Source organism: Plantactinospora sp. CA-290183, from assembly GCF_050936375.1.
Lineage (GTDB): Bacteria > Actinomycetota > Actinomycetes > Mycobacteriales > Micromonosporaceae > Plantactinospora.
In genome coordinates, this window is record NZ_JBNJMX010000006.1 from 1 (window position 1) to 55,627 (window position 55,627).

The 55,627-nt window shown below is 72.6% G+C and carries 52 protein-coding genes, 3 pseudogenes and 1 riboswitch (1 of these 56 cut by a window edge); of the genes and pseudogenes, 23 read left to right on the forward strand and 32 right to left on the reverse strand.

Annotated elements, in window-relative coordinates:
* Positions 1-30: 30 nt before the first annotated feature.
* Positions 31-779, reverse strand: a pseudogene (locus ACQEUR_RS13445) (response regulator transcription factor).
* 394 nt (positions 780-1,173) lie between these two features.
* Positions 1,174-1,887: pseudogene (locus ACQEUR_RS13450) on the reverse strand (histidine kinase); the annotation flags it as partial.
* 156 nt (positions 1,888-2,043) lie between these two features.
* Between ACQEUR_RS13450 and ACQEUR_RS13455 the strand changes: the two are divergent.
* Positions 2,044-2,283 (forward strand): hypothetical protein, encoded by a 240-nt coding sequence (locus ACQEUR_RS13455; RefSeq protein WP_433030042.1) that lies wholly within the window; start codon positions 2,044-2,046, stop codon positions 2,281-2,283.
* On the opposite strand, the gene ACQEUR_RS13460 is transcribed toward ACQEUR_RS13455, so the two are convergent.
* The 3 genes from ACQEUR_RS13460 to ACQEUR_RS13470 all read right to left on the reverse strand — a co-directional run bounded on the left by ACQEUR_RS13460 (position 2,261) and on the right by ACQEUR_RS13470 (position 5,151).
* Positions 2,261-3,286 carry a recombinase family protein gene (locus ACQEUR_RS13460; protein WP_433030044.1) on the reverse strand — a complete coding sequence of 342 codons (1,026 nt, stop codon included), beginning with the start codon at positions 3,284-3,286 and terminating at the stop codon, positions 2,261-2,263. The genes ACQEUR_RS13455 and ACQEUR_RS13460 overlap by 23 nt on opposite strands.
* Entirely contained in the window at positions 3,217-3,486 is a 270-nt protein-coding gene (locus ACQEUR_RS13465; protein ID WP_433030046.1) for a zinc finger domain-containing protein, read from the reverse strand. Before ACQEUR_RS13465 ends, ACQEUR_RS13460 begins: the two co-directional genes overlap by 70 nt.
* A 531-nt stretch (positions 3,487-4,017) precedes the next feature.
* Positions 4,018-5,151 (reverse strand): winged helix DNA-binding domain-containing protein, encoded by a 1,134-nt coding sequence (locus tag ACQEUR_RS13470; protein WP_433030048.1) that lies wholly within the window; start codon positions 5,149-5,151, stop codon positions 4,018-4,020.
* Between the two features lie 506 nt (positions 5,152-5,657).
* Between ACQEUR_RS13470 and ACQEUR_RS13475 the strand changes: the two genes are divergently transcribed.
* Positions 5,658-6,896 (forward strand): right-handed parallel beta-helix repeat-containing protein, encoded by a 1,239-nt coding sequence (locus ACQEUR_RS13475; protein WP_433030050.1) that lies wholly within the window; start codon positions 5,658-5,660, stop codon positions 6,894-6,896.
* A gap of 70 nt (positions 6,897-6,966) precedes the next feature.
* Here the strand turns inward: ACQEUR_RS13475 and ACQEUR_RS13480 are convergent, their stop codons facing one another.
* A complete protein-coding gene (locus ACQEUR_RS13480) occupies positions 6,967-8,181 on the reverse strand; it encodes a cytochrome P450 family protein (RefSeq protein ID WP_433030052.1) in 1,215 nt (404 codons plus the stop codon).
* Between the two features lie 102 nt (positions 8,182-8,283).
* Between ACQEUR_RS13480 and ACQEUR_RS13485 the strand changes: the two genes are divergently transcribed.
* Together ACQEUR_RS13485 and ACQEUR_RS13490 are read left to right on the forward strand one after the other, a co-directional pair.
* The gene (locus ACQEUR_RS13485) at positions 8,284-9,366 is read left to right on the forward strand and encodes a TetR/AcrR family transcriptional regulator (protein WP_433030054.1); all 1,083 of its coding nucleotides are present in this window, start codon (positions 8,284-8,286) and stop codon (positions 9,364-9,366) included.
* Positions 9,367-9,427: 61 nt separating this feature from the next.
* Positions 9,428-9,952: a GNAT family N-acetyltransferase gene (locus ACQEUR_RS13490; RefSeq protein WP_433030055.1), complete on the forward strand. Its 525-nt coding sequence runs from the start codon at positions 9,428-9,430 to the stop codon at positions 9,950-9,952.
* A gap of 81 nt (positions 9,953-10,033) precedes the next feature.
* Here the strand turns inward: ACQEUR_RS13490 and ACQEUR_RS13495 are convergent, their stop codons facing one another.
* On the reverse strand, positions 10,034-10,576 hold the full coding sequence (locus ACQEUR_RS13495; RefSeq protein WP_433030057.1) for a GNAT family N-acetyltransferase: 543 nt from the start codon (positions 10,574-10,576) through the stop codon (positions 10,034-10,036).
* A 97-nt stretch (positions 10,577-10,673) separates the two neighbouring features.
* Positions 10,674-10,872: riboswitch (cobalamin riboswitch) on the forward strand.
* 35 nt (positions 10,873-10,907) lie between these two features.
* Here ACQEUR_RS13495 and bluB point away from each other — a divergent pair.
* The 5 genes and pseudogenes from bluB to ACQEUR_RS13520 form a co-directional block, all read left to right on the forward strand.
* Positions 10,908-11,528: pseudogene (gene bluB / locus ACQEUR_RS13500) on the forward strand (5,6-dimethylbenzimidazole synthase); the annotation flags it as partial.
* A 593-nt stretch (positions 11,529-12,121) separates the two neighbouring features.
* Entirely contained in the window at positions 12,122-12,427 is a 306-nt protein-coding gene (locus ACQEUR_RS13505; protein ID WP_433030059.1) for a helix-turn-helix domain-containing protein, read from the forward strand.
* A gap of 71 nt (positions 12,428-12,498) precedes the next feature.
* A complete protein-coding gene (locus ACQEUR_RS13510) occupies positions 12,499-13,140 on the forward strand; it encodes a PaaI family thioesterase (protein WP_433030061.1) in 642 nt (213 codons plus the stop codon).
* A gap of 121 nt (positions 13,141-13,261) precedes the next feature.
* Complete coding sequence (locus tag ACQEUR_RS13515) at positions 13,262-13,519, forward strand: zinc-ribbon domain-containing protein (RefSeq protein WP_433030063.1); 258 nt, start codon at positions 13,262-13,264, stop codon at positions 13,517-13,519.
* A gap of 125 nt (positions 13,520-13,644) precedes the next feature.
* Positions 13,645-14,097, forward strand: coding sequence for a hypothetical protein (locus ACQEUR_RS13520; protein ID WP_433030065.1), 453 nt, complete (start codon positions 13,645-13,647; stop codon positions 14,095-14,097).
* A 115-nt stretch (positions 14,098-14,212) separates the two neighbouring features.
* Here ACQEUR_RS13520 and ACQEUR_RS13525 read toward each other — a convergent pair whose 3' ends face one another.
* Positions 14,213-15,823, reverse strand: a complete 1,611-nt coding sequence (locus ACQEUR_RS13525) for a glycosyl hydrolase family 18 protein (protein WP_433030067.1) — start codon at positions 15,821-15,823, stop codon at positions 14,213-14,215.
* 103 nt (positions 15,824-15,926) lie between these two features.
* A complete protein-coding gene (locus ACQEUR_RS13530; protein WP_433030069.1) occupies positions 15,927-16,628 on the reverse strand; it encodes a hypothetical protein in 702 nt (233 codons plus the stop codon).
* Positions 16,629-16,835: 207 nt separating this feature from the next.
* Here ACQEUR_RS13530 and ACQEUR_RS13535 point away from each other — a divergent pair, with 207 nt between their 5' ends.
* Together ACQEUR_RS13535 and ACQEUR_RS13540 are read left to right on the forward strand one after the other, a co-directional pair.
* The gene (locus ACQEUR_RS13535; RefSeq protein WP_433030071.1) at positions 16,836-17,726 is read left to right on the forward strand and encodes a DUF4397 domain-containing protein; all 891 of its coding nucleotides are present in this window, start codon (positions 16,836-16,838) and stop codon (positions 17,724-17,726) included.
* Entirely contained in the window at positions 17,720-18,433 is a 714-nt protein-coding gene (locus ACQEUR_RS13540; RefSeq protein ID WP_433030073.1) for a class F sortase, read from the forward strand. The genes ACQEUR_RS13535 and ACQEUR_RS13540 overlap by 7 nt, the downstream gene beginning before the upstream one ends.
* A gap of 29 nt (positions 18,434-18,462) precedes the next feature.
* Here the strand turns inward: ACQEUR_RS13540 and ACQEUR_RS13545 are convergent, their stop codons facing one another.
* From ACQEUR_RS13545 to ACQEUR_RS13560, 4 genes are all read right to left on the reverse strand, one after another.
* Positions 18,463-18,816: a DUF2203 domain-containing protein gene (locus ACQEUR_RS13545; RefSeq protein WP_433030075.1), complete on the reverse strand. Its 354-nt coding sequence runs from the start codon at positions 18,814-18,816 to the stop codon at positions 18,463-18,465.
* 57 nt (positions 18,817-18,873) lie between these two features.
* Positions 18,874-19,692, reverse strand: coding sequence for a pyrroline-5-carboxylate reductase (proC, locus tag ACQEUR_RS13550; RefSeq protein WP_433030076.1), 819 nt, complete (start codon positions 19,690-19,692; stop codon positions 18,874-18,876).
* 162 nt (positions 19,693-19,854) lie between these two features.
* Entirely contained in the window at positions 19,855-20,883 is a 1,029-nt protein-coding gene (locus ACQEUR_RS13555; protein WP_433030078.1) for a 6-phosphofructokinase, read from the reverse strand.
* A gap of 328 nt (positions 20,884-21,211) precedes the next feature.
* Positions 21,212-21,721: a polyadenylate-specific 3'-exoribonuclease AS gene (locus tag ACQEUR_RS13560; protein ID WP_433030080.1), complete on the reverse strand. Its 510-nt coding sequence runs from the start codon at positions 21,719-21,721 to the stop codon at positions 21,212-21,214.
* A gap of 465 nt (positions 21,722-22,186) precedes the next feature.
* On the opposite strand from ACQEUR_RS13560, the gene ACQEUR_RS13565 reads away from it, so the two are divergent.
* Positions 22,187-22,879: a Crp/Fnr family transcriptional regulator gene (locus tag ACQEUR_RS13565; RefSeq protein WP_192771356.1), complete on the forward strand. Its 693-nt coding sequence runs from the start codon at positions 22,187-22,189 to the stop codon at positions 22,877-22,879.
* A 117-nt stretch (positions 22,880-22,996) separates the two neighbouring features.
* Here ACQEUR_RS13565 and ACQEUR_RS13570 read toward each other — a convergent pair whose 3' ends face one another.
* The gene (locus tag ACQEUR_RS13570; RefSeq protein ID WP_433030082.1) at positions 22,997-23,203 is read right to left on the reverse strand and encodes a hypothetical protein; all 207 of its coding nucleotides are present in this window, start codon (positions 23,201-23,203) and stop codon (positions 22,997-22,999) included.
* 224 nt (positions 23,204-23,427) lie between these two features.
* On the opposite strand from ACQEUR_RS13570, the gene ACQEUR_RS13575 reads away from it, so the two are divergent.
* A complete protein-coding gene (locus ACQEUR_RS13575) occupies positions 23,428-26,991 on the forward strand; it encodes an adenylate/guanylate cyclase domain-containing protein (protein WP_433030084.1) in 3,564 nt (1,187 codons plus the stop codon).
* Between the two features lie 34 nt (positions 26,992-27,025).
* On the opposite strand, the gene ACQEUR_RS13580 is transcribed toward ACQEUR_RS13575, so the two are convergent.
* Positions 27,026-27,772 (reverse strand): lysophospholipid acyltransferase family protein, encoded by a 747-nt coding sequence (locus ACQEUR_RS13580; protein ID WP_433030086.1) that lies wholly within the window; start codon positions 27,770-27,772, stop codon positions 27,026-27,028.
* A gap of 259 nt (positions 27,773-28,031) precedes the next feature.
* On the opposite strand from ACQEUR_RS13580, the gene ACQEUR_RS13585 reads away from it, so the two are divergent.
* Positions 28,032-28,865, forward strand: a complete 834-nt coding sequence (locus ACQEUR_RS13585) for a DUF308 domain-containing protein (protein ID WP_433030088.1) — start codon at positions 28,032-28,034, stop codon at positions 28,863-28,865.
* A gap of 164 nt (positions 28,866-29,029) precedes the next feature.
* The gene (locus ACQEUR_RS13590) at positions 29,030-30,445 is read left to right on the forward strand and encodes an alpha,alpha-trehalose-phosphate synthase (UDP-forming) (RefSeq protein WP_433030090.1); all 1,416 of its coding nucleotides are present in this window, start codon (positions 29,030-29,032) and stop codon (positions 30,443-30,445) included.
* A 67-nt stretch (positions 30,446-30,512) separates the two neighbouring features.
* Here ACQEUR_RS13590 and ACQEUR_RS13595 read toward each other — a convergent pair whose 3' ends face one another.
* From ACQEUR_RS13595 to ACQEUR_RS13610, 4 genes are all read right to left on the reverse strand, one after another.
* Positions 30,513-31,340, reverse strand: a complete 828-nt coding sequence (locus ACQEUR_RS13595) for an alpha/beta hydrolase (protein WP_433030092.1) — start codon at positions 31,338-31,340, stop codon at positions 30,513-30,515.
* 52 nt (positions 31,341-31,392) lie between these two features.
* Positions 31,393-32,793, reverse strand: a complete 1,401-nt coding sequence (locus ACQEUR_RS13600; protein ID WP_433030094.1) for a flavin-containing monooxygenase — start codon at positions 32,791-32,793, stop codon at positions 31,393-31,395.
* Between the two features lie 61 nt (positions 32,794-32,854).
* Positions 32,855-33,289 carry a hypothetical protein gene (locus ACQEUR_RS13605; RefSeq protein ID WP_433030096.1) on the reverse strand — a complete coding sequence of 145 codons (435 nt, stop codon included), beginning with the start codon at positions 33,287-33,289 and terminating at the stop codon, positions 32,855-32,857.
* Positions 33,286-33,675, reverse strand: a complete 390-nt coding sequence (locus ACQEUR_RS13610) for a hypothetical protein (RefSeq protein ID WP_433030098.1) — start codon at positions 33,673-33,675, stop codon at positions 33,286-33,288. The genes ACQEUR_RS13605 and ACQEUR_RS13610 overlap by 4 nt, the downstream gene beginning before the upstream one ends.
* 276 nt (positions 33,676-33,951) lie before the next feature.
* Between ACQEUR_RS13610 and ACQEUR_RS13615 the strand changes: the two genes are divergently transcribed.
* A complete protein-coding gene (locus ACQEUR_RS13615; protein ID WP_433030099.1) occupies positions 33,952-34,743 on the forward strand; it encodes a helix-turn-helix domain-containing protein in 792 nt (263 codons plus the stop codon).
* Positions 34,734-34,925: a DUF397 domain-containing protein gene (locus ACQEUR_RS13620; RefSeq protein ID WP_433030100.1), complete on the forward strand. Its 192-nt coding sequence runs from the start codon at positions 34,734-34,736 to the stop codon at positions 34,923-34,925. Before ACQEUR_RS13615 ends, ACQEUR_RS13620 begins: the two co-directional genes overlap by 10 nt.
* Positions 34,926-35,122: 197 nt before the next feature.
* On the opposite strand, the gene ACQEUR_RS13625 is transcribed toward ACQEUR_RS13620, so the two are convergent.
* The 4 genes from ACQEUR_RS13625 to ACQEUR_RS13640 form a co-directional block, all read right to left on the reverse strand.
* Positions 35,123-35,836, reverse strand: coding sequence for an endonuclease/exonuclease/phosphatase family protein (locus tag ACQEUR_RS13625; RefSeq protein WP_433030101.1), 714 nt, complete (start codon positions 35,834-35,836; stop codon positions 35,123-35,125).
* A 28-nt stretch (positions 35,837-35,864) separates the two neighbouring features.
* Positions 35,865-36,812: an ROK family glucokinase gene (locus ACQEUR_RS13630; protein WP_433030103.1), complete on the reverse strand. Its 948-nt coding sequence runs from the start codon at positions 36,810-36,812 to the stop codon at positions 35,865-35,867.
* Between the two features lie 106 nt (positions 36,813-36,918).
* Positions 36,919-37,716, reverse strand: a complete 798-nt coding sequence (locus ACQEUR_RS13635) for a hypothetical protein (protein WP_433030105.1) — start codon at positions 37,714-37,716, stop codon at positions 36,919-36,921.
* Positions 37,717-37,756: 40 nt separating this feature from the next.
* Positions 37,757-38,212 carry an SRPBCC family protein gene (locus ACQEUR_RS13640; RefSeq protein ID WP_433030107.1) on the reverse strand — a complete coding sequence of 152 codons (456 nt, stop codon included), beginning with the start codon at positions 38,210-38,212 and terminating at the stop codon, positions 37,757-37,759.
* 169 nt (positions 38,213-38,381) lie between these two features.
* Between ACQEUR_RS13640 and ACQEUR_RS13645 the strand changes: the two genes are divergently transcribed.
* Genes ACQEUR_RS13645 through ACQEUR_RS13655 form a run of 3 tightly spaced genes read left to right on the forward strand, consistent with a single transcriptional unit; the run spans position 38,382 to position 42,566 of the window.
* Positions 38,382-40,181: an AMP-dependent synthetase/ligase gene (locus ACQEUR_RS13645; RefSeq protein ID WP_433030109.1), complete on the forward strand. Its 1,800-nt coding sequence runs from the start codon at positions 38,382-38,384 to the stop codon at positions 40,179-40,181.
* A gap of 14 nt (positions 40,182-40,195) precedes the next feature.
* The gene (locus ACQEUR_RS13650; RefSeq protein WP_433030110.1) at positions 40,196-41,890 is read left to right on the forward strand and encodes a sensor histidine kinase; all 1,695 of its coding nucleotides are present in this window, start codon (positions 40,196-40,198) and stop codon (positions 41,888-41,890) included.
* 7 nt (positions 41,891-41,897) lie between these two features.
* Positions 41,898-42,566, forward strand: a complete 669-nt coding sequence (locus ACQEUR_RS13655; protein WP_433030112.1) for a response regulator — start codon at positions 41,898-41,900, stop codon at positions 42,564-42,566.
* A gap of 91 nt (positions 42,567-42,657) precedes the next feature.
* On the opposite strand, the gene ACQEUR_RS13660 is transcribed toward ACQEUR_RS13655, so the two are convergent.
* The 9 genes from ACQEUR_RS13660 to ACQEUR_RS13700 form a co-directional block, all read right to left on the reverse strand.
* Positions 42,658-43,098: a DUF4395 domain-containing protein gene (locus tag ACQEUR_RS13660; protein WP_433030113.1), complete on the reverse strand. Its 441-nt coding sequence runs from the start codon at positions 43,096-43,098 to the stop codon at positions 42,658-42,660.
* Positions 43,099-43,195: 97 nt separating this feature from the next.
* Positions 43,196-43,708, reverse strand: a complete 513-nt coding sequence (locus ACQEUR_RS13665) for a TlpA family protein disulfide reductase (protein WP_433030115.1) — start codon at positions 43,706-43,708, stop codon at positions 43,196-43,198.
* Positions 43,709-43,808: 100 nt separating this feature from the next.
* Complete coding sequence (locus ACQEUR_RS13670) at positions 43,809-45,140, reverse strand: immunoglobulin-like domain-containing protein (protein WP_433030116.1); 1,332 nt, start codon at positions 45,138-45,140, stop codon at positions 43,809-43,811.
* A gap of 155 nt (positions 45,141-45,295) precedes the next feature.
* A complete protein-coding gene (locus ACQEUR_RS13675) occupies positions 45,296-46,420 on the reverse strand; it encodes a glycosyltransferase family 4 protein (protein ID WP_433030117.1) in 1,125 nt (374 codons plus the stop codon).
* Positions 46,417-47,676 carry a M48 family metallopeptidase gene (locus ACQEUR_RS13680; RefSeq protein ID WP_433030119.1) on the reverse strand — a complete coding sequence of 420 codons (1,260 nt, stop codon included), beginning with the start codon at positions 47,674-47,676 and terminating at the stop codon, positions 46,417-46,419. The genes ACQEUR_RS13675 and ACQEUR_RS13680 overlap by 4 nt, the downstream gene beginning before the upstream one ends.
* A gap of 216 nt (positions 47,677-47,892) precedes the next feature.
* Positions 47,893-48,939, reverse strand: a complete 1,047-nt coding sequence (locus ACQEUR_RS13685; RefSeq protein ID WP_433030120.1) for an SDR family oxidoreductase — start codon at positions 48,937-48,939, stop codon at positions 47,893-47,895.
* 8 nt (positions 48,940-48,947) lie between these two features.
* Entirely contained in the window at positions 48,948-49,547 is a 600-nt protein-coding gene (locus ACQEUR_RS13690) for a TetR/AcrR family transcriptional regulator (RefSeq protein WP_433030122.1), read from the reverse strand.
* Positions 49,548-49,640: 93 nt separating this feature from the next.
* Positions 49,641-49,862: a hypothetical protein gene (locus tag ACQEUR_RS13695; RefSeq protein WP_433030123.1), complete on the reverse strand. Its 222-nt coding sequence runs from the start codon at positions 49,860-49,862 to the stop codon at positions 49,641-49,643.
* 197 nt (positions 49,863-50,059) lie between these two features.
* The gene (locus tag ACQEUR_RS13700; RefSeq protein ID WP_433030125.1) at positions 50,060-51,613 is read right to left on the reverse strand and encodes an NYN domain-containing protein; all 1,554 of its coding nucleotides are present in this window, start codon (positions 51,611-51,613) and stop codon (positions 50,060-50,062) included.
* Positions 51,614-51,740: 127 nt separating this feature from the next.
* On the opposite strand from ACQEUR_RS13700, the gene ACQEUR_RS13705 reads away from it, so the two are divergent.
* The 3 genes from ACQEUR_RS13705 to ACQEUR_RS13715 form a co-directional block, all read left to right on the forward strand.
* Positions 51,741-53,507, forward strand: coding sequence for a DEDD exonuclease domain-containing protein (locus ACQEUR_RS13705; protein ID WP_433030126.1), 1,767 nt, complete (start codon positions 51,741-51,743; stop codon positions 53,505-53,507).
* 152 nt (positions 53,508-53,659) lie between these two features.
* Positions 53,660-55,441: a RelA/SpoT family protein gene (locus ACQEUR_RS13710; RefSeq protein ID WP_433030127.1), complete on the forward strand. Its 1,782-nt coding sequence runs from the start codon at positions 53,660-53,662 to the stop codon at positions 55,439-55,441.
* A gap of 56 nt (positions 55,442-55,497) precedes the next feature.
* Positions 55,498-55,627: the start of an NUDIX hydrolase gene (locus ACQEUR_RS13715; protein ID WP_433030442.1), read on the forward strand. Its footprint extends 395 nt past the window's final position; the window shows 130 of its 525 coding nt (coding positions 1-130); the start codon lies at positions 55,498-55,500; its stop codon lies off the right edge, out of view.

Sequence of the window (55,627 nt, forward strand, 5' to 3'; positions counted from 1 at the left end):
GCACTGCGGACGAGCCCGTCACTATTGCGGTCATGCGTTTTCTGCCGTGTTCGTGTCGTGGACCAGCAGGGCGATCTGGACCCGGTTGTTGAGATCCAGCCTGGTGAGGATCCGTGACACGTGCGTCTTCACCGTCGGTAGGGCCAGATGCAGTTCGCGGGCGATCTCAGCGTTCGAGCGGCCACGCCCGACCGCCAGGGCCACCTCCCGCTCCCGTTCGCCCAGTAACGCTAGGCGTGCGCGGGCGGCGGATGCCTGGGCGTCCCGACCCGCGCCGCCCGTTACCTGCTCGATGAGCCGGCGGGCGACGGCGGGCGAGAGCACCGGGTCCCCGGCGGCGGCCGTCCGGATGGCCGCGACAATGTCCTGTGGCGAGGTGTTCTTGAGGAGGAACCCGGCAGCACCGGCGCGCAGCGCGCCGAGTACATACGCGTCGGTGTGGAAGGTGGTCATCACCAGTACTTCCGGCGCGCCGGGCTGGGATCGGAGCGTTGCGGTGGCGGCCAGCCCGTCAATGTCGGGCATCCGGATGTCCATCAGCACCAGATCTGGTCGGTGCGCGGCGACCAGCGCGGGCACCTGCGCCCCATCAGCGGCCTCCGCGACGATCTGGATGTCCGGGGCACCGCCGAGCATCAGGCGCAGCCCAGCCCGCACGATCCCGTCGTCGTCAACAAGTAGGACCCGGATCACTCGCGCTACTCCTCCTGCCAGGCGGCCTGCCGGTGGCCGCGGCTGTTCGTCAGGCCAGGGTAGCCAGGCGGAGACCTGGAACCCACCGCCGGTCGGACCGGCCGTCAGGTCGCCGCCGACCAGTCGAGCCCGTTCAGCCAACCCGATCAGTCCCTGCCCCCCTCCCTTGCTTGGATGCGCAGCCAAGGCTGCTCCGGGCGGCAACGGATTGTGGACCTCGACTGTCAGCCTGTGCGCCGGGCTGCCTGTCACCCGTACCGCGACCGCCGCTCCGGGTGCATGCTTGCGGGCGTTCGTCAGCGCTTCCTGCACGATTCGGTATGCCGTGCGGCCCACCACTGGCGGCGGGGGCGGCCCGTCCGGCGGCCCGGTCAGCTCTAACCGGCCGCCCGTCGCTCGCACCTCTGTCACCAGCCGGGCCAGGTCCGCCAAATCCGGTTGAGGACGTTCGCCCTCCGCGGACGCCACGCGTAACACCCCGATCACGTCGGCCAGGTCCCGCTGTGCCAGGTGGGCGCTTTCCCGGATCACCCCGGCGGCTCGCGCGATCTCGGTCCGGGGCGCGTGCAAATTGAACTCCAGCGCCCCGGCGTGCACGCTCAGCAGCGACAGTCGGTGCCCGAGCACGTCGTGCATCTCGCGGGCGATCTCCTCCCGGGCCTCCCGCCGCGCTCGCTCGGCCCGCAACTCGGCGTCGGCCTCGGCCAGTTCCGCGCGCTCCCGCAGCGACGCGATCAACTGCTGCCTCGAGCGCCGAAACAACCCCCACCCGATGGCCCCGGCGAGCAGCGCGAAGTAGGTCAACGCCGAGTCGGCCCGATCTGCGGGCAGCTCCGCCACCCGCCAAAGAAGGACAGGCAGCGGCGCGAAGGCCAGCGCCGCCACCCACGCTGTGCTCCGCCACGGCCGGGTCGCGGCCACCGTGAACACCGCCACCAGCGCCGGACCGGTCAGGTAGTGCGTCCGGGCGCCGGCCAACAGCAGCACCACCGCCAGCGGTACCGGCCAGCGCCGCCGCAGCAGCACCGCCGCGCACCCCAACCCGCCGACCGCCTGATCGACGGCCCGCCACACCGGACCGACGTCCTGCGTGACCGGCACGGACTGCGAACTCACGGCGGCGAAGCCGGCGGCGAACAGCACCAAGCCAAGATCAGCCGCCCACTCCCGGTGAGTGCGGTGCATCGGGCGCATGCTGGCAATCTACGAGAACCCCGTTCGCGGCCGGATATCCAGGCCGCAACGAGATACCTAAGTACGAGCCCTCGGCCGCCAATGGACAACTTCCGTCACTGTGTGTCAGTCCCAAGCTCGATCCGCCGTCCGGCACCGTCGGATTACCGTCGCACCATGGCCAGCAACTCTTCGAAATCTCCCCTGGCGGCCCTGTCGGGCCTGCTCTGCTTCGTCTTGGTCGTCGGCGGCGTTAGTGGCCTCCTGCACGAATGGCTCGGCTGGATCCGCTTCATGGGTTTCGTTCGGTTCCTCATACCTAACGGTTATGAAATCTATGGTTACGTCGTCATGATCGCCCTCGGCGTTGCAGTGGGCGTGGCCGGCGACGCGCTCACCCGGCGAGCCGGACGATGAGCCAGTTAGGGCTGGTGCTACGGGTGCAGCCAAGGTACGGCCCAAAGGGGCAGTAGCGTGATCTTGAAAGGGGTACGGCCAAGGTAAGGGCAACACCCGCCATGAGTTGGTCATGCGAAGTTGAGGCACTCCGCGCCGCCGAGGAACGGTGAGCTATCAGTCGCCTGGCCCGGGCGCTGTGACTGACCTTGTCGGCTTGCTCGCCCTTGGAACGCTGGAAAACCTGGCCCTGGAGGCGTTCACGGAGGGCGACTTCCCCGGGCGTCTCCGGGTCGTCAGGGTGCCGGATCCGGGCGGGCGTGGGCCGGAGCGGCGAGCCGTCGTCCGCGGCGGCCTGCTCGGCTTCGGCGAACGCCCGGTAGAGGGAGGCCACCGACGGAGGACTGCCCGCGTTCTTGCCGGTCTTGATGGTGAGCTTCTTCGCGATGTTCGGGACGGGTACGCCCTTGTCCTTGAGCGCGAGGGCGAAGATGAGCGAGTCGTCGTCGATGACTTTCGGCCGGCCGCCGTGGTTGCCCTTGGCGGCGGCGAGGACCTGGCCTTCGAGGGTCTTCTCCCGGATGTAGTTGCGTTCGATCTGCCCGGCGACGGCGAGCACGGCGAAGAACATGGCGCCCATGCCGTTGGGGTCGTAGATGCCGGTGAGCGGGCCGGTGAGCAGTTCGAGCTGAATGCCGCCGGCCTGCAGGTCGGCGGAGAGCGTCATCAGCTCGGCGGCGTTGCGGGCGAGGCGCTTGAGCTCGTGGACGGTGACGATCACGGGTGTCTCGGGCGCGGCCTCCTTGAACTGGTGGGCCAACGCGAGCGCCTTCTCCAGCTCGGGCCGAACCTTGACCCGGGTGCTGATCTGCTCCTGGAAGATCTTGTGGCACTCGGCCCGGCGCAGCGCGTCGAGCTGGCTCGCCAGCTCCTGGCGGGCGGTCGACGTGCGTGCTACCCGATCCGGATCGCCCGCTCGGTCCGCGGCGCCGGGACCACCACGAGGGCCCGACCCTGCTTCCACACCCGGCAAGGCCCGCGGTCGGCGGGCACCGGCACGTCGAGTTCCTCGCGCAGCGCGGGCACCAGACCGAAGCGCGCGGTGTGGTACTTCGCTGTGGTCTTTGCGCCCCGGGTGCGGCAGGCGTTGCCCGCGGGTGCACCGCAGTTCGGGCAGTCGTGACGTTCGACCGCCGTCGCGGCCCGATCGGGCGTCAAGTTCATGCCCACAGTCTCGCAGAACCGTCTCACACAAGAATTAAGTTCTGAGAGGACTTTTGCGAGTGGCGACCTGCGTAAACACGATCGCCTGCTGGCCTCTCGCAGAACTCGCGCAACTGACCGTTTCTGCGAGAGGCCGCACGGGGTCCACCAACGCAAGATCACCCTTAGTGTGACTTTCCCGAACGTTAGTCCTCAAGCGCCGGTTCCCGGCGGGCAACGTCACCGAGAACCTTCACCGCCACCGGCTGGACTCCCCGGTGGCACCAAGACGAAACAGATCTCCTGCTGGAGTGTTAGTGGGCCAGTTCCGTCGAACTGAGCGGTGAGACGGCCGGCGAGTTGTTGCAGGCGCGTTTGCGTTCGTCGTAGTGCCGGCCGGGCTGGTTGGCTCTCCACCAGGCGCGGTCGATGGATAGTCCTCGGTCTTGGACGCTGCCGGGTCGTGCTCCGGGTGAGTGGCGGTGGGGTCCCCCGACAGGCGGGTGGCCATGCGACTGGCCGAATGGTTGGCCGCCGACAGCGCGGTCGCTTTCATCCCGTGAGTATGCGGACGTCTGCGGTCGGCAGGTCCTTGGACCACCAGTGCTCGTACCGGCGGTAGACTGCGGAATCGCGGTCCAACAGGAACGCCTGCAATGCGGCGGCTTCCGCAGCAAGCCCGTACCATTCGTCGCTGGTCAGCCGATGGAAGGCCGTTGCTTCAATGCCTCCCTCGACTGGCCGCCACACCCCAGCCGCAAAACCGTCGATGAGCAGGGTCGGCAGGACGTCGCCGTTGCGCCGCAGAATTAACGAGCGATACTCCGGAGGGATAACGCGACTTCGATCGGCGTACGCGAGCAGGATGCTGTCCCACATCGGCAGCAGGCGGGGCGGGGCCACCGTGTCCTCGGCGGGATACCGCCCCCCAGGCACATCGAACAACATTTCGCCACTCGGGCCGGTCAACGTCTCGATGCCCCCGCCCAGCTCTTTCAGCGCGTTCTGCACCACCGACCGCTTGAGGATGGTGAACTGCGCGATGTCGAGCATCGAGGCGGGGCCGAATGCCGCCAGGTAACGCAGGATCAAGAATTGTACGGACTCGCTCCAGTTCTCCGCCGCCACGGTGGCTGGGGCGGCGCGGTACGACGAGGGCGCCTTGAACGACCATGGCCCGCCGGTCGGCACCTGGTGCAGAGGCGCGTACGTTCGTAGCGCCCACCACACTCCCTGCCTGGGCTCCCCGAGCCGGGCGGCGAGCATCTCCTCGACCTCCGCGCCGGTGCGCGGCTGACTGGTGAAGAGCGCCAGGTAAGGAAGCAGGGCGTCGGCTTCGGCGATAGACAGCCCACTTATCGTGAAGCGGCGGTCGCCCAGCCGCGGGCCGCGCAGGTTGGGCAGCATCGCCGCGTGAAAGTACGGGTAGTCGCTGGCGTGCACCACATGCAGCGTCAGGCGCATCAGCGTCGCCTTGACCAGGTTGCCCTCCTCGAAGGCGGACGCGAGGGCCGCCGGGTCAAAATCGGCGAGCCGATTCCACAGGGCGAGGTACGGCGACGCCGGCTCCTGCGCCTGTAGCGCGACGAGGCGTCGTACGGCGTCGACGACGTTCACCGACTCCCGGCGCAGAAGCATCTGCCGGTCGAGTGTCGCCCGGTTGAGCTGCCGTGAGTTAAGGCTCACGCGACCCTTACCTGCTGCTGTGGCCATACGTACCAATCCGATGAAACGTATTCTTGATCGCTCTCGCGAGCATAGCGGGGCTCTGGCTACCAGGTCCTATCCTGACGCTTTTCGAGCTATGGGCGAGCTAACCAGAGATGAGGCAGCGGACGAAACCATGTGGCCAACCAACCCTCGCAGTTCTGGCCAGCTATGCCTCGCAGATCGCGGAAGCAACCGAGGTCACGGCCGCCCTACTGGCCAACTAACGGTCGAAGTCACCCGGAACCTCCACGGTTCGCATCCCCGCCAGCGGCAGGCCTCGGCGCCAATCCCGGGTGCGACGCGGTTCGGTCCACGGCCGGCGTCTCCGGCCCCGCGCCCGCGCAGCCACTCCATCGATCTTCATCAGTTGACTTGCCGGACTCGAAGTCGTAGCTTGCGAGGAGAAAGCGCTTTCCTAGGGGCCCGGCGCTAGATCCGGGCGCCGGGTCCGTTCGCCCCCCCGAGCCGAGAGGTACCAGACGATGCTCGATCCGCACGCCGCCCACCGACCGGTCCCGGTTGCCGTCCTCCGGATCCTGGTTGTCCTGACCACCGTCGCGGCGGCGCTCGGCGGGACGGCCACCGACGGTTCGGCGGCGCCGTTCCCGGGCGCCCTCACGGCCGGCCCCGAGCTGTTCGTCGCGCCGACCGGCGACGACGCCAACCCCGGCAGCATCGATCAGCCGCTGTCGAGCCTGCACCGGGCCGTCGAACTGGCCACCCCCGGCACCACCATCCAGCTCCGCGCCGGTACGTACGCGCCGGGCACGAACATCCGGATCATGAAGGACGGCACGGCGGCACAGCCGTACACGATCACCGCCTACCGGGGCGAGCAGGTGCTCCTGGACGGGGAGAACCTGCCGCACACCCCGGCCCCGGTGGACGGGAGCATCCCCAACCTGGAACGCGGGGTGCTGCACATCGAGGCCGACTTCTGGCGCATCGTCGACATCGAGATCGCGAACGGGCCGTACGCGATCTTCTGCCGGGACTGCAACAACAACCTCTTCGACCGGCTGGTGACCCGGGACAACTACGAGTCGGGGCTCCAGATCCAGGGCGCCGCCAGCAACAACCAGGTGATCAACCTGGACAGCTACGGCAACCGGGACCCGCGCAAGAACGGCGAGAGCGCCGACGGGCTGGCCATCAAGGAGGGCTCGGGCGCCGGCAACCTGGTACGCGGCGTGCGGCTGTGGAACAACTCCGATGACGGCTTCGACGCCTGGGAGTTCCTCTCCCCGATCACGATCGAGGACTCGGTCGCCTGGGGCAACGGCTTCAACCGCTGGAACCTGCCGGACTACACCGGCGACGGCAACGGCTGGAAGCTCGGCGGCGGCGACGAGGACCTGCCGGCCGGCCACGTCGTCCGCAACTCGATCGCGTTCGACAACGCGGTCGGCGGCTTCATCGACAACGCCAATCCGGGCCGGCTCGTACTCGACCGCAACACCGCCTGGCGCAACGGCCGGGTCGGATTCGACCTGGCCGACGCCGACGCCGAACTGACCCGGAACCTGGCCGTGCAGAACCCGACGCCGGCCCTCACCGGCACGTCGACCAGCACCGGCAACTCCTGGGACCTCGGCGGCGACTGGCCGCTGGCGAGCACCGACCCGTCCCGGATCACCGGCCCCCGTACGGCCGACGGCGAGATCCCGTCCTCGGACTTCCTCCGCCCCGCCAACGGCGCCGACATCGGCGCCCGGCTGTAAGGAAGGGCCCCTTCCTATCGCTTTTTGTATAGGAAGGGCCCCCTCCTAACCGCCCTCCTAACCGCGCAGCTCACAGGGTGACCGGCAGTGCGGCCAGCCGCCAGGTGCCCGGGTCCGGGATCCGGTGCGGCTCGTCCGGCGGGCCGGCGGGGGCGAGGGCGGGAAAGCGGTCCAGCAGCGCGCCGAGCGCGACCTCGACCTGCACCCGCGCCAGCGGGGCGCCGAGGCAGAAGTGCGGGCCGTGGCCGTACTCCAGGTGTCCGGGCGGCCCGGCGGGGCGGCGCAGGTCGAGCCGTTCGGGGTCGGCGAAAACCCGGGGGTCGCGGTTGACCGCACCGAGCGCGGCGGTGACCGGCTCGCCCTTGCCGATCGGTACGCCGGCGATCTCCACGTCCTGGCGGGTGTAGCGGGGGACGGTCAGCAGTTGCGGGCCGCACCACCGGGTCAGCTCCTCGACGGCACCGGGCATGAGGGCGGGTTCGGCGCGGAGCGCGGCGAGCTGGTCGGGATGGCGGAACAGGGCCTCCAGCGCGTTCGTGATCAGGTTGGTCGGGGTCTGCCCGGCGAGGACGAGATGCCAGACGAAGGTGATCAGCTCGTCCTCGCTGAGCCGGTCGCCGTCCTCGGCCCGGACCCGGATCAGGTTCGAGACCAGGTCGTCGGCGGGTTCGGCGGTACGCCGCGCGACGGCCGCCCGGGCGCCGTCCATGATGCCGGGAATCGCCTCGGCGAAGCGCTGACCGTGCCCGGCCGCGACGGCGGCGCCCCACTCCTGCCAGCGGGGGCGGTCGGACTCGGGGATGCCGACCAGTTCGCAGATCACCTCCATCGGCAGCGGCTGGGCGAGGTGCCGCAGCAGGTCCACCGCGCCGTTCTCGACGTGCTCGGGCAGGTCGTCGAGGAGCCGCGCCACGATCGGCTCGATCCGGGGGCGGAACTCGGCGGCCCGGCGGGCGGTGAAGGCCGGTGACACCAGCCGGCGCAACCGGCTGTGCTCCGCCCCCTCCATCTCCCCCATCGTCCGCATGTACGGCAGGCAGTGCTCCGGCACGTCCGGGCGCAGGTAGCTGCTGGGATTCAGCTCGAACCGGGGGTCGGCCAGCATCGCCTTTGCGTCGTCGTACCTGGTCAGGGCCCACATGCCGCCGAAGCCGGGTGCCACCAGCCGGGCCACCGGGGCGAGTTCCCGCACCCGTCCGTACGCGCCGAACGGGTCGTGCAGCACCTCGGGATCGGCGAGGTGGACCTCGGGTACGGCGGCGGGGTTCGTGGTGGCCTCGGTCATGGCGCCCTCGTCTCAGATGGTGTCCTCAGATGTTCTCATCATCTGAATGGTGACGGTATCTTGGAGTCCGACCCAGGGCAAGGGCGGAACCCGAGGAGGACGATGGCGCGGCTCAGCAGGGCGGAGGCCCAACGGCGCAACCGGGCCAGGGTGCTGGCCGCCGCGCGGGACGAGTTCACCGAGCGCGGCTTCCGGGACGCGAAGATCGACAACATCGCCGAGCGCGCGGAACTGACCCGGGGCGCGGTCTACTCCAACTTCCCCGGCAAGCGCGCGCTCTACTTCGCCGTCCTGGCCGAGGAGGTCGAGATGACACCGGTCGAATCGCACGCCCAGCCCGGCGGCACGCCCGCCGAGGCACTCGGGGCGTTCGCCCGGGCCTGGGTCGCCCGCCTCCCGCTCGCCACCGAGGACGAGCGGAGTGCGGCCCGGCTCGGTCGGGACCTCGTACCCGAGATCAGTGCCGACGAGCGGACCCGGCTCCCGTTCGCGCAGCTCCTGCGGCTCAACGCGATCCTGCTCGGGCTCGCCCTGGAGCGGCTGCCCGCCCGCCGCCGCGCCGCCGACCGCCGCCGGGTCCGCGTCGCCGAGACCGTTCTCAGCACGCTGTACGGCGCCAGCCAGCTCGCCGACGCCGCGCCCGGCTTCGTCGAACCGTTCACCGTGGTACGCGCCTGCGAACAGCTCGCCGACCTCGACCTCGACGACGAGTGGGCGCCCGCGCACCTGCCGTACGTCCCACCGGCCCGCCCCACCGACGAGCGCTGGGCTCCCCCGCCGGTGACCGACGCGGTGCGGGGCGAGTCCGTGCCGCTCGACGGGGACGCCGTGGTCGCCGTCCTCGGGCTGCACCGGCTCGCCGCCGTCGAGGAGGCGGTACGCGCCGCCCCCGCCGGAGCCGAGGTGACCGCCGTGCTCGTCACCGGAGCCCCCGACGAGTTGGCCCCGCTGGCCCGGTTGGTCGTCGCCGAGTTCCGCGCCTGTCTGCGACCGGCGTTCCCGCCCTCGGCGTGGCCACGGCTGCGGGTCGTACACGACGAGTCCGGCGCGGTCGCCGCCTCGGCCGGCGTACCCGTGGTGAGTGACGCCACCGAGACCGCGATCCGGGTCCGGGCCGGCCGGATCGTCGCCCGCGCCGACGGGTACGGTGCCTGCCACGCCGCCGCGACCGCCGCCGGCCGCTGAGGTCACGCCCGGCCGCGAGGTGCGGTCGCCTGACCGCGTGGACACCTGCGATCATTCGCGGGTGGGTACCACGATCCGACTCGTCCGGCTCGACGACGTGCCGGCGCTGACCGAGCTGCTCCGGGCCAACCGGGAGTTCCTCGCCCCCTGGGAGCCCCTGCGCGGCGACGACTACTTCACCGTCGAGGGGCAGGAGGCCGTGATCCGGACCGTGCTGTCTCAACACGAACAGGGCTTCACCCTGCCGTACGTCATCCTCGACTCCGGCCGGCTGGTCGGCCGCATCACGCTCAACGAGATCGTGCGCGGCCCGTTCCAGTCGTGCCGGCTCGGCTACCTGGTGGGCTCCGCCGACAACGGCCGGGGTGTCGCCACCGCCGCCGTCCGCGCCATGGCCGGGGTGGCCTTCGCGGAGTTGGGGCTGCACCGGATCGAGGCGGGCACCCTCCGGCACAACCTGGCGTCGCAGCGGGTGCTGGAACGCAACGGCTTCACCCGGTTCGGTGTGGCCCCGAAATATCTCAAGATCGCCGGCGAGTGGCAGGACCACGTGCTGCACCAGTTACTGACGCCCGTGCCCGACTGACCCGGTCGGTGAACCGCCGGCCGGATCCTCGACGTGCCGCACCGGCACGAACCCGGCCGGCCCGCACCGCCGCCGGCCGGTTCAGAAGGATGTCCCGGACATCGACCTGCGCATCCGGATCAGCCGCACCGGGGTACCGCCGGCCGGATCCTCGACGTGCTCCACCGGCACGAACCCGGCCGCCTCGTACAGCGGCCGGCCGGCGAGCGTGGACATCAGCTCAAGCGTGGTGAACCCCTCGGCGGCGGCGGCCTCCGCACACCGGGACAGGATCAACCGGCCCACCCCCCCTCGGGCGAACGCCGGGTGGGTGTACATCGCCCGGACCTTGGCCGGGTCCCGGGCGGGATCCAGCAGCGCCGGGTCCCGGCCGGCGGAGTGGTCGCCGCCGTAGAGGGTCGCCCGGCGGCTCCAACCGCCGCAACCGGCCACCCGACCGTCCAGTTCGGCCACGAAGTAGGTGCCGTCGTCGATGAGCTGGGTGTCGATCCCCATGATCGATCGGCTGGACCTGATCTGCGCGTCGTCGAGAAAGCCCTGCTGCAACTCTGCTATCGCGGCCTCGACCAGGGGCAGCAGCGTGGGTACGTCCTCGCGCCGGGCGAGCCGACTCGTCAGCGGCATGGCTCCTCCACTCAGGCGGGAGCGACCGGCGTGGCCGGTCGCTCGTGATCATCGCACCCTAGTCAGGGCGGCGTGGGCGACCGGCTAGCGTGCCGGGTGGCACGAACTGTTGCGAGGTGCCTCGCTCCGGCGAGGAGAATCGGGAAGCCGGTGTGAATCCGGCACGGGCCCGCCGCGGTGACCAGGGAGCCACCGTCCACGCGCGTCACGCGCAGCCACTGGCCTTGCGGCTGGGAAGGCGGACGGCGCGGCGTCGAGCTGGGAGTCCGAAGACCGGCCTCGCGTCCGCAGCCCCGGGGTGCCGGGGCGTGACCGCAGCGGGAGCCTGCCCATGAACACCGAGTTCTACGACGTCATCCACCGCCGCCGCGACGTACGCGGCCAGTTCACCGGCGCGCCGATCCCGGCCGGGGTGCTGGACCGGGTACTCGGCGCGGCCCACGCGGCGCCCAGCGTCGGACTGTCCCAGCCCTGGGACTTCGTCGTCGTGCGCGACCGGACGATCAGGGAGGCGTTCCACCGGCACGTCGGTCGGGAGCGGGACGTCTTCGCCGCCACCCTGGACGGCGAGGCCGCCGAACGGTTCGGGCGCATCAAGATCGACGGAGTGCGCGAATCGACGCTGTCGATCGTGGTGACCTACGACCCCGCCCGGGGCGGCCCGGCGGTGCTGGGGCGGCACGCCATCGCCGACGCCGGCCTCTACTCGGTCTGCCTGGCCGTCCAGAACCTGTGGTTGGCGGCCACCGCCGAACAGCTCGGGGTGGGCTGGGTGTCGTTCTACCGGGAGGAGTTCCTCGCAGACCTGCTCGGCATCCCGGCCGGGATCCGCCCCGTGGCATGGCTCTGCCTGGGACCGGTCACCCGGCTGGAAGCCGTACCCGATCTGGAACGGCACGGTTGGCGTCGGCGCCGCCCCCTGGCGGCCGCGCTGCACGAGGATCGCTGGGGAGGCGGGCGACCGGCGGGGGACGCCGCCGACGGTCCCGGGGTTGGGAGCCGGCAGCCAGAAAATCTCGGTGGTTCGGACTAGACATCCTCCCGGGCTCTGCTACAGTTTCTCGGGTCGAGAGATAAAGAAAGACGCGGACGAAGAGTGTCCGGCCGTGAGGTCACGACGGGCACAGCGGTAGTAGGACAGTGGTGGTAAAGGTGTTACCCGGCGTGCCATACGCCGGGCGTCGCAGGTGGGGCCGAGGCACGTTCAGGGCTCCAGCTGAAGATTGCGCGACAGGTGCCCAGACCCGAGAAGTTGCGTGGGGTTCCGGCATCGGCGAAGTACGGAAGTAAGAGTTGGAAGCAGAGGAAAGGGAGGGCCGTACACCATTGGATCGCCCGCCTAGCGGCCGGCAATCAGGCCAGGCGGACACCGTTGGTCCCATCGAACGAGAGGTGGTATCCGGTCACGCTTATGCGATCCTCACACCCGATGCCGCACAGGTACCCGGTGTGATGTGAACCGACTTCTTGTCGGCAGATGGTGCTTCTGAACCCTGACCCTGGGCCCCGGCGCGAAAGCGCCGGGGCCCTCGACATGGAGGTGGAATGACCCAAAGCCCCGATGACATGTTCGGCGACGAGGACTACCCCGCCTACACGATGGGCCGTGCCGCGGAAATTCTCGGCACGTCACAGGATTTTCTCCGCAGGTTGGACGAGGCGAAGCTCATCGACCCGCACCGTTCGACCGGTGGACACCGCCGCTACTCCCGGTACCAACTACGCCTGGCCGCCCGGGCCCGCGAACTGGTCGACCAGGGCACCGCCCTGGAGGCCGCCTGCCGGATCATCATCCTCGAGGACCAGCTACAGGAAGCACTGGAGCAGAACCGGAAACTCCAGGGCGGCTGATCCGGCGACCCAGGCCACGCCATGCCCGCCGGTGCGGCGGGCATGAGCACCTGATTCCGAGAGGCGGACCGGTGATCGTTCCCGCGCGCTTCAACGGTCCGCCAAGCTCGGGCAACGGTGGCTACTCCGCTGGCCTCTTCGCCGGCCACGCCGACCGAGAGGTGACGCTGCGCCGGCCGCCGCCGCTGGACACGCCCCTGTCGATGATCGACGGGCAGGTCCGCACGGCCGACGGTGCCGTCGTGGCCGAGGTCCGACCGCCCGGCGAGGTCGACACCCCGGTCCCACCGATTCCGTACGCCGACGCGCTGCGCGCCGCCACCACGTACGCCGGTTTCGCCGACCACCCCTTCCCGACCTGCTACGTCTGCGGGCCCGATCGACCGGACGGCCTACGGATCTTCCCCGGGCGGCTGCCGGACGACTCGACGGCCGCACCCTGGACGGTGCCGGACGACGTGTCGGCCCCGACGGTCTGGGCCGCCCTGGACTGCCCCGGCGGCTGGGCCGTCATCGCCGCCGGCCGCCCGTACGTGCTGGGACGGATCACCGTACGGCTGGGCCGGCTACCCACGCCGGGAGATCGGTGCGTGCTGCGCGGCGCCCTGGTGGCGGCCGAGGGACGCAAGGCTCTCGTGCACACCACCCTGTACGGCCCGGACGGCGCGGAACTCGCCCGCGCCCGCGCCACCTGGATCGGGATCGCCGGCTGAGGGCCCCGGAGGTGGGGAAACCTGGTGTCCTCGTTCCGTTGTGCCTGCCCCACACAGTGGGTACCAGGGCGGGGACGGCCGGGACCGTCGCCCGCGACGACCTAGACGGACAGGGGTACCCATGTTTCTGATCTTCGGCCTGCGCACCAAGGCCCACCGGCTCGGTCTGGTACCGATGGCCTGCCGGGTGTGCGGGCAGTCCGGGAGCATGCTGCTGGTGCGCGAGGTGACCAAGTTCAGCCTGTTCTTCGTCCCGCTGATCCCGGTCCGGACGAAGCACGTGCTCTACTGCACCAACCCGCTCTGCGGCGCCCACTCGACCATCAGCGCCGGCGAGGCCCGGCAACTGCTCGCCGCCGGCACCGGCTCGCCGCGCTGACCGGGCGCAGCACGACCGTGGCGAGCGCGTCGATGAGTGGCGCCCTTCCCCGTGGCGCCCCCGCCGAGCAGGACCGGTCGACCGCTCATCGGGCCGTGCTTGCGCACCCGGGTTAGCGTGACCGGATGTTGGTGGCCCGGAAGACGAGCTTCTGGCGGAGTCGTTACGAGATCAGTGTCGACGGCCGTACGGTCGCCACCTGGGACAGCAGCGTCTGGAAGAGCGGCGGCAGCTTCGCGCTGGACGGTGGCCACTACCGGGTGCGCGGCAACGCCTGGGGCAACCGGTTCGGCATGGTCGACGCGGACGGCGTGACCGTCGCCTCGGCCGACCGGGTCGGCCGGAAACGGTGGACGGTCGAGGCCGGCGGGCGGACGTACGACTTCCAGCGCGCGTCGCTGTGGAGCGACGAGCAGGAGCTGCACACCGGAGGCCGTCGGGTCGGATCGGTGCGGCGGACCAGCGTCTGGCGTGGTGACATCGCCGCCGAGCTGCCCGGCCTGCCGCTGCCGGTGCAGATCTTCGTGCTCGGCGTCGTCATCACGATGTGGAACCAGCAGGCCGCCGCCGGAAGCTGAGCCGGCCGCCCGAGTCAGCGGCCGGCGGTGGTTAGGCGGGGGCCCTTCCTCTACAGAAAGCGATAAGCGGGGGCCCTTCCTTACACCAAGGGCCCCCGCTGTGCGACCGTGCCGGTTACCGCAGGCCGTTGGCCACGGCGGTGATCAGCTCGCCGTTGGTGGTGTCACCGGAGAGCTCCCAGAAGAACGAGCCGCCCAGTCCCTGGCTCTTGGCGTACGACATCTTGCCGCCGATGGTGGCGGGGGTGTCGTAGCTCCACCAGTTGCTGCCGCACTTGGCGTACGCCGTGCCGGCGATGGTGCCGGTGCTCGGGCAGGTGTTCTTGAGGACCTTGTAGTCCTCGATGCCCGCCTCGTAGCTGCCCGGCGCCGCGCCGGTGGCCGTACCGCCCGGGGTGGCCTGGGTGACGCCGGTCCAGCCCCGACCGTAGAAGCCGATGCCGAGCAGCAGCTTGCTGGCCGGGATGCCCTTGGTCTTGAGCTTCTGGATCGCCGCGTCGGACCAGAAGCCCTGCTGGGGGATTCCCGGGTACGAGGTCAGCGGCGAGTGTGGCGCCGTCGGCCCCTGCGCGGCGAACGCGCCGAAGTAGTCGTACGTCATCGGCATCAGCCAGTCGAGGTTGTTGATCGCCCCGGCGTAGTCGGTGGCGTCGATCTTGCCGCCGTCGCTGCCGTCCGCGGTGATCGCCGCGGTGACCAGGGCCGAGGAGCCGAACCGGGTGCGCAGCGCCGAGACGACGCTCTTGAACGCGTTCGGGCCGCTGGTGTCACAGGTCAGCCCGCAGGCGTTCGGGTACTCCCAGTCGATGTCGATGCCGTCGAAGACGTCCGCCCAGCGCGGGTCCTCGACCAGGGCGTGGCAGGACTCGGCGAACGCGGCCGGGTTCTGCGCGGCCTGGGTGAAGCCGCCGGACCAGGTCCAGCCGCCGAAGGACCAGATCACCTTGATGTGCGGGTACATCTGCTTGAGCTTGCGGAGCTGGTTGAAGGTGCCCCGCAGCGGCTGGTCCCAGGTGTCGGCGACGCCGTCGACGCTCTCCGCGGCGGTGTACGCCTTCTCGTAGTCGGCGAAGCTGTCGCCGATGGTGCACCGGCCACCGGTGGTGTTGCCGAAGGCGTACATGATGTGGGTCAGCTTGCTCGCCGACCCGCTGGTGTGGATGTTTCGGACGTGGTAGTTCCGGGCGTAGACGCCCCACTGGGCGAAGTAGCCGACGACCTTGCTGCCACCGGGGTTCGGCTCGCCGGTCGGCGGCGGAGACGTGGGTGGGGTCGTCGGTGGGGCCGTGGGTGGCGTGGTCGTCGGCGGGGTGGTGGGGGTGCTGCCGCCACCGCACGAGGCGCCGTTGACGGTGCAGCTCAGCGGTGCCCGGTACGCGCCGGTGCCGACGTAGCCCCAGCTGATCGACGCGCCGGGGGCGAGCGGAGCCGCCCAGCTCTTCTTGACCGCCACGTAGCGATCGCCGCTGCGGGTGACGTCGGCGTCCCAGAAGCTGCTGACCGTCGTGCCGGCGGGCAGTTGGAACTCGATCCGCCAGGTGGCCACGGAGGCGTCGGTGCCGTTGTTGACGGTGACCCGGACCTCGTGACCGGATCCCCAGTCGGAGGTGCTGGCGAAGCTGGTGGTGACGCTGCCGGCGCCGAAGGCCGCGGCGGCCGGGACCGCGGTGACGGCCAGCGCGACCGCGACGCCGGCGAACAGCGCCCGGCGGATTGATCTCCTCATGTGGCGCTCCCTATTGTTAGGAAACTTTCCATAAAACTGAGGCGACGCTACTCAGCCGTTCACCGCTTCGTCAAGATGTCCATCTTTCAATTTCCCGCGCCGCTCAGCGCGCGGTGGCCGCCTCGTGCGCCCGCGCGGCGGCGGCGAAATCCCGACGCTGCGGCGGGATCTGCCGCAGCCAGGTCGACGCCAGCCCCAGCAGCTTCCACAACTGCTGTACGTCCCGGTCACTCGTCCGGTGCGGGAAGCGCACCTCCCGGAACGGCGGAAGCCGCAGCGCGAACGGCCCGGCGGCGACCTGCCGGGCGTCGGGCCCGGCGTAGAGGAAGACCTTCCCGCGACCGCCGTGGCGGCACAGCTCGACGACGAAGTCCTGGACGTCGGCGAGGGTGACGTCCCGGAAGCCCTCGAACTGGAACGGGTCGGCCGAGTCGTAGACCGCCAGGGTCATCGTGAGTACCGGGAAGGTGGGATAGGACCGGTAGCTCGCTGTCAGCAGGCAGTGGCCCTCCTCCACCGCACGGGCGAGGTCGGCGACCTCCGCCGCGGGCAGCCCGTCGAGGCGGACGAGCACCGTCGGCCCCTCCTCGGAGGCCAGCACGAACGGGATCATCGGTTCCAGCCGGGCGGCGATATCGGACAGCGCATAGTGGAACGACACCGTGTGGCGGTCGTCGGACGGGGACAGGCCGAGATTGGCCAGGGTCGCCCGCTCCTCCGCGGCCTGCGGATCGGCGCGCGGCAGGTCGAGCGCCGCCAGGTCGAAGGTCGGATCGCGGTGTTGACGCCGAGAGAAGAGCCCCATCAGCCGAGCGTAGGCACCGGCACCGGGAGGGGTCCCGACCCTGCCGGTTCCGGCCACCGCCCCGCGCGGCAGCCCGCCGTCGGCGGTCGGACCCGTCGGCGCCCCGGCCGAGCCGACCGAGCCGGCCGCGCCCCGACGGACCGCTGGTGCGACATCGTGGTTCGCCGATCCGATAACTTCCCCGCCGTACCCAGCCAGGGAGGCAAGATGCGGCTTCGGAAGCCTTGGACCGGCACCACCCGACGTCTCGGCGCGCTGGCCGGCGCCGTCCTCCTCGGGTTGGCTCCGGCCGCCATCGGCGGGTCCCCGGCCGGCGCCGATCCCCGGATCGGCTACCTCCGGTTGGCACACCTGTCCCCGGACACGCCGGCCGTCGACGTCTACCTCAGCAGCGCGACCGGATCGGACGAACCGCAGGTCTTCGAGGCCGTCGGCTACGGCGTGGTGTCGCCGTACCTGCCGCTGCCGACCGGCCGGTACGCGGTGGCGATGCGCCGGGCCGGGGCGCCGGCCGAGGACCCACCGGTGCTCACCACCGGAGTCGCGGTCGCCCCGGGCGCGGCGTACACGGTCGCCGGGGTCGGCCGGTACGCCGGCCTGGGGCTGCGGGTGATCGAGGACGATCTACGGGCCCCGGCGAAGGGGCGGGCGAAGGTCCGGGTGGTGCAGGCCTCGGTACGGGCCCCGGTGATCGACGTCGCGGTGGCCGAGGGGGGCGCCATCGCCGACGGCGTGCAGTTCGCCACCACCACGCCCTACCAGCAGGTCGAGCCGGGCCGGTGCACGCTGCGGCTGCGACCGGTCGGGGCGACGCCGACCACCGCCGACGTACGGCTGCGGGCCGGGACCGTCTACTCGCTGCTCGTGCTCGACGCGGAGCGGGGTGGGCTGACCACCGACCTGCGGGTCGACGCGCGCGGCGGGGTCGTGGTGCCGGCCGGCGGCGTGGACACCGGCGCCGGGGGTACGGCCGAACGGGTCGACGCGCCCGGCGACCCGGCGTACCCCCCGGGGCCGGCCCTGGTCGGCGCGCTCGCCGGGCTCGCGGTGGCGGCCGGCGCGCTCGCCCTCCGGGCCCGTCGCCCGCGCCGGTGCTGAGCATCGTTCCGGCCGGTCCCGAGGCGCCCCGCCGGCGGTGGCCGATCCGGCCGCCCGGCGCGGCCGGCCCGCCCGGCGCGGTGATCCTGGCGCTCTGCGCGGTCGTCGGCGCCGTCCTCGGCATCGCCGTGACCCCGGACGCCGCCCCACCGTCGCCGGCCCCGGCGGCCGCGCCGCTGGCCGCCCCGCCGGCCGCCACCTGCCCACCCGACTGCGTGCCCCGGGTCGGCCGGCCCGTCGAGCCCACCCCGAGCGGCCCTCCGACCCGGGTACGGATCCCGCGCGTCCGGCTCGACGCGGCGCTGACCCCGCTGCGGCTGGACCGGGCCGGCCGGCTCGTGCCGCCGGCCGACTTCACCCGGGCCGGCTGGTACGTCGGCGGAGCCGCGCCCGGAGACGTCGGACCGGCGGTGCTCGCCGGACACCTGGACTCCCGCACCGGACCGGCGGTCTTCCACCGGCTGCCCGAGTTGCGCCCCGGGGACCGGGTCGAGGTACGGCGCGGTGGCGACTGGCTGCGGTTCCGGGTGACCGCGAGCAGCCGGTACGCCAAGGACGACTTCCCCACCGCCGCCGTCTACGGGCCCGCCCCCGGCCCGGAGTTGCGCCTGGTCACCTGCTCGGGACGGTTCGACCGGCGCAGCGGGCACTACCCGGACAACCTGGTGGTCTTCGCCGTCACCGACGCCGCGGCGCCGCCCGGCTGACCCGGCCCGGTCCGGGACGCTTTGTCGGCTCAGACGCGACGGCGGCCGGCGAAGCCGCAGTCCACCCGGTGGTACCAGCCGATGTCGTCGTCCCCCTCCAACCAGCACCAGAGCACCGGCCGGCCGGCCCGCTCCCCGGGAAAGTCGAGCAGCAGCGGGGCGAACCCCTTGACCTGGATGTCGTGCCCGCTCAACTCCTCGAGGACGCCGAAGATCCGCGCCTCCAGCCCCTTGATCTCCGCCAATCCGCCCAGCGGGCTGAGCGCCCCGGGCTCGGCCAGGTCCGCCCGCAACTCCGCCAGGTCGGCGCGGAGCACGATCAGCTCATCGAGCCGGGGACGCAGCGTGGCGACCAGATGGCGCGCCTGGGCGAGGGTGAACACGTCGACAGTATGGGGCAGGCCCCGGGCCGGCCGGGCCGGGCGCCCCGCCCACCCGGGTCACTCGCTCTGCGCGGCGATCTCCCGGGCCCGGTCCCGGGCCGCCTCCAGGGCCGCGAGCAACGCCGCCCGTACCCCGTGCTTCTCCAGTTCGCGGATCGCCGAGATGGTCGTACCGGCCGGCGAGGTCACCGCCTCGCGGAGCTTCACCGGATGTTCGCCGGAGTCACGCAGCATGGTCGCCGAACCGATGGCGGTCTGCACGATCAGCTCGTGCGCCACCTGACGGGGCAGGCCGAGCAGGATGCCGGCGTCGACCATCGCCTCGACCAGCAGATAGAAGTACGCCGGTCCGGAGCCGGAGAGGGCGGTGACCGCGTCCTGCTGCGACTCCGGGACCCGGATCGTCGCGCCCAGCGGTTTGAACATCTCCTCGGCCAACGCGAGGTGTGCCGCCGTGGCGTGGGAGCCGGCGGAGATCGCCGTCATCGCCTCGTCCACCAGCGCCGGCGTGTTGGTCATGACCCGGATCACCGGCGTGCCCTCCGGCAGCCGCCGGGCGAAGAAGCCCGTCGGCAGGCCGGCGCAGAGCGAGACCACCAGCTTCTCGGGCGGTACCTTCGGTCCGATCTCGTCCAGCAGGGCACCGGCGTCCTGCGGCTTCACCGACACCGCGAGGACCTCTGCCTCGGCGACCGCGGTCAGGTTGTCCACCACCCGTACGCCGTACCGGGCGGCGATCTCCTCGGCCCGTCCGGTCCGCCGGGTGGTCGCCAGCAGCCGGTCCACCGGCCAGCCGGCCCGGAGCAGGCCGGAGAGCATCAACTCGCCGATCTTGCCGGTGCCGATCACCGCGACAGTGTGCACGCCGGGTGCCATCCGTACCCCCTTCCGGTGCCCGCCGCGGGCCACCCGCCCGGTCGACGACGGACGCGGGCGCGGCGGTGGTGGTCCCGCCGGCCGGCCGGCGTCCGCGGGCGGCCCACGAAGGGGCCGGCGGCGCGGACGACGGCCGGTACGGCGGAGGCGAAGAATCCGCCGTCAGCTGCCGAAGAAGACCTCGGCCTCGGTGTAGCGCTCCAGCGGCACGGTCTTCAGCTCGCGGGTCGCCTCGGCCAGCGGCACCCGGACGATGTTGGTGCCCTGCATGGCCACCATCTTGCCCCAGTCGCCCTCGTTGACCGCGTCGATCGCCTGCAGACCGAGCCGGGTGGCGAGCACCCGGTCGAACGCGGTCGGCGTGCCGCCGCGCTGGATGTGGCCGAGGACGACCGTCCGGGCCTCCTTGCCGGTCTTCGCCTCCAGCTGCTGGGCCAGCCACTGGCCGATGCCGCCGAGGCGGACGTGCCCGAACGCGTCCAGCTCCTGGTTGTGCAGCACCATCTGCCCGTCGAGCGGCTGCGCGCCCTCGGCGACGACCACGATCGGGGCGTACTGGTGCTGGAAGCGCTTCTCGACGTAGCCGGCCACCTGCTCGACGTCGAACTGCCGCTCCGGCAGCAGGATCACGTTGGCGCCACCGGCGAGGCCGGCGTGCAGGGCGATCCAGCCGGCGTGCCGGCCCATCACCTCGACGACGAGGGTCCGGTGGTGGCTCTCGGCCGTGGTGTGCAGCCGGTCGATCGCCTCCATCGCGATGTTCACCGCGGTGTCGAAGCCGAAGGTGTAGTCGGTGGCGCTGAGGTCGTTGTCGATCGTCTTCGGCACGCCCACCACCTGGACGCCCAGCTCGTGCAGCTTGGTGGCGACCCCGAGGGTGTCCTCGCCACCGATCGCCACCAGGGCGTCGACCCCCTGCTGCGCCAGGTTGGTCTTGATCTGCTCGACCCCGCCCTCGATCTTGAAGGGGTTGGTCCGGGAGGAGCCCAGGATGGTGCCGCCGCGCGGCAGGATGCCGCGCACCTCGGGGATGCCGAGCGGCTTGGTCAGGCCCTCCAGCGGGCCGCGCCAACCGTCGCGGAATCCCACGAACTCGTGGCCGTAGGTGGCGACGCCCTTGCGGACCACCGCCCGGATCACCGCGTTCAGACCCGGACAGTCACCACCACCGGTGAGCACGCCGATACGCATGATCTGCTCATCCTCCAGGAACTTCGAGTAAGCCCGTCAAGCCCCAGGGTCGAAGTCAGGTCAGACCGTCGGCGTCATTGCCGGCCCGGGGCGGGCCGTCATTGCGCACTGTAGTCGCCCGCCCCGGGGCAGGCCAGCGCGCCCCGGACCGCCACCGCACCAATCCCGACACCGACCCCCAGACCGCCCCGCCGGCCAGCGCCGCACCGCCGGGCCGCCGCACCGCCGGGCCGCTGCCCGCGCCGCCCGCCCGCCCGCCCGGCAAGATCCGCGTGATCAGGGAGGCGTACCCGCGACGCGCCGACGACACGCCCGGAAGACTCCCTGATCACGGCGATCTTGGGGGTGGGGTCATGGCGTGCCAGCGGGCCAGGTTGTGGCGGGCGTCGACCAGGGCGTCGTGCCGGTCCGCGGCGGCGTCGGGCAGCGGTGGGCGTCCCCGGTCGTCCCAGCGCTGCCGCAGCTCCTTGGTGAACCGGGGTATCTCCCGGGGCAGCGCCGGCATCGCCCCCCAGAGCTGGGCCAGCGCCACGTGGTCGTACGCCGCGTACCAGGCCCAGAGTTCGAGCTGCTCGTTCGGCCGGCCCCGGATCGGCTCGACCAGGAACTCGTAGAGGTCGTCGCGGATCCGCTCGCGCGACCGCCACGCCCGGTCCCCCGGCGAGGGCAGCTTGTCGAGCACGTGCCGGCGCACCCAGGGCACCGCCCGGGAATCGTCGAACTCCGTGGATACGGCATAGAACTCGCGACCGTACTCGTCGACGACGCCGATCGACACCAGGTCGACGAGCCGGCCGTCCTCGATGAACTCGCAGTCGTAGAAATAGCGGTAGACCATCGCGGCCATCCTCACCCACGCGCCCGGTGACCCGGTAATCGGGGTGGCAATAGCGCATCGATTCCGACCCATCGGATCTGCCCACCGGTGATCCATTTGGCGCGTCCGGGGCGGAGCGGGCGGTCGACCCGTACGGTGCCGGCCCGCCGGTCAGCCCGGCTGTGCCGCGGCCGGCCGGACGCGACGGTGCTCCCCCTCCGGCCGGCCGCGGCTCCCCGCGCCCCCGACCCGCCACGCCCCCGTACGGCCCCCACCCTGCGGCGGATCTGACAACCACAATGCCCGCCGGCGGGCGGCAGAACTGTCACAGAAGTGATTTCGGGGGTGTACAGCAAGCGACACGACCGTCATGATCTGATGTGTACCGCTACCGGACTCCTCCGGTATCACGTTTCATCTTGCTCCCCGGTCGGTTGCGGGTCGTCCGGGAGCAGACTGTGGTCCTTACCGGGGAGGGGTTGAGCCTTGGAGGTTCGCCTGCCTGAGCCGGGCGACGCCCTCACCGGCGTCGAGATGTTCGCCGGCCTTGAGCCCGAGGTGCGTCAACGGGTGATCGCCGCGGCGGTGCCGCGGACCTACCGCAAGGGCCAGCTGCTGTTCGTGGAGAACGATCCCGGCGAGTCCCTGATCGTGCTCCGCCGGGGCGCGGTGGCGGTGTTCCGCACCGCCCCGACCGGCGAGCGTGCCGTGCTCAACGTGATCCGCCCGCCCGACGTGCTGGGCGAGGTGTCGCTGCTGGACGCGTCCACCCGGTCCGCCTCGGCCGAGGCCATCGAGGACTGCACCGCCCTGGCGCTCTCCCGGGGCGCCTTCATGGAGCTGGTGCACTCCAACCCGCGCATCCTCGACGCGGTCATGCGCTCGCTCGGCGGGCTGATCCGCCGGCTGACCGAGCAGAACGCCGACCACGTCTTCCTCGACCTGCCGGGTCGGGTGGCCAAGACACTGGTCCGGCTGGCCGGCGAGAGCCAGGCACCGATGATCACGATCGAGCTCAACCAGAGCCAGCTCGCCGAGATGGCCGGCGGCTCGCGGCAGAGCGTCAACCAGGCCATCGGGTCCTTCGCCAGTCGCGGCTGGCTGCGCACCGAGGGGCGCCGGATCGTGGTGACCGACGTCGCGGCGCTGCGGCGCCGGGCCGGCATGGCCGACCGCTGAGCACCGCCCCGAGGCGGATCCGGCGCCGGGCGGTGCCGTCCGCACAGGACAGCGGGCGTACCGGAAGCCCGCGATCGCGGCCCCGGTACGCCCGACGCGCCTGACCTGACGCTGCGGTCAGGGGTTGGTGCCGGTGGGGCCGAGCCAGTCCGTGCCCTCCTTGCCACCGCCCGTCGGCCCGAGCCAGTCGGTGCCCTCGCCGCCGACGACGCCCGAGGCCTGCAGCTGCGCCAGGGTGCCGGCGTCCACATCGACCATCTCCCCCGCGGAGTGGCCGTTGCCCTTGCCATCGGTCCAATCCTTGTCCAAGCGGACGTAAACCATTGACGTCTCTCCCTGTGGTCGTCGCCGTTCCGGGCGCAACGACTGTAACTTGGTCCACGGTTGGTGGAGTGTCTGCTAGCTAACAGCCCGGTTCACGACAGCGGTGCTGGGCAGCGATACTCGGCGGTGGTGATCCCGACGTCGGCCGACGGCGCCGCACCGCTCCTACCGGCCGCGCCAGCGGCCGAAGGCGCCGCCCGACGAGACAGCACGCCACTTCGACGGTGCAGGAGGACGGCATCTCCGCTCGCTGTACGACATGCGGCCGGACCACCGCGTCCGGCGACCGTTTCTGCGGTGGTTGCGGGACCGAACTCGTCCCCGTCTGCCCGCGTTGCGAACGGCCACTCGCCGCCGACGCGGCGTTCTGCACCGCCTGCGGTACGCCCCGCCCGGGTGAGCCGGAGCGGGGCGGCGCGGTCGGTCAGGAGGACCGGCGGCGGGTCAGCGTGCTCTTCGTCGACCTCATCGACTTCACCCCGTACGTCGAACGCGCCGACCCGGAGCTGGTACGCACCATGCAGACCGGCTTCTTCTCGGCCGCCCGCCGGGTCATCGGCCAGTACGGCGGGGTGGTGGAGAAGTACATCGGCGACGCGGTGATGGCGCTGTTCGGGGCGCCGGTGGCGACCGAGACGGACGCGCTGCGCTGCGTACGCGCCGGTCTGGAGTTGCAGCGGGTGCTGACCCGGTTCACCCCGAGCGGCGTGGACCACCTGCGTTTCCGGGTGGGTGTGGCGACCGGCGAGGCGCTGGTGGACGTGGCGGCGGCCCGGGACGGCGGTCAGGCCATCGTGGCCGGTGACGTGGTGAACACCGCCTCGCGGATGCAGTCGGTGGCGCCGCCCGGGGGCGTGCTGGTGTGCGGCACCACCCAGGCGCTGACCCGGGACGCGATCCGCTACGACGAGCAGGCGCCGGTGACGCTGCGCGGGCGTTCCGCGCCGACGGAGGTCTGGCTGGCGCTGGCGCCGGTACACCAGGAGCCGCCGGACCGGGAGCCGGACACCACGCCGCTGATCGACCGGGAGCACGAGCTGGGCCTGCTGGTCAACGCGCTGCACCGGTCCATCCGGGACCGGGTGCCGCAGATGATCACCGTGCTCGGGCACGCCGGGATCGGCAAGAGCCGGCTGGTCCGGGAGCTGTTCCGGCACACCGAGCGGCTCACCGACCAGGCGTTGACCTGGCGGGTCGGCCGCTGCCCGCCGTTCGGCGAGAACGTCACCTTCGCCGCGCTGGCCGACATCGTGAAGACCGAGGCCGGCATCCTGGACACCGACCCGGCCGACACCGCCGCCCAGCGGCTGCGTACCGCCCTGGGCGAGCTGGTCGGGCCGGGCGAGGCGGACCGGCTGATGGACGCGCTGCGGCCGGTGGTCGGGCTGCCCGGCCCCACCCTGCCGGCCGAGGAGGCCGAGTCGGCCTGGCGGCGGTTCCTCGTCGCGCTCGCCGCCCGGCAGCCGACGGTGCTGGTCTTCGAGGACCTGCACTGGGCCGACGGGGCGATGCTGCGCTTCGTCGAACTGCTCGGCGCCTTCGCCCAGGACGTACCGCTGTTCCTGCTCTGCACCGCCCGTCCCGAACTGGTCAACCGGGACCCGAGCTGGGCGGGGACCATCACCGGCTCGATGACGGTCACCCTGCCGCCGCTGCGCGACACCGGCATCGCCTCGCTCTACGCGCACATCTTCGGCCAGGCCGCGTTCTCCACCGACATGCTCAACCCGCTGGTCGAGGTGGCCGACGGCAACCCGCTCTACGCCCACGAGTACGTCCGGATGCTGATCGAGCAGGGCGCGCTGCGGCAGACCGGCCGGGGCTGGTCGCTGGAGAAGCAGCACGACCTGCCGATGCCGGACAGCGTGCACTCGGTGATCGCCAACCGGGTCGACCTGCTCGACGGTCCGGACCGGATGGTGCTGCTGGCCGCCTCGGTGGTCGGCATGCAGTTCTGGCCCGGTGCCGTAGCCGCCGCGCTGGGCCAGCCGGTGGAGCTGGTGGAGCGGGCACTGCGCCGGTTGGAGCAGCGGGACTTCGTCCACGAGCAGGCGGCGTCCACGATGGCCGGCCAGCCGGAGTTCCGGTTCCGGCACGTACTGGTCCGGGACGTCTGCTACCAGCGGCTGCCCCGTACCGAGCGGGTCGCCCGGCACGAGCGGACGGCGAACTGGCTGGACGGGCTGTCCCGGGGCCGGGACACCGACCTGGCCGAGGTGCTGGCCCACCACCGCTGGGCGGCCCACGAGATCGCCGCCACCCTCGGCGTGGACACCGACCGGTACGCTCCGGCGGCCCGGGAGGCGCTGCACCGCGCCGCCCGCCGGGCGTACGCCCTGCACGCGCTGGACACGGCCGCCGCGCACGCCGCCCGGGCGCTGGGGCTGGCCGACGACTCCGATCCGGTCGGCCGGCTGCGGCTGGAACTGCTCTCCACCGAGATCTCCTACTTCCGCGACGGCGACGTCTTCCTCGCCGGCGGCGGCACCGAGCAGTTGCAGGCGCTGGCCGACCAGCTCTACGCGCACGGCGACGACGGCGGCGCGGCCCGCGCCTGGACCCTGCTGGGCAAGGCGGCCTGGCTGCGGGCGGACCGGGCCGGCGCACTGTCCTGTCTGGACCGGGCGGTGGAGCTGTTCGACGCGCTGCCGGACACCGCGCAGAAGGCGGACGCCTACGCCGAGCTGGGCCGGCTGCACATGCTCAACTACGAGCGGGACCCGGCGATCGCCGCGGCGGGCGCGGCGGCGGACATCGCCGAGCGGTTGGGGCTGGTGGAGACCCGCACCGACGCCCGGATCACCGTCGCGACGGCCCGTTACCAGGCCGGGGACCGCGCCGGACTGGAGGAGCTGCACGAGATCCTGCGGTTCTGCCAGACCCACCAGCTGCTCGCGCTGCCCCGGGCGGTGCAGAACCTGGCGTACGCGGTGCGCGAGGAGGGCGACTGGATCCGCTCCGGCGAGCTGGTCGCCTCCTGCCCCGCGCTGACCCGGGGTCAGGCGCTGGCCACCGGGGGCTCCCGGGAGGCGATGCGGGCCTACTGCGAGGGCGAGTTCGGCAAGCTGCTGACGGTGGCCGACGCGTTCGTGGACACCCCGGCGGGGCGCTGGGACATGCAGGTCCGCGGCGTGCGGGCGTACCTGCGGGTGCTGCGTGACGAACCGGTGCCCGGCGAGGCCCGTTCGACCCGCCCCGACGAGGCGCCCAGCGACGACGTCACCGACGCGTTGGAGACCGCCCGGCGCAGCGGCTTCCACCGGCTGCACTGGACGATGCTGGGCCTCGGCGCGCTCTGCCGGGCGGTGCAGGGCCGGCGGCGGCAGGCCGGCGAACTCCTCGACGAGCTGGCCGAGTCGTGGTGCGCGGTGCCCGCCCTGGCCAGCGGCGAGTGGATTCCGGCCGCCGCGTACGCCGCCGCGCTGGCCGGCCGGGATCCGGCGGTACGCGTCCGGGGCATGCTCGACCGGGTCACCCATCACACCCCCTGGGTGGAGGCGGCACTGCGTACCGTGGCCGCCGCCGTGGCCAGCGCGGACGGCGACCACAGCCGGGCCGGGCAGCTCTACGTCGCGGCGGCCGAGATCTACGCGGGCATCCCGGACACCACGGACCGGATGCTCGGGCTGGCGCTGGCCGCCGAGGAGTTCGGCCGCGCCGGTGACCGGTCGGACGCGGAGCTGGCGCTGGCCGAGGTGCGCGCCTTCGCGCTGCGCAACCGCGCGCCGGGCCTGCTGCGGATCGGCCGTCCCAAGGGCGGCGGCGCGGCGCGGATCCTCGCGTCCTGACGGGCCGCGCCGGGCGAGGGTGGCCGGCGCCCCCTCAGGCCGCGACCGACCCGCTGGAGCCGCCGGCCGCCCCGGCGCCGGTCGATTTCGCGCCGACCGCGGCCTTGACCTGCTGGTTCTTCATCTTCTGGGCGTAGATGTCGACGTACTCGCGGCCGGAGAGTTCCATCAGCTCGTACATGATCTCGTCGGTTATCGCGCGCTCCACGAAGCGCTCGCCGGACATTCCCGCGTACCGGGAGAAGTCGAGCGGCTTGCCGAACCGGATCTTCACGCGCTTGATCTTCGGGATCAGCTTGCCGGGCGGCTGGATCTCGTCGGCGTTCAACATCACCACCGGGATGACCGGAGCCCCGCTGTCCAGGGCCAGCCGGGCGACGCCGGTCTTGCCCCGGTAGAGCCGGCCGTCCGGCGAGCGGGTCCCCTCCGGGTAGATCCCGGCGATGTTGCCCGCCCGCAGCACCTTGAGCTGGGTGTCGAGCGCCGCCTGGGCCGCGCGGCCGCCGGAGCGGTCGACCGGGATGGTGCCGGTGCCGACGAAGAACATCCGCACCAGCCAACCCTTCAGCCCTTTGCCGGTGAAGTATTCGGCCTTTGCCACAAACGTCACTTTTCGCTTGACCATCAGGGGCATGAAGATCGAGTCGGAGAACGACAGATGGTTGCTGGCAATGATCGCCGGACCCGAGCCGGGCAGGTTCTCCCGCCCCTCCACCTGGGGCCGAAAGATCAGCTTCAGCCAGGGGCCCAGGATGACGTACTTCATCAGCCCGTACAGCACCGGTGTCCTTCCCGATAGTCCCGCACGTCCCCACGTCGGCCGGGCGGCCGGCCCCCGGCGCGCGGCGATCACGATCACACCCGAGCCGCGAGCCGAAGGCGGAAGTGTCGGCAATGAGCCTACGAAGCGGGTACGCCGCGCCACAACGCACTCCCGGAACCAGTGGCTGCCGTGTCACGATTCAGTGCACGGCGGATGTGGGTCGAGCCGGCGGCGGGATTCCGCTCGCCAGCCACCCGCCGGTAGGGAGGGTGTCGGAGTGTCAGCGGGTGGTGCCCGTCGGGGACGGCGGGACAACGGGCTGGAAGCGACGGAGTACGCCGTCGCTGGCGACGTGGACCCGCGGCTCGGCGAGCACCTGCTCGATGTCCTGGCCGCCGGCGGCATCGCCGCCTACCTGCAACCCTCGGCGGACCTCAACCCGGTGACCCGGACCACCACCATGCCGCCCCGGCCGGTGGACCGGCTCTACGTCGACCGCAGCTTCCTCGCGACCGCCCGCGACTACCTCACCCAGCTCGCCGACGAGGACGCTCCGGCGCAGTCCCCGCCGCCGGATCCGGACGTGGAGGCGGAGTGGGCCCGGATCATCGCCGGCTACCACACGGAGGTCGCGGCGGACCACCGCTCCTGGCCGGCCGTCGAGGACGTCCCGGTGGTGGACCCGGCCGACCCGACCGCCTCCCCCGTCCGGCCGGGCGCCGACGGCACCGGTCCGGCCGGCACGGGCGTACGCCGGCTCCCCTCGGCCACCGACTTCTCCGGCATCTCGGTCGGCGGCCGGGCGGACGACCCGTCGCTGCTCGACGGGCTGGACAGCTTCGGCGCGGACCTGCCGGACGACCCGGAGGAGCGCTACGTCCCGCCGCCACCGCCGCCGCTGCCCCGGCTGTCGAAGTACGCCGTGGTCGGGCTGCTGGCGCTCACCGCCGGCTTCGCCCTCTTCCTCTTCCCCGCGCTGCTCCCGATCGACCGAGGGCTGGTCACCATGCTCGGGTTCGCCGGCATCCTGATCGGTTTCGTGACGCTGGTATGGCGGCTGCGCCCCGGCGACGAGGAGGACGAGGACCCCGAGAACGGCGCGGTGGTCTGACCCCTGCTGTCCAGATCGCGAGATCCATTGCCCTTCGCGCGCATGGTGTAACACTCGTGTAACTTGGCGTCAGTAGGAATACTGCTGTACGTAACTTCCCCCTCACGACTGCCCCGACCGCTCATCACTCGCGGCGGTCGCCTCGCCCGGAACGAGGTGCCCGAATGCGACAGAGTTCTCTCGTGGTGGTGGCCAACCGGCTGCCCGTCGACGACAGCGTGGCGCCGGACGGCGCGTGCGAATGGCGTCGCAGCCCGGGTGGCCTCGTCAGCGCCCTCCATCCCCTCCTCCAGCACACCCCGGCGACCTGGGTGGGCTGGGCCGGCGGCACCGGCCCGGCGCCCGCCCTGCCCGACATCGACGGCGTACGGATGCGCGGCGTGGCGCTGACCCGCGACGACGTACGGGACCACTACGAGGGTTTCTCCAACTCCACCCTCTGGCCGCTGTACCACGACGCCGTGGAGCAGCCCGTCTACCACCGCCGCTGGTGGGAGGCGTACCAGCGGGTCAACCAGCGGTTCGCCGAGGCCGCCGCCGAGGCCGCCGAGCCGGAGGCGGTGGTCTGGGTGCAGGACTACCACCTCCAGCTGGTGCCCGGCCTGCTCCGCGCCATCCGCCCGGACCTGCGGATCGGGTTCTTCCTGCACGTGCCGTTCCCGCCACCGGAGCTGTTCATGCAGCTCCCCCGCCGGGCCGAGCTGCTGCTCGGCATGCTCGGGGCGGACCTGGTCGGTTTCCAGCGCGCACAGGCGGCACACAACTTCGCGCAGCTCGCGGCCCGGGTGCTGCAACTGCCCGCCACCGACCGCCGGATCGCGGTGGACGACCGGGTGGTCCGGATCGGCGCGTTCCCGGTCTCCATCGACACCGCCGAGATGGCGGCGCTGGCCCAGCGGGAGGACGTGGTACGCCGGGCCGCCCGGATCCGCACCGACCTGGGCGACCCGCAGCACGTGATCCTCAGCGTGGACCGGATGGACTACACCAAGGGCATCGAGCAGCGGTTGAAGGCGTACAGCGAGCTGATCGCCACCGGGCACGTCAAGGTACGGGACACGGTGCTGGTCCAGGTCGCGGTGCCGAGCCGGGAACGCGTCGAGCAGTACCAGATCCTGCGCGAGCGGGTGGAGCGCGAGGTGGGGCGGATCAACGGCGAGTTCGGCCGGGTCGGTGAACCGGCGATCCACTACCTGACCCAGCCGTTCGACCGCTCGGAGTTGGCCGCGCTCTACCGGGCCGCCGACATCATGGCCGTCACCCCGCTGCGGGACGGCATGAACCTGGTCGCCAAGGAGTACGTGGCGGCCCGGGTCGACGGCGGCGGCGGACTGCTGCTCAGCGAGTTCGCCGGCGCCGCGGCGGAGCTGGAGCAGGCGTTCCTGGTCAACCCGCACGACCTGGAGGGGCTCAAGCTCGCCCTCATGCACGCCCTGCAGGCCACCCCGGCCGACCTGGCCGCCCGGATGACCGCGATGCGCGAGCACCTGCGGGTGCACGACATCCACGCCTGGGCCCGCTCCTACCTGACCGCGCTGGACGGCAGCGGGCGGCTGGCCGCCCGGTTCACCCCGGCCTGAAGCTCCGACGCCGCCCCGCTCGGGGCGGCGTCGGCGTCGGCGTCGGCGTCGGCGTCGGCGTCGGCGGTCAGCCGATCAGGTCCTTGTCCAGCCAGTCCAGGATCGCGTCGATCGGCTCCCGCCACCGCGCGTCGAGCATCAGGTCGTGGCCCATGCCGGGGAAGAGCAGCGGCGCGGCGCCGTACCGCCGGGCCGCCCGGGTCAGCGCGGCGGCCGGCACCACCCGGTCGTCCGGGCTGCCCAGCACCAGGATCGGCGGGTTGCCCACCGCCGGCTCCGGGGGACGCTGGAGGAGCAGCTGCCACTGTGCCCGGGCGGACGCGCGGCCGAGCCGGTTGGCGTAGGTGCCGGCCGCCGCGTTCGGCAGCTCCCGGCTGAAGAGCTGGCGACGGTTCAGCCGCAGCGCGCCGCCGACAACCGCCGGCAGCGTGCCGGCGGGGTTGCGGCGCAGCGCCGTGCCGAGCGTGGCCCAACCACCGAAGACCGGCGCGACCAGCACCCCGGCCCGGGCCGGGTAGCGCGCCAGCGCGTGTGCCACCACGAGCGCCCCGGCGCCGTGCCCGACCAGCACCGTCCGGCGCGGCAGGCTCGCGGCCACCTGGACCACATCGTGCGCGTACGCCCGCAGCGTCGCCTTCGGCGCCGGGCCGCTGCCGCCGTGCCCGCGCAGGCTGACCGCGTGTGCCGGAAAGCCCCGCGAGGCGGCGTGTTCGAGCCAGTTCTCGGCGAAGACCCAGGCCCCGTGCCCGAACCCGGGTACGAAGAGCAGCGGCGGCTTGCCCTCGTCCAGTTCGGGCGTGGCGCCGAGCACCTCCCGGCGTACCGCCGGCACCGGCCGCGCCCACTCCGGCAGCCGGACGATCCGGGTCCGCCCGGCAGAGGCGTTTCCACTCATCGGGTCCACCCTTCGTTCGCGACTGCGGGGCTCGCAAGCTCACTCCTCGCGCTCACGCGACAGCCTCCAGGTCGTCCAGGGTGCGCTGGAGCGCACGCAGGTAGTCGACGTGCCCGATCTCGAACCAGTGCCGGGTGCTCTCCTTCACCTTGGCCGAGTGCCACCGGACACCGGCCTCGGCGTCGACCCGGCCGGCGAAGGCGCGGGCCCGCTCCGGTGCGGTCTCCCGCAGCCGCAGCCACCGGGCGACCGCCACCGTCTGCCAGTGCGCGAGCGGCAGGAGGGCGGCGTCGGACTGGAGCAGACCCACCACCGCGAGCGTGGGGAACCGCCGGGGGAACGCGTTCAGGTAGAGCGCCGGACGGCCGTCCCTGTCGGTACCCAGGATCTCCGGGGCCAGGAACTCGAAGCGCGGCAGGTAGCCGGTGGCCAGCACCACCACATCCGGCTCGATCTCCTGGCCGTTGGCCAGCGTCACGCTGTTGCGGTGGAACCGGGCCACGTCCGGCACGGGGGTGATCGAGCCGTGCCCCACGTGGTAGATGAGCTGGCTGTTGGCGATCGGGTGGGTCTCGTAGACCTTGTGGTCGGGCTTCGGCAGGCCGAACCGGGTCAGGTCGCCGACGAGCAGCCGCAGCGTACGGTGGAAGATCCACTGCCGGAGCCACAGCGGCAGGCGCAGCGCCGCCACCGCGTCGTTGACCTGGTCGACCGGGCGACCCAGGACGTACTTCGGGACGTACCAGTAGCCGCGGCGGGTGGAGTGCCAGCACCGGGCGGCCTGCTGGCCCGCCTCGACCGCGATGTCGCAGCCGCTGTTCCCGCCGCCGACCACCAGCACCCGCTTGCCGCGCAACTGGGTGGCGTCCTTGTACGCCGAGGCGTGCAGCACCTGGCCCCGGTACTCCTCCATCCCCTCGTACGCGGGGAGCTTCGCCGACCAGTTGTGCCCGTTCGCCACCACCACGGCCGCGTACCGGGAGGTGCGCTCGGCGCCGTAGCCGCCGGTGCTGCGGGTGGTGACGTCCCACCGGTCGCCCTCGGCCGGCTCGACCCGGATCACCTCGGTACCGAACCAGATGTGCGGCCGCAGGTCGAAGTGGTCGGCGTAGCGCTCCAGATAGGACAGCACCTGGCTGTGGTGCGGGTAGTCCGGCCAGGTGTCCGGCATCGGGAAGTCCGGGAACTGGGTCGTCGGCCGAGACGAGATCAGGTGGGTGCTGGCGTAGACGGGGCTGCGGTCGTGCCGCCAGTTCCAGGCTCCGGCGACCCCGGTCTCGCGCTCGTAGCAGTCGACGCCGAAGCCGTACTCCTTGAGGTTCTTGATGGCGGTGAGGCCGCTGGCCCCGGCGCCGACGACGCAGACGGTGTCGCCCCGGTCGTAGACCGGTCGCCCGTCCCGCCAGAGGGTCGCGCCCGGCTCGTGGCTCTCCTGGTGGCTGAGGGTGGACACCGAGAATTCTCCTTCTGTCCGGCACATGTGCCGACGTGCGGGGGAATCCTCTCGATTTCCGTCACCCTTTGTCCAGCCCGCCGCGCGTTACCGATGCGGGCGGTGGAGTGCCGCCGTCGAGCCGGGCCCGGGTGATCGCGACGCGCGGTCGTACCCAGGCCAGGAAGCGGGCGTGCAGCGCCGCCGGGTCGGGGCCGGGGTCGGGGTTGAGCGCGGTCAGGTCCGCCAGGGCGTCCTGGAGTTGGGCGGCGAGATAGACGGCCAGGCCGGTCGGGTCGGTGACGAAGTCGACGGAGAGCAGGCTCCGGGCCGCGAGGCAGGGCCAGTCGACGGCGCAGGTCCGGCAGAGCCAGAGCGGCCGGCGCGGGGTGTGCGGGTCGATGCCCCCGCCGCCGGGCCGCGCGCTGGAGACGGGCTTCGCGGCGGTGCGGTCTGTCCGGGTGTACCAGAGGGGCCGGTCAGCCCCGTCCGGGTTTGGCTCGGCGCCCCGGATCACCGGGGACCGGTTCCGGTGCGGTGTGCCTGGGCGGGGGTCAGCCGTCCCGCCCGGCCGACGAGATGGGAGCCGGTGGGGGCGTTCCAGGCCGGACCGCGGTTTCTCTGGCGGGCGCCGGCCGGTGGCGGCGGCACGTCCCGGGGTACCGCCGGCCGGGCCGGTACGCCGCCGGGCGGCGCAGGCGGCGGGCCTACCGGCACGGCGGCCGGGCGCGGCAGCACCGGGGCCGGGCGCGGCGGCACACCCAGCGCCGGTGCCCCCGGGCCGATCCGGTCCGGGCAGCGCCAGCGCAGTCCGCACCGGCAGTAGCGCCAGAACCGACGCCAGTCCCGATGGTGCAGGGGCGCGTAGCGAATTGTTGTCGGTGTGCGCCGGAACCATGTCATGTCCCTGTCCTCTCATTTTCGGGCTGATGTGTGTCAGTGCGGACCCGGGGTGCGTCAGTGCGGATTGGTTGCGAGGAACCGCCCCTGAGGGGAAGTCGGGTGGGGCGGTTCCCCGCTCGGTTCCGCCCGGGCGTTTGCCGCCGCGCCGAACAGTTCCGCCGGTGACACTGTGGACCCTTTCTCACTACGCTCGGAAGGCGAATGGTCACGCGGTGAGCGGTATCGCCGGGCGCGTGACCAGCGTGGGTCGCACATTCGGAATTGTGAGGAGACGTGATGAGCATTGATCACCGGCTGCGGTTCCTGCTCGACGAACTGCGTCTGGTACGCACCGCGCGAGGTGTGACCCAGGATGATCTGGCTCGGATGATCAATTGGTCGCCGTCGACGGTCGCCATGGTCGAGACCGGTGCCCGCAAGCCGCCGCCCGGTTTCTGGGCGCTGGTGGACAAGGCATTACAGACGGGCGGCACCTTCGAACGCCTGGCCACCGAACTCGGCACACCACAGTGGAAGATCGAATGGGGCTCGGCCGAGGCCGGCGCGGCCGTGCTCCGGTCATATCAACCTCTGGTTGTGCCGGGCCTGTTGCAGACCGAGGCGTACGCCCGCGCGGTCCTCGGCGACGCCGGCCTGCTCCGCCGCGAGGACGTCGCGCGTCACCTCGCCGAGCGGATGAGGCGGCAGGAGATCCTGACCCGGGACAACCCACCGCAGTTGTTCGCCGTGCTGGACGAGGGGGTTCTTCGCCGGCCGGTCGGTGGCCCGACGGTGATGCGGGAGCAGCTTCACGCACTGGTCAAGGCTGCCGAGGAGCCACACATCTGGGTACATGTCGTGCCGTTGTCGGTCGGCGCGTATCCCGGGCTGAACGGGCCCTTCGTAGTGGCGCTCGATCCGGGCGGTCGCGCCACGGGCTACCTGGACAACCAGATCCAAGGCGATGTGGTTGACGACGCCGAGGAGGTGGCGACGATCCAGTTAGTATGGGAAGCCGTTCGTGGGCAGGCGCTTCCACAACAGCAGTCAACCGACCTCATCCTGAAGGTGGCGGAGACATGGACCTGACCGGCGCGCGGTGGCGCAAGAGCACCCGCAGCAGCGGCAACACCGGCGACTGCGTCGAGGTCGCCGACAACCTGCCGGGGATCATCGGAGTCCGGGACAGCAAGGACCCGACCGGCCCCGCCCTCACCTTCACCCCCGCCACCTGGCAGACCTTCCTGACCCAGGTCGCCCGCCGACCGTAAGCCCCGACCAGCCCACACTTCGCAGCGGCCCCGCCTCCCCGCGTTCGGGAAGGCGGGGCCGCCGCGTCGGTGTCCTCCGCGGCGCGGACCCCCGGTGCCCACATGGACCAGCGGCGCTGCCCGGAGGGGTGTTAAGAGGGGGCCCTTCCTCTACAAAAAGCGATAACAGGGGGCCCTTCCTTACACGCCTGCACGCCTTACAGGGCGAGGTCGGCGAGGATGGGGAAGTGGTCGCTGGCCCGCCGGCTCTGCTCGGTGTCGAGTACGTCGTAGTCGAGCACCGTGATCCGGGGATCGACGAAGAGGGCGTCGATCCGGTTGTGCGGGCTGGCGCAGGAGAAGGTGAACCGCTGGGCTCCGCTACCCGCGACGGCGGCGTCGGTCAGGCCGTCGGCGACGGTACGCCAGGCGCCGCCGCCCGAGTTCTCGTTGAGGTCCGCGCCGACCACCACCGGTTGCCGGGCGGCGGTCAGTTCCTGCTTGAAGAGCAGGGCCTGGCTCGGGCGCTCGGCGGGGTCGGTGGAGAGGTGCGAGCCGGCGAGGGTGAAGCGGCTGCCGCCGACCGAGCATTCGGCGAAGACCGCGCCGCGCAGGTGTCGCCCGGGGGTGAGCGGATACTGCCGGCACCAGGTGTGGTGCACCCGTACCCGCAGGCTGGTCAGGAGCAGGTTGCCCAGGGCCGGCAGGCCGCCCGCCGCGACCACCAGGTCGAACCGGTTGGCCAGCGTCGCGCACTTCTGCCGCCACCGGAAGCGGCGGGGCGCCTCCTGCACGATCACCACGTCCGGTCGGGCGCCCCGGACCACGGCTGCCAGGGCGTCCGCGTCGTCGCGCTGGCCGTGCACGTTGTACGACAGCACCCGTAGCCGCGCCGGGGAACCTCCGTCGCTCCCGGACCGCTGTCGCGTCACGCCGTACCCCCTGCTTCCCGGACCCGGGTCAGCGCCGGCGGGCCAGGTCGGCCGCGCCGACCACCCCGGCCGTGTTGCCGAGTTCCGCCGGCCGGATCTCCGCCACCGGGATTGTGACACGCGCCGCCAGAGCGTCCATATAGGACCTTCGAGTGGGGCCCATCAGCAGCTCACCCGCCTCGACCACGCCGCCGCCCACCACGAGTAGCTGCGGGTCGAGGATCTGCGCCATGTCGGCCAGGCCGATGCCGAGCCAGTGGCCGATCTGAGCGAACGCCGCGCAGGAGACCGGGTCGCCGGAGCGGGCCGCGGCGGTGACCATCGGCCCGGTGACCGCGTCGACGTCGCCGCCGGCCAGTTCGAGCAGCGTGGTCGCCCGCGCCGGCTCCTGCCGGGCACCGGCCCGGGCGAACCGGACCAGGGCGTTGCCGCTGGCGTACTGCTCGATGCAGCCGAGCCGGCCGCAGCCGCAGAGGTGCCCGTCGGGGACCGAGAGCATGTGCCCGAGTTCCGCGGCGATGCCGTGCGCGCCGCGCAGCAGCTCGCCACCGAGCACGATGCCGCCGCCGACCCCGGTGCCGATGGTGAACAGCACCATCGAACTGTCCGCGTCCCGCCCCGCGCCGTGCCGGAACTCGGCCCAGGCCGCCACGTTGGCGTCGTTCTCGACGATCACCGGCAGGTTGACCGCGGCGCTGACGTAGTCGCGCAGCGGCTCGTCCCGCCAGGCGATGTTCGGCGCGAAGAGGACCGTGGAGCGAGCGGCGTCGATCCAGCCGGCGGCACCGATGCCGACCGCCGCGACCTCGTGCTCGGCCGCCAGCTCGGTGACCATCTCGACGATGACGTCCCGGGTCTTGGCGACGTCGTCGGCCGGCGTGTCCCGGCGGATCCGCGTCCGGACCTCACCCGAGACGTCGACGACGCCGGCGGCCACCTTCGTACCCCCGACGTCGACTCCGATGGTCAGCGTCACCGCTGCCGCTCCCCTCTGCCGTACCAGGCCCTTTTGCTCTGCCGCACTGCTGCTGCTCGTACGCCGTCGCCACCCGCCCCCGTCCCACGGCCGGGCGGGGCGACGCTCAGGCCCGGTCGCCCGGTATCTCCTGGTCACCGACCCCGGCCGGGGCCTGCGGCGCCCGGCTGGTGGGCACCGGCGGGCGCCCGGTGGTCGGCGGCACGCCCGGCGCGGCGCCGTCCGCCCCGGTCGACGCCGGCCCCTCCGGGCCGTCGGCCGCGCCGGTGTCCAGATCCGCGCGGGTCGCGCTGGCCCAGACGTCCGGCCCGTCCGCCGGCCACGAATCATGCCCGGTACGGGTCGCCTCGCGCCACATCTCGTCGCCACCGGTTCCCGGGCGGCCCGCCGAGGAACCGTTGCCGGTCGATGCGTCGGTACGGGCACCGGTGGGGCCGGCGACCGTGGAGAACGCCCGCAGCAGGCTGGCCACCCCGGCGGCGAAGTCACCGGCACCGGTGGCGAGGCGTTCGGTGAACTCCGGACTCGGGTCCCGCATCGCGGAGATGACCCGGCAGACCGGACAGACGCAGCACTCGGGCGCACCGGTGGCGAACCCGGCGACCGACCCCGTGCCGTCCGCACCGGCCCCCGGATGACCGGCGGCGGCCGGCCCGGCGGCGGCCGGCCCGGCGGTGGCCGGCCCGGCGGTGGTCGTCGTCGGGCCGGTGGCACCGGGGCGGGTCTGGTCGTGGTCGAGGACGTCGGAGATGAGCTGGCCGAGCGGGCCCAGCGCGCCGGCCCGGTTCCGCGCCTCGGACGCGGCCGCCCGGGCCATCACGAGCGCGGTGGCGACCAGCCGTTCCGCCTCCTCCCGGGCGGATCCCGGCTCGGTCGCCCCGCTGAACGGACCGGTTGCTCCCATGATCGGCTCCTCTATGCCGGGCCCGCGCCGCACGAGCGCGTCAACGCGTCGCCTCCAAGGCTTCCACGCGCCGCTTGAGCTGCTTCAGGGCGGCGTCCATGATCATCTTTTCGGCCTTGCGGCGGAACATTCCCATCATCCCCACCGACAGTTCGACCTCCAGGGTGTAGGTCACCGTCGACGTGCCGTCCACGCTGCCCTCGATGTCGTACGAGCCGTTCTGGGTCCGCTGCATCCGGGAGGGCGCCACGAGGTGCCACTCGATCCGGGAGATGTCCTCGGCGTACTCGTATGCGAGGGTGTACTCGTCGGTCATCACGCCGGCATCGAGCACGAACCGGACCTGGGCGGGATAACCGTCCTCGTACTCCTGGACGACCTCGACCAGCTTCACCGCGTCGGTCCACTCCGGGTAGCGCGGAAAGTCGCAGATCACCGCCGTCACCCTCTCCGGGGGCGCGGCGATGACGATCGACTGGGAGGAGGAATCCGCCATGTCCGGGAGGCTACCCCGCAGCCGGGGCGGCCGGGCCGACCACCTCGGCCCCGGGGGTGGGGGCCGGGCCTGCCCGGGTGGGCCAGGTGGGCAGGCAGGTAGGTTGCGGTAGAACCGGGACGGGTCGGTCACAGGTGGGCCGGCTCGATACGAGTACAAGGGAGTACAGGTGCGCGAGTTCTCTGTCCCGCCGGCGGCCACCGTCGGCGACGCGGCCAACCTCAGCGACCCGGTCTGGGACAACGCCGCGGAGTCTCCGGACAGCGTCCAGTTCCTCCGGCGCGGCGCGGACGGCGGCTGGACCGACATCACCTGTCGGCAGTTCCGCGACGAGGTCGTCGCGGTCGCCCGGGGACTGGTCGCGGCCGGCATCACCCCGGGTGCCCGGGTCGGCCTGATGAGCAAGACCCGGTACGAGTGGACGCTCTTCGACTACGCCATCTGGGCGGCCGGCGGCGTGACCGTACCGATCTACGAGACCTCCAGCGCCGAACAGGTGGCCTGGATCCTCTCCGACTCGGACGCGGTGGCCTGCCTGGTCGAGACCAACGCGCACGCGATGACCCTGGCCGGGATCCGTGACCAGCTGCCGAAGCTGGAGCAGGTCTGGCAGATCGAGCTCGGGGGGCTCGACGAGCTGGTCGAGCGCGGCGCCGCCATCGAGCCGGCCGAGGTGGACCTGCGCCGTACCGGGGTCCAGGCCGACGACATCGCCACCATCATCTACACCAGCGGCACCACCGGCCGGCCCAAGGGCTGCGTGCTGACCCACCGCAACATGCTCACCGACATCTGCAACGCCATCCCGGTGCTGCCGAACCTCTTCAACGAGGGCGCGTCGACGCTGCTGTTCCTGCCGCTGGCCCACTCGTTCGCCCGGCTGATCCAGATCGGCGTGGTACGCGCCCGGGCCACGATGGCGCACAGCGCCGACCCGAAGAACCTGGTCAGCGAGCTACAGGAACTCCGCCCCACCTTCGTGCTCTCGGTGCCCCGGGTGTTCGAGAAGGTCTACACCGGCGCGGTGCAGAAGGCCAGCGCCGAGGGGAAGGGCAAGATCTTCGCCACCGCCGAGCGGGTCGCGATCGCGTACAGCCAGGCGCTGGACACGCCGTCCGGACCCGGCGTGGGCCTGCGCCTGCGGCACCGGGTCTTCGACCGGCTGGTCTACCGCAAGCTGCGGGCCGCGCTCGGCGGACGCTGCGAGAACGCCATCTCCGGCGGCGCCCCGCTCGGCGCCCGCCTCGGCCACTTCTACCGCGGTGTCGGCGTCACGGTCTACGAGGGGTACGGGCTGACCGAGACGTCCCCGGCGGTCGCGGCGAACCTGCCCAGCGCCGTCCGGATCGGCACGGTCGGCCGGCCACTGCCCGGGGTCACCGTCCGGATCGCCGACGACGGCGAGATCCTGATCTCCGGTGACATCGTGTTCCGGGAGTACTGGAACAACCCGCAGGCCACGGCGGACGTGCTCAGCTCCGACGGCTGGTTCCACAGCGGCGACCTGGGCGAGCTGGACGGCGACGGCTTCCTCTCCATCACGGGGCGGAAGAAGGAGATCATCGTGACCGCGGCCGGCAAGAACGTCGCGCCCGCGATGCTGGAGGACCGGATCCGGGCCCATCCGCTGGTCAGCCAGTGCATGCTGGTCGGCGACCGGCGCCCGTTCATCGCCGCGCTGGTCACCCTCGACGAGGAGTCCCTGCCGAACTGGCTGCGGGAGCACGGGCGGGCCGAGACGGATACGGCCGAGAAGCTGCGCGAGGACTCGGAGCTGCGGGCCGAGATCCAGGCCGCGGTGGACGAGGCCAACGGGGCGGTGTCCCGGGCCGAGTCGATCCGGGAGTTCCGGATCCTGCCCCGGGACTTCACCGAGGCCACCGGCGAGCTGACCCCGTCCCTCAAGGTCAAGCGGAACGTCGTGGAGAAGACATACTCGGCGGAAATCGCCGACATATACGGGAGCTGACTACGATCCGTCAGGTGCCCGCCTCGACCTCCGCCCTCCCCCGCCCCCACCCGCTCGCGGCGGCGGCGCGTGTCGTCATGCTCGCGCTCGTCGCGGTACTCACGCTGATCGCGACCCGGGAGCCCGACCAACTGCGCTGGATCGCCCTGCTCGCGGTCGCCGGCATCCCCGCGGTGGTCGCACCCCGGCACCGCCTGCTCGCGCCGCTCGGCCGGTTCGCCGAGGTGGTGATCGTGGGCCTGGCCGCCGGGCAGGTGGCCACGGCGGCCACCATCGGCGACCCCATGCCCGGCCTCGGCGCCTCGGCGATCCTGCCGTACCTGTCGGTGCCGCTCACCGTGGCCGCGCTACAGCGCCGGACCCGGGAGGGGATCAACCTCATCGTGGTGGCCGCGGTCACCCTGGCGCTGAGCGGATTCCTCGCCCAGGAGGGCACGGAACGGCAGATCGGGCAGGTCGGCTACCTCACCGTCGCCGCCCAGTGGCTGATCCTCGCCGCGCTGGGGCTCTCCGCCGCGGGCACGCTGCAACGGATCATGCAGGCCCGTGGGGAGCAGAAACCGCAGCCGTACGCCGAGGCGACCCGGCTGCTCACCCAGCTGCGCAGCGTGGCCCGGCAGCTTCCCGGGGCCACCCTGGACCCGGGAAGCATCTCCGAGCACCTGGTGGAGGAGCTGCGCGGGGTGGCCCGGGCCGACCGGGCGGCGGTGCTCTCGGCCAGTGGTGGCGGGCGGCTGGTCGTCCTCGCCCAGGCCGGGGTGGACCGGGTCGACTGGGAGACGACGCTGGACGCCGACTCCGCGATCGCCGACGCGTGGGCCAGCCAGCAGCCGCAGACCGCCAGCCGGTCCCAGGCCCGGTCCCATTCCGGCGGTGACGTCTCGGCGCTGGTCGTACCCCTGGTCGCCGGGGTGCGGACGGTCGGGCTGGTCACCCTGGAGGCCGACGTGGCGAACGCCTACCCGCCGGCCGTGGTGTCCCGGGTGACCGGGTTGACCCGGCCGGCGGCGCTGCGGCTGGAGGCCGCGCTGCTCTTCGACGAGGTGCGGTCGCTGGCCACCAACGAGGAGCGCCAGCGGCTGGCCCGGGAGATCCACGACGGGGTCGCCCAGGAGCTGGTGATGGTCGGGTACGGCATCGACAACGCCCTGGCCACCCTCCCCGAGGAGGCGAAGGAGACGGCGGAGGAGCTGCGGGTGCTGCGCGGCGAGGTGACCCGGGTCATCACCGAGCTGCGGCTCAGCCTCTTCGAGCTGCGCAGCGAGGTGGACCGGCACGGCGGCCTGGCCGCCGCCATCGCCGAGTACGCCCGCACGGTCGGCGCCTCGGCCGGGCTGCGGGTGCACTACACCCTGGACGAGTCGACGGCCCGGCTGCCGGCCGCCACCGAGGCGGAGCTGCTGCGCATCGCCCAGGAGGCGATCACCAACGCCCGCAAGCACGCCGGGGCCACGAATCTCTGGGTCGCCTGTGCCATCGATCCCCCATTCGCCCAGATTGAAGTGTCGGATGATGGTCAGGGCATCGCTGACCAGCGCCCTGATGGCAGGTACGGTCTTGCGATCATGGCCGAGAGAGCGGAACGTATCCGGGGCCGGCTAGAGATCAGTCCGCGACAACCCAGCGGCACGACGGTCGCGGTGGTGCTCGGATCCTCACCCCGGCGCGATAACGTGCGCGATAGCGTCACCGCATCAGAAGGGGAGTAACCCGAGCATGACCACCAGCCCCATGCCGACCACTCGGACCAAGGTCCTGCTCGTCGACGATCACGACCTGATCCGGAAGGGCCTGCGGCACGCGTTCGAGCGGGACCGGCAGTTCGAGGTTGTCGGCGAGGCGGCCACGGCGTCCGAGGGGGTCCGACAGGCCGGCGCCCTACAGCCGGATGTCGTGATCATGGACCTCCGCCTCCCCGACGGCAGCGGCCTTGAGGCCACCCGCGCCCTGCGCAAGTCCAGCGCCACGATGGGCATCGTGGTGTTGACCATGTACGCGGGCGACGACCAGCTCTTCGGGGCCCTGGAGGCCGGCGCGAGCGCCTTCGTACCGAAGACCGCCCCCGCCGACGAGGTGGTGGCCGCCGCCCGGCACGCGGCCTCGTCACCGAGCGCGTTCACCGCGGCCGACCTGGCCGAGGCGATGAAGCGGCGGCTCGCCCCGTCCGGCCCACAGCTCTCCCCCCGGGAGGGCCAGGTGCTGCGCCTGCTGGCCGACGGCATGAGCGTGGCCGGCATCGCGAAGCAGCTCTTCGTCAGCGAGTCGACCGCCAAGACGCACATCTCGAAGCTCTACGAGAAGCTCGGCGCGGCCAACCGGGCGCAGGCCCTGATGACCGCGCTGCGGCTGGGGCTCCTCGAAGCCCCGGACGCGCCGAAGTTCTGACCGGCGCCGGACGCGCCGACCTACTGCACCGCTGGCCGCCCGGTCACCGCGTTCCGCGGTCGCCGGGCGGTCGGCGGTGGTGGCCGGGTGCTCAGGGCGCCGGGTTGGGCACCCGGGCCGGCATCGCCCGTCCGGTCAGCCGCCGGAACGCCAGGTACACCTCACAGCCGAGGCAGAGCCCGAAGGCCGCGTTGAGGAAGGCGGCGGCCAGCGCCAGGCAGGCCATCACCAGGCCGAGGGTGGTCGCGCCGGCCAGGTAGCCGCCGGCGCAGACCAGCAGGAAGCCGAGCCCGACCAGTTGGGTGAAGCGCAGCGGCGCCACCGGCTCCAGCTCGGTCGGGCGGCTCAGCCGGGGTGCCAGCACGGCCCGGAAGAGCAGCGCGTACGGGCCTCGGCGCGGGTCGACCGCGCTGATCGCGAAGACCACCGCCTGGGCGAGGGCCAGCCAGCCCCAGCCGGTGACGAGTACCACGACCATGACGACGGACGTGACGGCCGCGGCGAAACGCGGTCCACGGGGGTCGAGCGGCATGTTCACCTCGGGGGGCAGGGGACGGCGCTCGGGTGGGGGCGGGAGGCGCTCGTCCGGGGGTGGGTGTGGGCGGCGGCGCGGTCGGGGACGACCGCGCTCAGGGGTTGGGTACGCCGGTGAGCAGCGGCGCCACCGCGGCGACCACCTGGGCCTTGCCCGGCACCCCGGTGGCCCGCTGGACCACCCGGCCCTCGGCGTCGAGCACCAGCACCGTCGGGGTACGCCAGATCCCGAGGGCCCGCACGGCCGCCAGCCGGCTCTCCGCGTCGACCTCGACGTGTCGTACCCCGGGCAGCAGCTCGGCCACCTGGGTGAGCACCCGGCGGGTGGCCCGGCACGGCGCGCAGAACGCCGACGAGAACTGCAGGAGCGTGGCGGGGGTGCCGGGTACGACACCGAGACCGGCCAGCAGCTCCGGCTCCACCGGCGCCCCGTCACGGTCGTCCCGGTCCCGTGCCGCCGGCGGGGCGGCGACGGGCGGGGCGGCGACGGGCGTGGCGGCCACCGGACGCAGCCGTCCGTCGGCGCGGCGGCGGTACAGCGCGAAGCCGGTGGCCAGCAGCAGGGTGGTCACCGCCGCGAGGGATCCGGTCAGCGCGGGGTTCTGCACGTTCTCAGACTGCCACGCGGGATACGTCCAGACCATGGATGAGCCGCGGCCTTTGTCGGAGGATCGTGTGTCCGCTCACACCGGCGCCCCGAGGCTGCGGTTACGCCGTCCCGTACGCCCGCAGGAGGCGGTCGTACTCGGCGGAGGTCACCGGCAGCACCGTGCCGTGCCGGGGACGGGGCGGCAGCGTGTAGTCGGTCGACATCCGCCACAGCCCCGACGCCAGGTCGGTCGACTCGAACGGCACGTAGCCGCGCCCGCCGAACTCGTCGATGAACAGGTACCACTTCTCCTCGGTGTTCGACTTGAACACGGTCGGGCCCTCACCCCGGCTGATCGAGCCCTTCCCGATGCAGTCGGCGACGAAGTCGTAGCTGGGGTCGAGGATGTCGGCCGACCTCTCCGCGATGATGAACTTGCTGCACGGCGTGGACGAGGTGTTGTTGCGCTCGTCCTTGGTGAACCGGTAGTACGTGCCGTCGTGCCTGATCACGGTGGAGTCGATGACCGAGTAGCCCGGGTCGATCCACACCCGGGGCTCGGTGAAGGTGACGAAGTCGCGGGTCGTGGCGTACATCATCCGGTTGTAGCTGTCGCCGAGGTGGTCCGGGTCGTCCTCGGCGTAGAGTTTGGAGGCCCAGAAGACGACGTAGGCGCCGAGGGCCTCGTCGTAGAACGCCTCCGGCGCCCAGGTGTTGCCGGCGGTGTCCGGCGAGACCCGGACCAGCCGCTGGTCGGTCCAGTTGACCAGGTCCGTCGACTCCCACACCATGATCGACCTGCTGCCGGTGCGCTGCGCCGCGTCCCAGTCACCGTTGCCGTAGATCCGCAGGTCGGTCGCGATCTGGTAGAACTTGTCCCCCTCCGGGGAGCGGATGATGAACGGGTCGCGCAGCCCCCGCTCGCCCAGCTCGGACGTGAGCACCGGCCGGCCGCCGTTCAACTCGCGCCAGTTGAGCGGGTCGTTGCCCTGGCTCAGGGCGAAGTAGACCTGCTCGCCGTCGGCGGTGCCCTCGCCGGTGAAGTAGCTGAAGGCGTAACCGGTGAACTCCTGGGTCGCGGGCAGCTCGGGCACCCGGGCGGTGAACGTGCGGGTCGTGGCGGCCGCGTTGCGCGAGACGGTGGCGGTGAGCCGGACGCGGGTGCCGCCCTCCCCCGGCGCCGGCCGGTGCACCTCTCCGGTCGGCGAGACGACCGCGGGGTCCGCAGAGGACCAGCGCACCGTCGTACCGTCCCCGCCGGTCGTCGGCAGGGTGAGGTTGCCGCGTACGTCGTCGAGGTTGTGGACGGTCAGGGCCCTGGCCGCCCGCTTGACGATCCGCTCGTCGGCCTTGGCCGCGCTGCCGGAGCCGGCCGGGGCCGCGTCGGCGCGGGTGGCCGGCGTCAGCGTGACGGCCAGACCGAGCGTGACGAGAGCAGCGAGAGCACGCATGGGAACTCCAGTCGCGATTGCGTGTGAGCGCTAACACTCACATCGATTACGATCGTCAGACATCGCGGGGCCACCGTCAAGTCGACGCGGACCGCAGAGGCGGCCCGTGGCGGCCCCACCCGGCCGGGCCGGGCGCACCCGGACGGCCCGCACCGTCAGCCCGCCAGCAGCTCCGCCATCCGCCGCGCCTGGCTCTCCCAGCGCCACTCCCGGTCCACCCAGGACCGGCCGGCGGCGCCCATCCGGCGGGCCAGGTCCCGGTCGCGCAGCAGGGTGGCCACCCGGTCGACCAGCGCGGCGGCGTCCCGACCGCCGACGACGTAACCGGTCTCGCCGTCGCGTACCGCGTCCGGCGCCCCGCCCGAGTCCCCCGCGACCACCGGCAACCCGGTCGCGGACGCCTCCAGGTAGACGATGCCGAGCCCCTCGACGTCGAGCCCGGCGTTGCGGGTGCGGCACGGCATCGCGTAGACGTCGCCCGCCGCGTAGTGCGCCGGCAGGTCGGCCGCCGGCACCGAGCCGGTGAAGACGACATCCGCCTCGACGCCGATCCGCCGGGCGAGCTTCTCCAACGCGCCCCGGTACGGCCCGCCACCCACCACCAGCAGCGCGGCGCCGGGTACCCGCCGACGGATCTCCGGCATCGCCCGGATCAGCGCGTCCTGGCCCTTGCGGGGCACCAGCCGGGAGACGCAGACCACCACCGGCCGGTCCGCCAGGCCGTGCCGCTCGCGTACCGGGCCGCCGTCGACGTCCGGGTGGTAGAAGTCGACGTCCACCCCGGGCGCCAGCCGACACAGCTCGGTACGACCGCGCAGCGCGCGTTCGAGCCGCACCCGGGTGTACTCGCCCAGGTACGTCGTCACGTCGACGCCGTCGCCGATCCGCCGCAGCGCCGACCGGGCGAGCGGCAGGGCGGCCCAGCCCACCTCGTGGCCGTGGGTCTGCGCCACGGCACGCCGGATGCCGGCCCGGCGCCGGAGCCCTGGGGCGAGCAGGCCCAGCGGCGCGGCGGCGCCGAACCAGACAATGTCGCAGTCGTACGTCCGGGCGAGGCGGGTGGCCCGGCGCGCGACCTGCGGGGTGGGCAGCAGCATCCCGGTGGGCTCGCGGATCACCTCGAACGGCTGGTCGGCGTCGAACTTCTCGGCACCGGACCAGGTGGAGGCGTAGACGACGACCGAGCCGGCCGGCTGGCGCACCGCCAGGTTGTGCACGAACGACTGGATGCCGCCGGGTCGTGGCGGGAAGTCGTTGGTGACGAGCAGAGTCCTGGTCAACCGCCGGCTCCTCGGGCGTACGCGCGGGCCGCGGCCATGCGCTCCACTGTGGATGGATGGCTCGCCGACCAGAGGTACTCCCAGCGGGGCGGGTCGGGATCGGCGAGGTTCAGGCTGGAGAGGCGGCGCTGCATCGCCTCGAAGGCAGCCGGGTCACCGGTCAGCGCGAGCGCGTGCGCGTCCGCCCGCGCCTCCACCTGCCGGGAGATCCAGGCCTGCCCCGGGCCGGCCAGCAGCCCGGCGACCGAGACCAGCGCCACCAGCAGCGGGAAGGCCCGCGGCTCGGCGACCGAGTCGACGCCCGCGGCCCGCAGCAACGGCGCCGACGACCCGATCAGGTAGAGCGCCACCACGGCCGCGGCGGCACCCAGGGCCCCGGTGAGGGTGCCACTCAGCACGTCGCGCTCCTTGGCGTGCCCCAGTTCGTGGGCCACCACGCTGGCCACCTCGGCCGGCGCCGCCTCCCGCAGCAGCGTGTCGTAGACGACGACCCGCCGGGTGGGGCCGAAGCCGGAGACATAGGCGTTGACCGCCCGGGTCCGCCGCGAGGCGTCGGCGACCAGCACGTCCCGCACCGGTACCCCGTCCGCGTCGGCGAGCGCCATCAGCTCGGTACGCAGCGGTCCCGGCTCCATCGGGGTGAACCGGTTGAAGATCGGCTCCACCAGCACCGGAAGCACGAAGGAGAGGAGCGTCACCAGGGCGGCCGCGCCGACGGCGCCGATCGCCCACCACCACCTCGGCGCCAGCCGGGTCACCGTGTAGAAGCCCAGCAGCGCCACCGCACCGATCACCGCGCTGACCGCGTACGACTTGAGCAGGTCCGCCGTCCAGCCGCCCCAGCCCTGGGTGGAGAGCCCGTAGCGGGCGACCACGGCATGTCGCCAGGCCGCGAACGGCAGCACCAGTAGCTCCGCGACCAGCACCACGGCCAGCCCGCCGAGTACCGCCTGGGCGATCCAGTGGTCGTTGAACGGGCGGCCGACCAACCCGACCAGCTTGGCCCCGAGGGGGGTCACCCCGAGCAGCAGGGCCACCAGCAGTCCCACCGCCAGGGCCGCGTACCCGCCGGGACGCAGCGCGGCGTGGAAGGCCCGGCCCCGGGCCACCTCCGCCGGAGGCAGCTCCCCGAGCGCGGCCAACTGGTCCGTCCGGGGTGCGGGCGGCCGGTGCCACGGCACCAGCAGCACGGTGGCGGCGACGAGCAGGACCACGAGCGCGGCGAGCGTCAGCCCGGCCCAGGTGCGAGGGGTCATGCCACGGACCCCTCGGGCAGCGCCGCGCCGACCCGGCCGCACCGGGCGCCACCGGATTCCTCCGGCCGCAGCCGGACGACGACGTCCGATCGATCCGTCACCGCCTCGCCCCTCCCGCCGGCCCGCCCGCGCGGCAATCCTATGCCGGGCGGAGGTGGGGAGCGCCCCGATCCCACCCGGAGGGCCGGGGCCGGCGAGGCGTACCACGAGGGTGGATCACGCCGCTGTTGCCGTTTCGCGCAGCAGTCCCAGGCCGGCCAGGCTGTGTGCCGTGTCGAGGATGGTCTCCTCGACCGGTCGAGGCTTCCAGCCGAGTGTCCGTCGCGCCTTGTCGCTGGAGGCGTCGCGCACCGTACCGAGGTCGGGGATCACCTGCGCGATCCGCGGGCTGAATGTCGCGGTGAGCCGCACCGTCCAGTCGGGCAGCCTCCTCGTCGGCACCCGCCGGGCCGCTGTGCCGAGCCGCGCGCGCAGCAGGCCGGCGATGTCCGACAGCGACATCAGGCCGGCGCTGGCCAGGAACCGCTCGCCGGCCGCGGTCGGATCGGCCATGGCCCGCAGGTGCAGGTCTGCGACGTCCCGCACGTCGACCACCCCGTACGACAGTCGCGGCAACGCCGGCATCGCGCCGTTCATCAACTGCTCGATCAGCTCGATGTAGAGCGAGTAGTCCGGGCCGAGGGCCGGGCCGAAGATGCCGACCGGATTGATCACCGCCAGCTCCATGCCGCCGCCCTCGCGGTCGACGAAGTCCCACGCCGCGCGCTCGGCGAGCAGCTTGGACTTCGCGTACGCGGTCATCGGCGCGCCGTCCGGGTCACTCCAGTCGGACTCGGTGAACACCCGCCCGTTGTCCCGGTGGCCGTACCCGACGGCGGCGAACGAGGACGTCAGCACGGTACGCCGGACACCGGCGTCACGCGCGGCTCGCAGCGTCCGCAGGGTGCCTTCACGCGCCGGCGTGATGATCTCGTCCTCGCGCCTCGGCGCGTTCGCGGGGAACGGCGAGGCGACGTGCAGCACATACGAACAGTCGGCTACCGCGTCGGACCAGCCGTCGTCGCGGGTCAGGTCGGCGACCGCGAACGACAGTGCCTTTCCCGGCGCCACCCCGCCCGCCTCGATCATCGCCCGGACGTCGGGCTCGCGCCGCAGCGAACGGACGGTCGTACGGACCCGGTAACCCTGCTGTAGTAGCCGAAGGATGCAGTGCGCGCCGACGAAACCGGAGCCGCCGGTCACCAGTACCAGGTCGCCGTCCATGCCATCTCCTAGGTGAGGATTCGCCACAGCGCCGCAAAGCCCGCGGCGCTGTGCCTGCCGGCCGCGGCCGGTTCGCGGATCATGAAGTTCATCGTCGTGTCGGCCAGTGCCTCGGCGACCTCGACGGCGTAGTCCAGCGGCTGGTCACGTAGGACGCCGGTCACCCGGCCGCGTTCGAGCAGTTCCGTCACCCCGGCCATGGCGTCGGCCGCGGCCGCGTGGCTCTCCGCCGTGATCTGGTGCGAGGTGCAGAGCAGCGCGAGGGCCCGCTTCCGGCTCGGATCGGCCGTACCCCATGCCATCCAGCGGGCCCAGGCCCGCTCGGCCTGCGGCCGGAGTCCCCCGTCGGGCGCAGGGCCCTCCATCACGGTGGCGCCGACCTCGGTCTTCAGCGCGACGAAGAGCTGGTTGAGAAGGTCAGCCTTCGTCGTGAAGTAGTTGAAGAGCGTGCCGTTGGAGACGCCGGCCCTGGCGGCGATCGCCGCGGTCGAGACGCCGAGCCCTTGCTCGGCGATGGCCCGGATGGCCGACTCCAGGATTGCCTCGCGCTTGTCGTCACTCTTCGCCCGGGCCACCGACCGCCCCCTCTTGACTGACTGGTCACTCATCATAGATAGCGAGTGACTAGTCAGTCAAGAATCGAATCGTGGCTGGAGGCACCATCGAACCCGTACCCCGAAGGATCGCGCGGTGTCTCGCCGCTAGGCCACGTGCCGGCGGCGTCGGTCGGCGAGCCGCACCGGCGCGGATGTCGGTGCGGCGAGCACCTCCACGTCGAAGCCGGCCCGGGTGAACACCTCGATCGCGCGGTGCTCGTCGGCGGTGAGCCCGGCCTCGGCCGGCGAACGGTCCAGCAGGGCACTCACCAGGCAGCCGGAACAGGCCGCGCCCCGAACGGCGCAACTGTCGCAGTCGATGAGCATCGCTCCTCCTCAGCGAGTGGTGGCGGACGCTGTCGCAGCCCCACCACCGTCGGTGACATCGACGTTAGGACGGGGGTACGACAAAACGCTGCTCGCCCTCGATCCGCCCGATCCCCCCGCCCGGCGGCAGGACACGGAGGGTGGCGGGACACGGGGGGGGTGGCGCCATCCGGCCGGCGGCGCCCCGGTCCGGGGCGTCAGGACCGGGCGAGCCGCCGCAGCAGGGCGTCCGCGCCGAGCGGGTAGGCGCCGTGCCGGCGTACCCCGTCGGCGACCTCGCGGTCCGAGGAGACCACCACCACCGGCCGCCCGGCCGGTTCGGCCCGGACCAGTCGGCGGATCAGGTCGTCGGCGGTCTCGCCCCGCCGGGAGAAGAGGACCCGGACCCCGCGCGGGGCCGGCGGCAGCCCGTGCATCCGTTCGGCACCGTCGAAGACGACGGTCACCTCGTCCCCGGTCTGCGCCGCGATGCCGCCCAACCCGGTGATCAGCCGCTTGCGCTGCTGTTCCAGGGACATCTCCCCGAAACCGCGCTTGGTCACGTTGTAGCCGTCCACCAGCAGGTGTGCCCGGGGCAGCGCGAGCAGTTCGTCGAGCCGGGCCGGGTCGTCGGCGTCGAGCGCCCGGGCCGAGGTGGCGGCGGCCGGCCGCTCGGCGAAGGCGTCGGCGACGTAGTCGGCCGGGAGCCGGTCCGCCGGATCCAGCGCCAGCTCCCGGCGCAGGCCGACGGCGGCCCGGCCGATCGTCTCCAGCAGCAGCCAGAGCCGCGCGTCGTCGACCGAGCGCGCCTCCTTGGCCGTCTGCCGGACCGCGCCGGCCGCCGCCTCGGCCTCGGCCAGCCGGGCGCGTACCCGGCGCAGCTCCGCCTCGTGGTCGGCGGCCGCCCGGGCGGCCCGGCCCTTCTCGGTGGCCAGCAGCTCGGCCGCGCGCCGTTCCCGGGCCTGGGTCTCCCGCAGCGACCGGCCCAGCACCCGGGCCTCCTCGCGGAGCTGGCCCAGCTCCTCCCGGAGCCGTGCCACCTCGTCGCGGAGCTTGTCGGCCTCGACCTTCGCCACCGCGCGATCGTGCTCGGCCCGGCTGGCCCGCCGCTCGGCGTCGCGGACCAGTTCGGCGACGACCGCGGTGTCGGCCTCCGCCCGCACCGCCGCCCCGGCGTCCTCCACCAGGTCGCGCCAGCGCGGCGGCCGGACCAGGTAGGCGAGCGCGGCCACCTGCACCGGATCGGCGGCGGCCGGGGTGTCGCCGGCCACCACCGCCGCGCCGAGTTCGTCGGCCTCGGCCAGGATCCGGGTCGCCACCCGCTGCCGGAACAGCGGATCGGTGGCGAGTTGGGTGGCGATGGGCCCGCCGCCGAGCCGGGCCCGTCGGTTGGGGGCGAACTTGGCCACCCGGCGCAGCGGCGGCGGCAGCTCTTCGAAGGGCAGCGTGGGCAGCGCCGCCGCGGCCAGGCTGATGATCCGTTGCCGGACGGGCTCCGGAAGGGTCGGCTCCGGATCACGGTCCACCGCAGGGGTCCCGGCCGGCCCGCCATCCGTCGGAGGCCCCCCGTCCGGCCGGTCCTCCCCCGCGAGCGCCGCCTCGGCCCCGTCGTCGCCCGGGAGCGCCGCTTCGGCCCCGTCGTCGCCCAGGAACGCGGCTTCGGCCCCGTCGTCCCCGAGGAGCGCCGCCTCGGCGCCGTCGTCGCCCGCGACGCGCGCGGCGTCCGCCGGCCCCGGTCGGAGGCGGCGGTCGGGCGGTTCGGCGCTGGGCATGTCGTCAGTCTCCCACCGACACCCCACCGATTGCCGAACACCTCAGATGATCTCGCGGCGTCGACGCCCGGTCACCGGCGGTACGGCTGGGACAGGAGTGTCGTACGGTGCACCTACCCTCCCCGGCGTGGCGCAACCTCTCTACGTCCAGGGCACGCTGGACGGCCTGCCGGACGGCGAGCCTCCGGCGGGCGGCTGGCCCGCCGCGGCGCTGCCGCTGCACCGGACCACGTTCGTCGTCGTCGACCTGGAGACCACCGGGGGCGCCCCGGACGGTGGCGGGATCACCGAGATCGGCGCGGTCAAGGTGCGCGGCGGGGAGGAGCTGGGGGTGCTGGCCACCCTGGTCAACCCGGGCGAGCCGATCCCGCCGTTCATCACCGTGCTGACCGGGATCACCCAGGCGATGCTGCACCCCGCGCCGCCGATCGAGGAGGTGCTGCCGAGCTTCCTGGAGTTCCTCCGCGACGCGGTGCTGGTCGCGCACAACGCTCCGTACGATGTCGGGTTCCTCAAGGCGGCCTGCGCCCGGCACGGTTACGACTGGCCCAACCCGCGGGTGCTGGACACGGCGGCGCTGGCCCGCCGGGTGCTGACCCGCGACGAGGTCCCCAACCGCAAGCTCGGCACCCTCGCGGCATACTTCCGGACCCCGCACCAGCCGACGCACCGCGCCCTGGACGACGCGAAGGCGACCGTGGACGTGCTGCACGGCCTGATCGCCCGGCTGGGCGGGCACCGGGTGGAGACGCTCGGCGACGCGATCGAGTTCGCCAAGGCGATCAGCCCGACCCAGCGGCGCAAGCGGCACCTCGCCGACGGGCTGCCCCGGGTGCCCGGGGTCTACATCTTCCGGGCCGCCGACGACCGTCCGCTCTACGTCGGCACCTCCGGCGACATCGCCACCCGGGTGCGGAGCTACTTCACGGCGGCGGAGAAGCGGGCCCGGATCTCCGAGATGCTGGCCGCCGCCGAACGGGTGGAGGCCGTCGAGTGCGCCCACGCCCTGGAGGCCGAGGTGCGCGAGCTGCGGCTGATCGGCGCGCACGCGCCGCCGTACAACCGGCGGTCGAAGTTCCCGGAGCGGATGGTGTGGCTCAAGCTGACCCCGGAGCCGTACCCCCGGTTGTCGGTGGTCCGCGTGCTCGGCCCGGAGGACGAGGCCTACCTCGGCCCGTTCAGTTCGCGGCGGGGCGCCGAGCTGGCCGCGGCGGCGGTGCACGAGGCGGTGCCGCTGCGCCAGTGCACCCACCGGCTCTCGGTCCGGACCACCACGCCGGCCTGCGCGCTGGCCGAGCTGGGCCGCTGCCCGGCGCCCTGCGAGCACCGGATCTCCGTTCCGGAGTACGAGCGGCGCGCGGTGGCCCCGGTCCGGGCCGCCATGGTGGACGACCCGCAGGTGGTGGTGGACGCCCTGCTGGCCCGGATCGAGACGCTCTCCGGGGCCGAGCGCTACGAGGAGGCGGCGGCGGTACGCGGCCGGCTGGTCGCGGTGCTCCGGGCCACCCTGCGGATGCAGCGCCTGGTCGGGCTGACCCGGATCGCCGAGCTGAGCGCCGCCCGCCGGAGCGCCGACGGCGGCTGGGAGCTGGCCGTGATCCGCCACGGGCGGCTCGCCGGTGCCGGCACCGCCCCGCCCGGCGTACACCCCCGGCCGGTCCTCGACCTGGTCCGGGCCACCGCCGAGACGGTGCTGCCCGGCCACGGTCCGGTGCCGAACGCCTCGGCGGAGGAGTCCGAACGCATCCTGTCCTGGTTGGAGCGGCCCGACACGCGGTTGGTGGAGACCTCGGCCGGTTGGGCATCCCCGGCGAGGGGGGCCGGCCGGTTCCGTGACCTGCTCGTCCGGGCCGAGGCGGCCGCCGCCGCGCAACTCCCGACCGAACGCACATAAGCAAGTGACCGATCGGACGACCTACACTCCCTTACGCTGTTAGAGAAGTGCAGTCCTGCCCGATTTCGGGGCTTGCTCCCCTGCCGTGCCCCCGCGCGGTCACGCGGAGCCGGCGCCGGGCCCGGGCGGCGAGTGTAAGGAGGTGTCTCCGCGTGGATGTCGACGCCGGACACGGCGCCGCCCTCGGAGGCGCCCGCGCGACCGAGATCACGCTGAGCGGACGCCTGCGCTCGTTCCTGTCCTGGCCGTCCGCTGAGGACGATCCGGTCACCCGGCTGGCCCGGACCCACCGGAGCATCCACCCCAGCGCCGACATCGCGGTGCTGCGCCGCGGCTACGCCATCGCGGAGAGCATGCACCGGGGGCAGTTCCGCAAGAGCGGCGACGCCTACATCACCCATCCGCTGGCGGTCGCCCAGATCTGCGCCGAGCTGGGCATGGACACGGTGACCCTGGTCGCCGCGCTGCTGCACGACACCGTGGAGGACACCCGCTACACGCTGCAGGCGCTGACCGGCGACTTCGGCCCCGAGGTGGCCCACCTGGTCGACGGGGTGACCAAGTTCGACAAGGCGTTCTACGGCAAGGCGGCCGAGGCCGAGACGATCCGCAAGATGATCATCGCCGCCGGCAAGGACGTCCGGGTGCTGATCATCAAGGTCGCCGACCGGCTGCACAACATGCGCACCCTGGACGCCCGCTCCGCCGCCTCCCGGGCCCGGATCGCGCGGGCCACCCAGGAGGTGCTGGTGCCGCTCTGCGACCGGCTCGGCATCCAGGCCCTCAAGCGCGACCTCGACGACGTGGTGCTGCGCCACCTGGAGCCGGAGGCGTACCAGCGGATCGACGAGCACGTCCGGAACCGCCCGGACTGGGCCGCGTACCACGCCGACGTGGTGAGCCAGGTCCGGGTCGTGCTCCGGCGGGACAAGATCGTGGCCGAGGTCAAACACCGGCCCCGGCACTACTACTCGATCTGGAAGGACACGGTCGCCGGGGAGCACCTGAGCCCCTTCGACCTGCCCCGCATCGCGATCGTGGTGGACGGCCCGGACACCGACTGCTACGCCGCGCTCGGCTCGATCCACGGGCTCTGGCGCCCGGTCGCCGGCCGGTTCAAGGACTTCATCGCCGCCCCGAAGAACAACCTCTACCGGTCCCTGCACACCACGGTGATCGGTCCGGGCGAGCGGACCCTGGAGGTGCTGATCCGCACCAAGTCGATGGACCGGTCCGCCGAGTACGGCATCGCCGCCGACTTCCGGTTCCCCAAGCCCGGGGTCAACGCCGCGACCAACACCAAACAGCTCGACTGGCTCCGCCGGGTACTCCACTGGGAGCCCGACACCACCGACCCGGCACAGTTCCTGGCGTCGCTGCGCTGTGACCTCGCCGAGGCCCAGATCCAGGTCTTCGCCGAGGGCCGGACCGTGGTCCTGCCCGCCGGCTCCACGCCGGTCGACCTGGCGTACGAGCTGGGCCCGGACCGGGGCGACCACTGCCTCGCCGCGAAGATCAACGGCCGGCTCGCCCCCCTCTCGTCGGAGCTGGACGAGGGCGACGTGGTGGAGATCTTCAGCGAGACCGACGCGCACAGCGAGTTCGACCTGGCGGTCGCCCCGCCCGGGCCCCGCCGGGAGTGGCTCGGCTTCGTCAAGTCGCCGCAGGCACAGATGCAGATCAACCGCTGGTTCGCCGACCACCAGGAGCCGGGAATCTCCATCTCGGACAAGGTCCGGTTGGGCCGGGCCACCATCGGGCTGACCCTGCGCAAGCACAACCGGGGACTCGCCAGCGACCTGCCGCTGCGTCGGCTCGCCGAGGAGCAGGGCTACCCCGACCTGGAGACCCTGCTGGTGGCGGTGGTCGACCGGGCGGTCGAGCCGGACGCGGTGGTGGAGCAGCTCATCGCCATGGTGGACCACCAGGAATGAGACCGCCGGCCCCGGAGCACGCGCCGCGGGCGTACGCCCTCTAGCCTGGTTTTGTGATCACCCGCCGCTCGCCGACGCGTGCCCTCGGCTACAAGGTCTTCTACCGGCTTCCGCTCGGGGTGCGTCGCCGGTTGGTCCGGATGGCCGTGCCGAAGTACATCGTCGGCGCCGTCACGCTGGTCCGCG

Bases quoted from the DNA above. Each gene is read 5' to 3' on its own strand.
- ACQEUR_RS13455 (WP_433030042.1), top strand. From the start codon at position 2,044: ATGGCCAGCAACTCTTCGAAATCTCCCCTGGCGGCCCTGTCGGGCCTG.
- ACQEUR_RS13465 (WP_433030046.1), bottom strand. From the start codon at position 3,486: ATGAACTTGACGCCCGATCGGGCCGCGACGGCGGTCGAACGTCACGAC.
- ACQEUR_RS13475 (WP_433030050.1), top strand. From the start codon at position 5,658: ATGCTCGATCCGCACGCCGCCCACCGACCGGTCCCGGTTGCCGTCCTC.
- ACQEUR_RS13480 (WP_433030052.1), bottom strand. From the start codon at position 8,181: ATGACCGAGGCCACCACGAACCCCGCCGCCGTACCCGAGGTCCACCTC.
- ACQEUR_RS13485 (WP_433030054.1), top strand. From the start codon at position 8,284: ATGGCGCGGCTCAGCAGGGCGGAGGCCCAACGGCGCAACCGGGCCAGG.
- ACQEUR_RS13495 (WP_433030057.1), bottom strand. From the start codon at position 10,576: ATGCCGCTGACGAGTCGGCTCGCCCGGCGCGAGGACGTACCCACGCTG.
- ACQEUR_RS13505 (WP_433030059.1), top strand. From the start codon at position 12,122: ATGACCCAAAGCCCCGATGACATGTTCGGCGACGAGGACTACCCCGCC.
- ACQEUR_RS13515 (WP_433030063.1), top strand. From the start codon at position 13,262: ATGTTTCTGATCTTCGGCCTGCGCACCAAGGCCCACCGGCTCGGTCTG.
- ACQEUR_RS13520 (WP_433030065.1), top strand. From the start codon at position 13,645: ATGTTGGTGGCCCGGAAGACGAGCTTCTGGCGGAGTCGTTACGAGATC.
- ACQEUR_RS13525 (WP_433030067.1), bottom strand. From the start codon at position 15,823: ATGAGGAGATCAATCCGCCGGGCGCTGTTCGCCGGCGTCGCGGTCGCG.
- ACQEUR_RS13530 (WP_433030069.1), bottom strand. From the start codon at position 16,628: ATGGGGCTCTTCTCTCGGCGTCAACACCGCGATCCGACCTTCGACCTG.
- ACQEUR_RS13535 (WP_433030071.1), top strand. From the start codon at position 16,836: ATGCGGCTTCGGAAGCCTTGGACCGGCACCACCCGACGTCTCGGCGCG.
- proC (WP_433030076.1), bottom strand. From the start codon at position 19,692: ATGGCACCCGGCGTGCACACTGTCGCGGTGATCGGCACCGGCAAGATC.
- ACQEUR_RS13555 (WP_433030078.1), bottom strand. From the start codon at position 20,883: ATGCGTATCGGCGTGCTCACCGGTGGTGGTGACTGTCCGGGTCTGAAC.
- ACQEUR_RS13560 (WP_433030080.1), bottom strand. From the start codon at position 21,721: ATGGTCTACCGCTATTTCTACGACTGCGAGTTCATCGAGGACGGCCGG.
- ACQEUR_RS13570 (WP_433030082.1), bottom strand. From the start codon at position 23,203: ATGGTTTACGTCCGCTTGGACAAGGATTGGACCGATGGCAAGGGCAAC.
- ACQEUR_RS13590 (WP_433030090.1), top strand. From the start codon at position 29,030: ATGCGACAGAGTTCTCTCGTGGTGGTGGCCAACCGGCTGCCCGTCGAC.
- ACQEUR_RS13595 (WP_433030092.1), bottom strand. From the start codon at position 31,340: ATGAGTGGAAACGCCTCTGCCGGGCGGACCCGGATCGTCCGGCTGCCG.
- ACQEUR_RS13610 (WP_433030098.1), bottom strand. From the start codon at position 33,675: ATGACATGGTTCCGGCGCACACCGACAACAATTCGCTACGCGCCCCTG.
- ACQEUR_RS13615 (WP_433030099.1), top strand. From the start codon at position 33,952: ATGAGCATTGATCACCGGCTGCGGTTCCTGCTCGACGAACTGCGTCTG.
- ACQEUR_RS13620 (WP_433030100.1), top strand. From the start codon at position 34,734: ATGGACCTGACCGGCGCGCGGTGGCGCAAGAGCACCCGCAGCAGCGGC.
- ACQEUR_RS13635 (WP_433030105.1), bottom strand. From the start codon at position 37,716: ATGGGAGCAACCGGTCCGTTCAGCGGGGCGACCGAGCCGGGATCCGCC.
- ACQEUR_RS13640 (WP_433030107.1), bottom strand. From the start codon at position 38,212: ATGGCGGATTCCTCCTCCCAGTCGATCGTCATCGCCGCGCCCCCGGAG.
- ACQEUR_RS13655 (WP_433030112.1), top strand. From the start codon at position 41,898: ATGACCACCAGCCCCATGCCGACCACTCGGACCAAGGTCCTGCTCGTC.
- ACQEUR_RS13660 (WP_433030113.1), bottom strand. From the start codon at position 43,098: ATGCCGCTCGACCCCCGTGGACCGCGTTTCGCCGCGGCCGTCACGTCC.
- ACQEUR_RS13670 (WP_433030116.1), bottom strand. From the start codon at position 45,140: ATGCGTGCTCTCGCTGCTCTCGTCACGCTCGGTCTGGCCGTCACGCTG.
- ACQEUR_RS13680 (WP_433030119.1), bottom strand. From the start codon at position 47,676: ATGACCCCTCGCACCTGGGCCGGGCTGACGCTCGCCGCGCTCGTGGTC.
- ACQEUR_RS13685 (WP_433030120.1), bottom strand. From the start codon at position 48,939: ATGGACGGCGACCTGGTACTGGTGACCGGCGGCTCCGGTTTCGTCGGC.
- ACQEUR_RS13690 (WP_433030122.1), bottom strand. From the start codon at position 49,547: ATGAGTGACCAGTCAGTCAAGAGGGGGCGGTCGGTGGCCCGGGCGAAG.
- ACQEUR_RS13695 (WP_433030123.1), bottom strand. From the start codon at position 49,862: ATGCTCATCGACTGCGACAGTTGCGCCGTTCGGGGCGCGGCCTGTTCC.
- ACQEUR_RS13700 (WP_433030125.1), bottom strand. From the start codon at position 51,613: ATGCCCAGCGCCGAACCGCCCGACCGCCGCCTCCGACCGGGGCCGGCG.